Source organism: Kribbella sp. NPDC054772 (assembly GCF_053611945.1).
Genome location: NZ_JBSHBJ010000016.1, coordinates 88,560 through 142,143, shown reverse-complemented (window position 1 = coordinate 142,143; position 53,584 = coordinate 88,560). Strand labels below are relative to the sequence as shown.

Genomic DNA, 53,584 nt, shown 5'->3' with positions numbered 1-53,584 from the left:
TCGCCCTTGCGCGCCTTGCGGTCACGGTAGGCGTAGACCAGCGAGTGGGTGACCTGCTCCTTGGCCTTGCGGTACAGCCGCGAGCGCTGACCGCGGTAGCCGCTGGCCTGCTCGAGTACGACCCGGCGCTTCTTGTGGGCGTTGACTGCCCGCTTCACGCGTGCCATGAGGTGTTACTCCTTGGATTTCTGCGCCGCGGGACAGGACTGCCCTGCGCGGCGGGGGATGTTCGGGGGAGGGGCGTCAGATGCCGAGGAGCTTCTTGGCCTTCTTCACGTACGCCGGGGCGACCTCGACGGTGCCGGACAGGCGACGCTTGCGCTTCGAGGACTTCGCCTCGGCGAGGTGACGGACACCGGTCTGCTCGCGACGGATCTTGCCCGACCCGGTGACCCGGACCCGCTTCTTCATCCCCGAGTGGGTCTTCATCTTCGGCATGGCTGTGTGCTCCTGAGTTTTCTTCGTTGACTCGATCTTCGGTGTGACCGGCTCCGGCTGCCTCGGGCGGCCGGAGCGGTTCGTCACTCCGGGTCGAGGTTGTCGGCCGGACCCTTCGGCTTCTTCGTGACACCGGCGGCGCGTTCGGCCTCGTGGGCCTGAGCCTGCTCGTGGCGCTCCGCGCGCTCCGCCTGCTCGTCGGCCTCCCGCTCGGCCTTCCGCTGCGCCTTCTCGGCTTCCACGTCCACGCGCGCCTCGGACTTCTTCTTGTGCGGTCCGAGCACCATGATCATGTTCCGGCCGTCCTGACGCGGCGAGGACTCGACGAAGCCGAGCTCGCTGACATCCTCGGCCAGCCGCTGCAGCAACCGGAACCCGAGCTCGGGCCGGGACTGCTCACGTCCGCGGAACATGATGGTGATCTTGACCTTGTCCCCGGCCTTCAGGAACCGCACCACGTGACCCTTCTTGGTCTCGTAGTCGTGCGGGTCGATCTTCGGCCGCAGCTTCATCTCTTTGATGATGGTGTTGGTCTGGTTCCGGCGGGACTCGCGCGCCTTCTGCGCGGTCTCGTACTTGTACTTGCCGAAATCCATCAACTTGCAGACCGGAGGCCGGGCGGTTGCCGCGACCTCGACCAGGTCGAGATCGGCTTCCTGGGCCAGCCGCAGTGCGTCTTCGATCCGGACGATGCCTACCTGCTCACCGTTCGGTCCGACCAGCCGCACCTCGGGAACGCGGATGCGCTCGTTGACGCGCAAATCAGTGGTGATGGGTCCTCCTGGGTTGAACTTGTACTGGTACCACGTTGTGGATCAGGCGGAGGCCGCTCGCCGAAAACGACGAAAGGCCCTCGCGCGTCCGCACGAAGGCCCAATTCCCAGATCGACGGCGTCCTGAACCCTGACGGGAGGTACGCCGTACGATCGCCTCGGCACCGGATCGCTCCGGAACCTCGGCGTGACCGGGACCCGCCGACTGTCCATCGGCTGGGTGGGAGGTGGCCCTCCGCTTAGACTCGAACCACTGGAGGCCCTCGAGTATTCCGCTCAGGGGTCACCGGTGGACCGGGTCGGTCGCCGTGCAAGAGTAGCAGCATGAACGACGCAGATGCCACTCCGCAGTCCGACGACGCTTCCCGGCCCGATCCGCTCTCGACCGCGTCGCGGGACATCGCCGAGGTTCCGGCGGTCGAGATCATCTCCACCGCCGCCCTGCACCTGATGAGCGCCGCCGCCGTGAACCTGGGCCTGGCCGAGGACCTCCCCGAGCACAAGGACCTCGACGAGGCCCGCTCGCTGATCGACTCGCTGGCCGGCCTCCTCGACGCCGCCGGCCCGTCCCTAGGCCACCATCACGCCGCCCCGCTGCGCGACGGCCTGCGCTCACTCCAGCTCGCGTTCCGCGAAGCCAGCTCGATCCAGGACGAGCCGGGCCAGGGCCCCGGCGAGAAGTACACCGGCCCGGTCTACCCCAAGGCCTCCGCCCGCTGAGGCACCGGCGCATCACCCGCTGACCGGCGGGGACGCCGGATCCGCTCCAGGGGCGCGAAGGCGAGCCAGCAGACCACGGTCGGCAGGAAGTGGATCAGCAGGATGGCGGTGGTGGCCGCGTGGAACCCGAGGAAGAACAGGGCTCCGAGCAGCTGCCACCGCCCCTTCAGCCAGAGGATCACCGGCGAGCAGAACTCCGCGACGATCCCTACCCACTGCATGACGTGCAGCATCCACGGGTGCTGCAGCAGCCACTCCCCCACCGCATGCGGCCGGCGCACAATGGCCCACGTCAGTACCGCGCTGCTCGGCCAGGCGAGGGTCCAATGCCCGCTCCGGAGCTTGGCGACCGCGGACAGGAAGTACGTCGCGATGACGCAGATCTGGATGCACCGGATCACCCACCCGGCCGCCTCCGAACGAGTCTGATCGCCGTACGCCGACGGTCCGCGGCGTCCCGACGCGACCGTTGGTAGCACCCACAGTGCGATCACCAGCGCGAGGTGATCGTGGTCGACCTTGCCGTCGCTCATCCCGATCAGCACCCACCAGGTGAACGCGGGCGCGACGATCCAGCCCGCGACGCGCGGGAAGTAGTTGGACGCGCCAACGAGACAGGCCGCGAGCAGGACGAAGTACAGGGTCGTGGTGTTCGCGACGGTGGGCTTCGGGAGGTCGAAGAGGCGGGCGAGGAACAGCGGCTGGTACAGGCCCGGGTGCTCGCCCTTCAGCAACGTGTCGCGGACGAACGCGTGCATGTCGAGGATCACGAACAGGTACAGAACCGTGCGCAGCCAGGCGATCCGGCCCAGCGCGATCGACGGCGTGAACCACTTCATCGGCGTACCTTCCAGGTCGTCAGGACCCGCGGGACGGGAGGGCCGGACACGCGTCCGCCGGCCAGTGTCGTGGTGTCCTGGATCAGCTCGAGCTTCACGTATTTCGGCTTGTCCGGGTGCTTGCGCGCCCACCCGTCGGCCACCTGCTGGAGCAGCGACGGGTCCTTCACGATCTCCCCCGCCCGCGCCTCGATCTCGGCGCGGGCCACGCCGGCACCCTCGATGTTCAGCGGTACGTCGACCGTGGTGCCGGCGTCCGTGACCGCGCTGATCCGGGTGAAGACGATCGACTCGTCGTCGGCGACCACCATCGAGTACTGCGACATCGGCCCGAACGGCCACAGGTCGTCACTGCCGCGCACCGAACCGTGGACCAGCAACACGATCCCGATCACCGCGACCGCCACGCGCGCGATCCGGCCGCGGCGTCCCAGCTTCTGTTCAGTCGGCACGGCGGACCAGCTCCAAGCGGGATCGGGTCAGGAGATACGGCACCGCGGCGGCGAACAGCGGCACCAGTACGGCGACGCCCGCGATCACCGCCCACGGCACGACGACCGTCGGCGAACCGACCACGGTGTGCGCCGTGAACCCGTAGAGGGCACCGACGACCACACCGAGCACGCAGCCGAGCTGTCCGAGGAACCAGCCCTGCGCGGCGGCCAGCCCGCGACGCAGCCGGGGCGGCGCGCCGATCGCGGCGAGCGTCGCGAAGTCCGCGCGCCCCTCCGACATCGACAACGCGACCGACATCGCGACTCCGAGCAACGTCGCGGTCGCGCCCAGGACCAGCAAGCCGATGGATGCCTTCCGCACCGGGCTCTGGTAGCCGTGCTCGACCCGCAATGCGTCCTCGTGGCCGAGCAGCTTCGCGACCGCGGCCAATTGACCGGCGCTCGGCTGCTCGCGCAGGCTGAAGTGGACCTCGTCGACCGCGGCAGTCCCGAGACGCCGGGCCGCGTCGGCACTGATCAAGGCCGACCGCGGCAGCACCCCGACCCTCGGCGGCGACGTCACGACCGCGGCTGGGTACGCGAACGCGTTCCGCCCGTCCACGTCGTCACCACGGGCAAGCTTCACCTTGCCGTCGCGCGCCATCGCGGCCAGCGGTACGACGACCTGCCCTTGGCGTAGTGCGGCGGCAGCCTGGCGTCCCCAGTCACCGAACCGCCCCACGTAAGCCGGGTCGACGGCGGTCAGCGAGTAACCGCTCGAGTAGACGCTGCCGTTCGCGATGTAGCCGTCGGTCTCCTTCGTTCCGTTCAGTACGACCGTGCCGAGCTCGTAGCGGTGCTCCACCAGCAGCAGCGCCTGGACGCGATCCACCAGTTGGGGCGAGTACGGGACGGTGCCGTCGAACTGCAGGACCGCATCGCCGATCCGCCCGGCCGGCTCGTAGTTCTGCGCCTTCGCGGCGGACTGGTTCACCACGGCGAATCCGAGGGCCGTCGTACCGGCGACGGCGATCATGATCGCTGCGGTGACCGGACCGGTGCGGTGGCGGTGCCGGGACGCGTCCCGCAGCGCCAGGCGCATGCTCAACGGCAGGCTGCGTACGCCGCCGGCGACTTTGCCGACAAGTGCGGGGAGCATCCAGACCAGGCCCGCGACCACCAGGGTGATCCCGGCGACGACCACGGCAACCGGGAGCGTCGGGGACGCCGAAGCGACTCGGGAGATCTGTGCAGGGTCAGCAGCGGACCGTTGCTGGCGTGCTGCGTCCAGCGCGGAGGCCAATTGGACGTTGCCGATCACGGACAGAACTAGTCCGGATGCAACTAGTACCAACGCAACACGTTGGACCCGAGCGGCTCCTGCAACCGCCGCGAACCGGCCGGCCAACGCCGCGAGCGGAGGCCGTCGCGCCGCTCCGATGGCGGGCACGAGCGCCGAGGCGAGCCCTGCAACTAGTCCGATTGCAACTACTCCGAAGAGCTGCAGCCACGGAATCTGCCAGCCCGTGATCAGCGTCGACGTCGCGTTCTCCCACCAGGTCTTCCCGACCAGAGCCGTCACCACGCCGATCGCGAGTCCGCCGGCCGCCCCGAGCAGTCCGGCGTACAACCCCTGCGCCAGCACGACTCGTCGTACGTCAGCCGCCGTACCTCCGACTGCGGTGACCAGACCGAGCTCACGCGTCTGCCGACGAGCGACGACCGCGAACGCAGTACCGGCGAGCAGCACGAGTTCCAGTACGGCGAACCCGACGATCAGCACCCGCGCCGCGGCAGCACCCACCGGACCGCGCGGTGTCGCCGGCGGATCGATCACAGCAGCCCGGGACACCAACGTCATCCCCTGCTTGCTGAGCTTGTCCGCGAGCGCGCCGACATCCGTCCCACCCGGCAGATCCACGAGGTACTGCGCCTCGTAGTCACCCGCCACCGGCGGAGCAAAAACCTGCCGAGCCGTCGGCAGATCAAGCGTGCGAGCAACACCCACCACCTGGTACGTCGTACCGTTCGCAGCCGTCAACTCCCCGCCCGGGCGCAGGCCAAGGTGATCAGCCAGCGCCGGCGACAGCGCGACCTCGGTCGCCTTGGCCGGCATCCGCCCGTCGTCGAGCCGGAACGTGCCCGCGGTCAACGCCTTCGCGAAATCACCGGTCACCAGCCCAGCCGTCAGATCGGCGCCGCTCTCCCGCAACTCGATGTTCCCGGCCAGCGACTTCGCCCGCGCGAACTGCGATCCGCTCGGCAGCACACCTCGTACGTCGGTCTCCGGCGACGGAACCGTCAGCTGCGCGTCCGCAGAACCGAGCACAGTGCGCGCGAGCACCTCGCCGGTCGGGTGAGTGGCGCGATGGACGACGCTGAACCAGCTTCCGGCCAGCACGGGCAGACCGACGAGTGCAGCGATCAGTACGGTCCGGCCCAGGGTGCGGCGCGCCGTACGGCGGGCCAGACGCAGCGCGACGACCCAGTCGTTGAGGAGCTTCACTGCGGAGCCTCCAGCAACACGTCCGCGTCCGGGAGCGCGTCGGTCTGACCGTCGACGCGGCCGTCGCGCAGGTAGACGACGCGATCCGCCCAGGCGGCGTGCCGGGCGTCGTGGGTGACGAGCACTCCGGCGATGCCGTGCCGATCGCAGCGGTCGCGCAGCAGTTGGAGAACGGCCTCACCAGTGCCGGAGTCGAGGGCACCAGTCGGCTCGTCGGCCAGCAGCAGGCGGCGTTCGCCGACGATGGCCCGAGCGATCGCGACCCGCTGGCGCTGACCACCGGACATGTCGTCCGGGAACCGGTCAGCAAGATCGTCGATGCCGACTTCCTGCAGAGCGGCCGTCGCCTGCTTGCGAGCGGCCCGGCTGCGGAGGCCATCGAGCTCCAGCGGGAGTGCCACGTTCTCGGCCGCGGTGAGTGCCGGGATCAGGTTGAAGTCCTGGAACACGTACCCGATCAGCCGCCGCCGGATCGCCGCGACCGCGGTCGTACTGAGCGTCGTGAGGTCGTGTTCGTCGACCAGCACCTGCCCGCTGGTCGGCCGGTCGAGCCCGCCGGCGCAGGTCAGCAGCGTCGACTTCCCCGACCCCGATGGCCCCATCACCGCAACCAGCTCGCCCGGCCGGACCTCGAGATCCACGCCGCGCAACGCCTGCACCGCCTGTGCGCCGTCCCCGTGGGTCCGGATCAGGCCGCGCACCACCAACCCCTGCTTGATCGCCATGGATACTGAGTATGCATACCCAGTATCTACCGCGCAAACTTAGCTGCCGCTGAAGCTAGATCCCGCTGAAGAAGGCGACCAGACCGTCCGGTGCGTCCGGAGCGAAGCAGATGTCCAGGTTGCGGTCGGACTCGTCGGCGGACGCCTCGGCGCGCGGGAACAGCGCGGCCTCGTAGCGAGCCAGTGCCGCCTCGAGATCCTGCGGGTCGGCGAGCAGCGCGGCGGCGAGCTCGCCGGCATCCTGCAGCGCGAGGTTGGCGCCCTCGCCCGCGAACGGGGACATCAGATGGGCCGCGTCGCCGAGCAGCGTGACGCCGGGGACGCGCTTCCACTGGTGACCGATCGGCAACGCGTGGATCGGGCGCGACGTCACCTCACCGTCGGCCTCCCGGACCAGCCGCAGGAACGCGTCGTCCCAGCCGCCGTACGCGGCGATCAGACCGTCTCGCGTGATCGGCTCGGCCGGCTGCGCCGCGCGATAGGCGGCGTACACGTGCAAGCGATCAGGTTCGCGGTGCGCCAGGAAGCCGCGGCCCTCGGACAGCGCGAGCATCGAGCCGCCACCGATCAGCGCCGCACTCTCCGGGTGCCGTACGTCAGGGTCAAGCAGGTCCAATTCGGCGAAGGTGATCCCGGCGTACTGCGGAATCGCGTCCGAGACCAGCGGCCGGACCTTGGACCACGCGCCGTCCGCACCGACGATCAGGTCGGCGGTGACGGTGCTCCCGTCCGCGAACCGGACCTCATGACCCGAGACCTCGTGACCCGAGACCTCGTGACCCGAGACCTCGTGACCCGAGACCTCCACGACCTTCGAGCCCCAGCGGATGACGCCCTCGGGCAAGCTCGCGATCAGCAGGTCACGCAGGGCCTTGCGGTGCACCTCGGGTCGCCCGCTCCCACCGTCGTCCGCGTGCCGCAGGACGGCGTGCTTGTCGTACACGACCATCGCCTCGCCGCCCGGCATCACGAGCCGCAGGAAGTCGTCGTACAGACCGGCCGCGCGCAGCGCCAGCTGACCGGAGTCGTCGTGGATGTCGAGCATTCCGCCCTGCGTCCGGGCCGCCGGTGAGGCGTCCGCCTCGTAGACAACGGCCTCGACGCCGTTGACGTGCAGAATCCGTGCCAGCATCAGCCCACCGAGGCCGCCACCGATGATCGCGATCCCCGTCATCGTCCCGCTCCCTTCGCCCGTGGAGTGCCGAGCACTCCGTTGATCAGAACGCGGATGCCCCAGACCATCCGCTCGTCGCCCTGCCCGCTGAACAGGTCCTCGCCGAGCGCGGCGATCCGCGGATGCGTCGCGGGCTGCACCGCGAGCAATGCGTCCCGCGCCGCACCCCAGGACTCCGGGTCGTCGTCACCGGCATGCTCGGCGGCCGTCGCGGTCGCCAACTGCAGCAGCAGATCGACACCCCACGCGGCCTGACCGGGCGGCACGCCGCCTTCGTCCAGCAGCGCCAACAGTCCCTCGACCAGGCGCAGGTAGTTCTCCCCCGCCGGCCGCGCTGTCACGGCAGACTGCGCGAGACTTGGGTACTCGAACAGGACCCGCGTGTACGACGCGAGCACCGCCTCGACCCGCTCCCGCCAGTCCCCCGCGGCTCCGACCGGCGAGAGGTCGACCGCCACGAGCAGATCGTCGAGTACGGCGCCATGCAGCAGCGCCGTGTTCCGGAAGTACACGTACAGCGACGCCGGCCCGGTATCGAGCTCCTTGGCGAGCCGCCGCATGGTCACGCGTCCCATCCCCTCGGCCCGCATCACCTCGATCGCCGCCGCCACGATCCCGCGCCGCGTCAGCGCCGCCTTGGCCGGCCGCTCGCGCCGGCTCCTGGGTTCCTCCGTCATGCCTTTCACGATAACGAACATGTTCGTTACGAACAAGTTCGCGATATCCGGCCGACGCAACGCCGCCCGGCCGGTACGGTCGAGCGCTATGACTGCCGATGGTGTGCCCGCGCCCGTCCCGAAGCTCGACGCACGGCAGTTGCTGACCGAGGTCAACCTGGCCACGGGTGCCGGACTCGAGTTCACCGGCCACGCGGCCGCGGGCGAGGTCGGTGCCGCGTTCGTGCGCTGGCCCGACGGGCGCGACGCCGTCCTGACCCGAGGCGCCGGATCCGTCACCGAGCTCCGGCGTACGGCGGAGGTCCTCGCGTCGGCGCGGGCGCGCGGGCTACCAGTCCCGGAGTACCAACTGGTCGCGGAACTGCCGGACGGCGTCGGCGTCGTTCAGGAACGGCTCCCCGGCCGACCGCCGGCGACCGTCGACCGCGCGCTGCTCGAGTCGATGATCACGCTCGCGGACCGCTTCGCCGGCGTGGCCCCCGACCTCCCGGTCCCCTCGATGCACCTGCTCGAGAGCGGCCCCGGCTTCTGCCTGCACGAATCCCTCCAGAGGTACGACGACCGCTCGCGAAAGCTCCTGGGATGGATCCACGAGGTCGGCCGCGACCAGCCTGCCGAGATGACCGGCGACGACCTGGTCCACCTCGACTTCCACACCGGCAACGTGCTCGTCGACGACACCGGCACCATCACCGGCATCGTCGACTGGGACGGCATCGGCCGCGGCGACCGCCACTTCGGCCTGGTGACGCTGCGCTTCGACGCCCACGTCGTCATGCCTGATGCAGATCTGGCGTGGCTCGACGAGCACCTGGACCGCACCCTGGCGCCTGAGGTCCTTCGTCTCTACTGGGCGCACATGAGCCTCCGCCTGGTCGACTGGTCGATCCGGCATCACACCCCTGCGGACACGACCCGCTGGCTCGACTTCGCGGAAACCCGGGTGAGCTGACCCGGATGCTGCGTCCCGCCACGGCAACCGTTTCGGTGTAGACCGAAACCGGCGCGAACCCCTGCCGCTGCATCGCGCCGGTCCCTACATTCGAACCAACGGCCACCGTCCGGTGGCCGCCACTCGGAGGGGACGAAGGATGCGAAAGATCGCAATGAGCGCCGCTGGAATCGCTGCCGCCGTGATCGGCACGGGCGTGGCCCTGGCGCCGAGCGCCCAGGCTGCAACGACGCAGACGATGTCGGCAACAGCGACCTGCCCGTCGGGCGCGGTGTGCCTGCAGGAGCCGAACGGCACCATTCTGAGCAAGAACATCTGGTACAGCTACGGCCCGCACAACCTGAACAACGTGCTCGGCACCAAGACCCTGATCAACAGCCAGACCGGCGGTGCCGGCTTCCAGCTCTGCCTCGAGTACAACGGCAAGAACTGCGGCCCGGTCTACCGCTGGACGGGCCCGTCGGTGCCGCACGACTTCACCAAGATCAACTCGATCAACCTCGTGAAGTAGCCGAGAGCGCGCACAACCGGGCTTCCACCACTGCAGGGGTCGGAGCCCGGTTCCGCGGTTCAGCCCTTGACGGCGCCTTCCTCGACGCCCTTGAAGAAAAAGCGTTGGAGGGTGGCGAAGACGATGACGATCGGGATGAACGCGATCATCGTGCCGGCCGCGATCAGGCGGGGGTTGTTGCTGAAGGTGCCGGACAGGTACTGCAGCCCGACGGTCAGCGTGTACTTGTTCGGGTCGGTCAGCACGATCAGCGGCCAGAGGAAGTCGTCCCAGGCGCCGATGAACGCGAAGATCGCGATCACGCTGATCGTCCCGCGCACCGACGGCAGCCCGATGTAGACGAACCGCTGCCAGGCGTTCGCCCCGTCCACGATCGCCGCCTGGTCGACCTCCAGCGGCAACGCCCGGAACGCGTTGTACATCAGCAGCACGTTCAGCGCGCCGATCATCCCCGGCAGCGCGACCCCGAACAGCGTGTTCGCCAGCCCGAACTCCCGGACCGTCACGTACTGCGAGATGATCGTGACCTCACCGGGCAGCACCAGCGTCGCGAGGAACAGCCCGAGGACGATCTTCCGCCCGCGGAACTGCAACCGCGAGATCGCGAACCCGGCCAGCGACGCGCCGATGATGTTGCCCCCGACAACCAGCACGGCGACCACCAGCGAGTTCCGCGCGTAGTCCCAGACCGGGATGGTGTCGGTGACCGCCTTGTAGTGGTCGAACGTCGGTTGCGCGGGCAACAGCCGCGGGATCCGGGTGTAGATGTCCTCCCCGGACCCCTTCAGCGACGTGGACAGCTGCCACAGGAACGGCCCGATCGTGATCAGCAGGACGAACGCGAGCAGGACGTACCGCACGACCTTCTCGCGCGGCGAGACCGAGTTGAACCCGAACGAACGGCTGCGCCGGGCCGGCGGGACGGCCGTGGGCGTCTCGGTCGGCCGATCGGTAACAGTGGTCATGCTTCCGCCCCTCGACGGTTGAGCCGCGCCAGCACCAGCATCGGTACGACGGTGACGAAGAACAGCACGATCGACAACGCGGACGCGTACCCGAGGTTGCCCTCGAAACCCTGGCTGTACTGCTGGATCAGCATCACCACCGAGTTGTCCCGGCCACCCGGACCACCCTTGCCACCGCTCAGGATGAACAACTCGGAGAACACCCGCAGCGCCGACACCGAGATCAGGATCGAGATCAGGATCATCGTGCCCCGTACGCCGGGAATCGTGACGTGCACGAACCGGCGCAGCGGCCCGGCACCGTCGACCGCGGCGGCCTCGTGCAGCTCACGCCCGACGTTCCCGAGAGCGGCCAGGTAGATGATCATGTAGTACCCGAGCCCCTTCCAGATCGTCAGGCTGATCGCGCTGAGCAACAACAGCCACTGGTCGGACAGGAACGGCAACGGCCCGGAGATGAACCCGAGCTTCTCCGCGAGCCCGTTGACCAGACCGCGATCGTCGAGGATCCACTGCCAGATCAGCGCCACCACGACCGCGGACGCCACCACCGGGGTGTAGAACGCGGTCCGGAAGAACGTGATCCCGGGCAGCTTCTTCTCCACCAGTACGGCGAGCAGCAGCGGCAGGACGGTCAGGAACGGCAGACAGACCACCATGTAGATGACGCTGTTCAGCAGCGCCCAGCGCAACTGCTCGTCGTGCAGCAGGGTCTCGAAGTTCTTCAGCCCGACGAAGTGGCCGCCGCCGATCGGCCTGGCGTTCGTGAACGACAGGATGACGGTGTTGATCGACGGCCACAGGTTGAACACGAGCAACCACGCGAGTGCTGGAATGACCAGCACCCACGGGGTGAACCAGCGGTTGTACCGCATGCTGTGCCGTTTCATTCAGGAAGTGAGCAGCTGGTTGGCCTTCGCCACCGCTGCGTCAAGGGCGGCCTGCGAGCTGATCTTGCCGGCGATCGCCAGCGAGATCTGCTGCCCGATGAAGTCGTTGGTGGCGCCACTGATCACCGGCGGCTGCAGGTTCTTCGCCTTGGCCAGCGACTGGAAGGCGAGCACCTTCGCGTCACTCTCCGGCGTACCGTCGGACTTCGAGAAGTACGGGTCCTGGGCCGACGCCTTGGTGGACGGGAAGATGTTCACGATCTTCGCGAACGCGGCCTGGTTCTCGGCGTTCGTGACGAACCGGGCGAGCGCGATCGCGGCGGCCTGGTTCTTGGTCTTGGCCGACACCGACAGGCCCTGCACGTACAACGGCGGCGTGTCCAGCGCGGGCGACGGGACGACCTTGCCCTTGAGCGACGGGTTGTCCTTCATGAAGTCCTGGATCGCGTTGCCACCACCGGTGGTCCAAGCGACCTTGCCCTGGGTGAAGAGCTTGGAGTTGCCCAGGTACTCGTTGGTCAGGATGTCGCGCGGCATGTAGCCGGCCTTGTACGCGTCGCGGTACTTGTCCAGCAGCGCGGCGGCCTCGGGGGTGTTGAAGACGAACTTCTTGCCGTCGTCGGAGAGGATCTTGATCCCGGCGTTGGTGAAGTCACCGATCCCCGGCAGCCGGCTGATCAGGTACTCCTGGCCGCCGGTCTTGTCGTGCATCGTCTTCGCGGCCGCGAGCAGCTCGTCGAAGGTCTTCGGCGGGTTCTTCACGTCGAGACCGGCCGCGGCGAACTTCGTCGCGTTCCAGTAGTCGATGTCGGTGTTCAGGTACCACGGGTAGCCGAACGTGCCGTCCATGCCCTGGTACTGGTACGCCTGCACACCGCCCTCGACGTACTCCTCGTTCAGCTTCGGGTCGGCGGCGGCGACGTCGAGCAGCATGTTCTGCTTCGCCAGGCTGAGCGCGAAGTCCGGCGGCAGGTTGGTGACGTCGGGCAGCTGACCGGCCGAGGCCTGGCTCAGCACCTTCTTGTCGTAGCCGTCGCCGGGCTGGTCCAGCCAGGTGACGTGCGTTCCCGGGTACTTCGCCTCGAACGCCTTGATGACGCCTTCGACGTACGCGGTGAACTTCGGCTTCAGCGCCCAGGTCTGGAAGCTGACCTCACCGGTCACGGACGCGTTCGCATCGACAGTCGGCTTGGCCCCGCCGCTGCTGCCGGAGTCCTCGGAACCGAGGCCGCATCCGGCGAGAGTGAGAGCGGCGGCGGCAAGGGCGGCCACCGGCGCCAGACGGCGTCTACGCATGGGATCTCCTGGATTTGATAAACCGGTATAGCTCCCGAACTATCCACATCGTAGAATCCGCTGTCAAGGGTGAGTGGAGGGACGACGATGGCGAGACCGACGATCGCGGACATTGCGACCAGGGCCGGGGTGTCCAAGGGCGCGGTGTCCTTCGCGCTGAACGGACGGCCCGGGGTCAGCGATGCGACGCGGGAACGGATCCTGAAGATCGCGGAGCAGATGAGCTGGCGGCCGCACAGCGCCGCGCGGGCGCTCGGGGCGTCCCGGGTGGACTCGGTCGGCATGGTGATCGCGCGACCGGCCCGGACGCTCGGCGTCGAGCCGTTCTTCGCGCACCTGCTGTCCGGCGTCCAGTCGGGCCTGTCCGCGGAGTCGATCTCACTGCAGCTGCTGATCGTCGAGGACACCGCGGCGGAGATCGAGGTGTACCGGCGGTGGGCCTCGGAGCACCGGGTCGACGGGGTGATCCTGGTCGACCTGACCGTGAAGGACCCGCGCGTCGACGCGCTGAAGACGCTCGAGCTGCCGGCCGTGGTGATCGGCGGCCGCGGCGGCAAGGGTGCGCTCGCCTCCGTCTGGGCCGACGACCGCGACGCGATGCTGGCCATCGTGGAGTACCTCGCCGCGCTCGGCCACCGCCGCATCGCCCACGTCGCAGGTACGCCGAACTTCCAGCACACGCAGCGCCGGATCCGGGCCGTCCGCGACGCGGCACCGCGCCTCGGGCTGCTCGACGCCCCGTCCCTCACCACGGACTTCAGCGACGCCGAAGGGGCCGCGATCACCCGCAAGCTGCTCTCCCAGCCGGACCGCCCGACCGCGATCGTCTACGACAGCGACGTGATGGCGGTGGCCGGGCTCGGCGTCGCGATGGAGATGGGCGTCTCGGTCCCGGGCGACCTGTCGATCGTCGCGTTCGACGACTCGATCCTGACCCAGCTGATGCACCCGGCCCTGACGGCGCTGTCCCGGGACACCTTCGACTTCGGCCGCCAGGCCGCCGAGGTGCTGCTCGAAACCATCGCCGACCCGGCCCGGGTGATCAACCGCCGCACCACCGACCCGGTCCTGACGGTCCGCGAGTCGACCGCACCACCGGCCTGATGTCCGCTGATGTTGCTCTTGTGGCCTAAACCGATTTAGCATCCCTGTCATGGCTCTGCAGACCGTCACGCCCCGGTTCGGTGCGAACTACGTTCCCTCGGCGGGATGGTTCTACAGCTGGCTGGACTACGACCCGACAGCGGTCCGCCGGGACTTCGCGGACCTGGCCGGGATGGGTCTCGACCACGTCCGGGTGTTCCCGGTCTGGCCGTGGATCCAGCCGAACCGGGCGATCATCCGCGAGCGGGCGATCGCCGACCTGCTGGACACGATCGACGCCGCCGCCGAGCACGGCCTCACCGTCGCGGTCGACCTGATCCAGGGGCACCTGTCCAGCTTCGACTTCCTGCCGTCGTGGATGCTGACCTGGCACAAGAGCAGCCTCTTCGAGGACCGGACGGTCCGCGACGGCCTCACGGCGTACGTCGACACCGTGGCTCGCGCCGTCGCGACGAAGCCGAACGTCTTCGCGATCACGCTCGGCAACGAGGTCAACAACCTGTGGCCGGACAGCCCGACCACCCCGGAGACGTCGACCGCGTGGGCGCAGGATCTGCTGGCCACGCTGAAGAAGGCGGCGCCGGGCGTGCTCGCGCTGCACTCGGTCTTCGACGACGCCTGGTACAAGTCCGACCACCCGTTCCATCCGGTTGACGCGGTGGACCTGGGGGACCTGAGCACTGTCCACTCGTGGGTTTTCAACGGGGTCTCACGAGTGGACGGTCCGCTCGGGCCGGCCACGCTCACACACGCGGACTACCTGGTCGAGCTCGCCCGGGCCACGTCGCTCGATCCGGACCGTCCCGTGTGGCTGCAGGAGATCGGCGTACCCGGGCCGGACATTCCGGTGGACCTGCAGGCCGAGTTCACTCGGCGGACCGTCGGGACCGTGCTGCCGAACCCGGCACTGTACGGCGTGACGTGGTGGTCGTCGCACGACATCGACCGGCGACTGCTCGACTTCCCGGACCGCGAGTACGACCTCGGCCTGTTCACCGTCGACCACCAGCGCAAGCCGGCCGCGCAGGCGCTCGCCGATCTGATCGCCGAGGTCCGGGCGAACGGCGTACCGCGGCAGCCACCGGTGACGATGCTGACCGCTCCGGCGAACCTCCGCACCGAGCCGGACCGTCGCGCGGAAGTTGCCCCCGGCAGCGAATTCCACCTGCAGTGGGTCGAGGCCCGCGCGCACGGACCAGTGCGGATCGCCCTACCCTGACCAGCCGGTGAGGACCTGCCGCAGTTTCTGGTTGACGTCGGTGCCCGGGGCCGGGTCGTAGTTCCCGAGATGTACGGCGGTGTACCCGCGGTCCGGGTACCACTCGGCGCTCGTGCTGACCCCTGGTGCGCCACCCGTGTGTCCGGTGATCAGCGCACCGTTCAGGATCGAGCTGTCCACGCCGTACCCGAAGAAGTTGACGATCTCCGGCAGCCCGGGCTTCGCCGGCAGCGTGCCGAACGTGAACTTCGGCGTCACGAAGACGTCCCGGTACGTCGTACTCAGCAGCGTGCCGTCGTTCAGCGCGCGGAGGAAACGCACCAGGTCGGGTGCGTTCGCGAACGCGTTGCCCGCCGGGCTGCCGATGAGGTCGAACGCGCCGGCGGCGAGGGCGTCGTACCGCTTGCCGGACTGATCGGTGGGGTACGGATGCGCGAAGCGGCTGTCGGTCTTCCACTGGTCGAGCATCGTGAAGTCGGCCGACGTCATACCGGCTCGGTGGAAGACGTTCGTGCGGATGTAGTCGTAGTACGAGACGCCGGCGATCTTCGCCACGATGCAGCCGAGGACGTGGAAGCCGGAGTTGCTGTACTTGCCGAGCGTGCCGGGCGCGAACGCGAGCGGCTCGGTGCGGATGTAGCGCAGCGTGCCGTCCATCATCTGCTGCGGCGTCGTCCAGGTGGCCGACTCCTCGAAGTACCCGTCGATCTGCATGTAGTCGCCGAGGCCGGAGGTGTGGGTGAGCAGGTGGTGGATCCTGACCTTGTCCCCGATCCCGGCCTTGAACCCGGTCAGGTACTTCTCGATCGGGTCGGCCAGGCTGAGCACGCCGCGCTGCGCGAGCTGGCCGATCGCGGTCCCGGTGAACATCTTCGTCACCGAGGCGAGGCAGAAGATCGTGTCCGCGCGGTTGCGGATGCGCTTGCTCTGGTTCGCGTACCCCATCGAGCGGGACAGCACCGGATGGCCGTCGCGGAGTACCAGGACGGTGCCGGAGAAGGCGTCGTCGGCCGCGAGCTTGTCGAGGTACTTCTCGAGCTCGCCGAGTTTCGTGCCGGTCGCAGCGGCGGGAAGGGTCCAACTGACGCCGGCGACCACCGGTGCGACCGCCAGACCGGACCGGCCGAGAAACGTGCGCCTGCTGTGGATTGCCAAGGGAGTGCTCCTCACGTGATCAATGACCAGTGAGATCCAACTCCGCAGGCTGTTTCCCTGGCGTTACCGCTGGGCGATGAGTACGTCGATCCCGTCCAGGATCCGTGCCAGCCCGAACTCGAGATCGTCGTCCAGCTCGTCCTCGTACTCCTGGTTGAGATAGAGCGAGGTCAGCGTCGGGTAATCGCCCTCCATCAGCCGCGGTACGAGGAACCGCCCGACCTGCTCGGCCTGCACCGGGGTGTTGTTACTCGCCCCCAACTGGCGGGCCAGGTTCGCGTAGTTCCGTGCGTGCCCGTCGAGCAGCATCAGGCAGCCCAAGTTGTCGTGCTGACTCATCCCGGTCTCGGCCAGCGCCGCGAGCATCACCTCGACCCAGCGCAGCAGGTTCGGCGTGACGGGCGCGCCACGGATCGGTACGTCGAGCAGCCAGGGCCGCTCGGCGTACATCTTGACCTGGGCGTTCACCCAGGCGGTCGCGGCCGGACGCCAGCCGGACGGCAGCTCTGGTGGCAGCCCGACCGCCTTGTCGTGCACCAGCACGATCAGCTCTTCCTTGGACCGGACGTAGCGGTACATCGCGTTCGTGGTGACGCCGAAATGGCCGGCGATCCGCTGCAGTGAGATCGCCTCGAACCCGTCCCGGTCTCCGAACTCGATCCCGGCGGCGACGATCTGATCGACCGACAGCGCCGGCTTCGGTCCGCGGCGCTGCACCGGCAGCACACCCCACGACAGGGCGAGCCCCGGCGGCAGTTCCCCGCGGTCCTCGGTCATACGTCCCATCCTGACGTACGCCGACCGCGGTGCGGGCCGATCGCGCTGAAGAGGCGAGAAGAGGGGTGCTAGCACCACCTGGGAAACGGGTTCTGAGCACCGGGCGCCGAAACTGTGCAATCCCTACGCTTTTTCACATCAGAACTTCACATCAGAACTTCCCGAAAGGACCCCGCTGATGAACACGATCCTCGAACCCCTGTTGCTGCCCGACCAGGTCCAGCTCACCGACACCGACCGCCGCGCCGCGGTCGCCAAGCTCGACAGCGCCGTACGGCAGGCCGCGCTCACCCCGTCGCAGGCTCTCGACCGGCAGGAGCGGGTCTTGGCCGCTCGCACCCGTGGTGAGCTCCGGCAGATCCTGGCCGGTGTCGCCGACGCCGCGCCGCCGCGTGGGCTGACTGTAGCGCTGCGCGCCTTCACCGGCGTCTGGCTGGTGACTTGCGTCGTGCAGTTCGTGATCTGGGTGGCGCTGGCGATGTTCGGCCACTTCGACGGCCCGTGGTGGCTCTGGTCGGACCTCGGCCTCGGAGCGGTCGTCGCGATCCTCTGGTGGACCCACGAGTCCTACCACCGCAAGACCGACGTACTGGTCGCTTCGTGACCGCGCCTGTCCAGCTCACCGACGTCCGGAAGATCTACGGCACCGGCCCCGGTGCGGTGGACGCACTGGCCGGTGTGACCTACGGGTTCGCCGTCGGCACGTTCACCGCGGTGATGGGGCCGTCCGGGTCGGGCAAGAGCACGCTGCTGCACTGCGCGGCCGGCCTCGACACACCGACCGCGGGCGACGTCCAACTCGCCGGTACGTCGTTGCGCGGCCTGGACGAGACCGCGCTGACCGAGTTGCGCCGGGAGCACGTGTCCTTCGTCTTCCAGTCGTTCAACCTGATGCCCGCGCTGACCGTGCGGCAGAACGTCGTCCTTCCCCTGACGCTGGCGGGAAAGGCGGCCGACGACAAGTGGGTGACCGAGGTGATCCGGCGGGTCGGACTCGGCGAGCGGATCAAGCACCGCCCGAGCGAACTGTCCGGTGGCCAGCAGCAACGGGTCGCGATCGCCCGGGCGCTGGCCGGACGGACCGCGATCACCTTCGCCGACGAGCCGACCGGCGCCTTGGACACGACCACCGCCCTCGAGGTGCTCACGCTGCTCCGCGATCAGTCGCGTGAGCTCGGGCAGACCATCGTGATGGTCACCCACGACCCGGTCGCGGCGTCGTACGCCGATCGGGTCGTGTTCCTGGTCGACGGGCAGATCGTGTCCGAGTCCTTCCGTCCCACCGCCGAGAACGTCGCCGCCGAGCTCGCACTGCTGAGTGCCGGGCGCCACACCACCCACCACACAGCCATGGAGATCTGACCCATGTTCCGCCTCGCCGTCACCACCCTGAGGTACCGGACCGCCGCCTTCCTCGCGATCTTCGTCGCGGTCCTGCTCGGCGGGGCCCTCCTGAGCGCCGCCGGCGGTCTCCTCGAAACCGGCCTCCGCCTGAACGCTCCTCCACAACATCTCGCCGCCGCCCCGGTGGTCGTCACGGGCGACCCGGCCTACCACCCACCGAACGGCAACGGAGCCGCCGCCTTCCCGGAGCGCCACCGCGTCGACGCCACTTTGGCGACGAAGCTGGCCGGCACACCGGGAGTACGCACCGCGGTCGCCTATCGAGCCTTCCCGGCTTCGGGAAGTGTCGGCACCGGATGGAGTTCCGCCGCGCTCACGCCGTACCGCTTGCTGTCCGGTCAGGCCCCGCGCAGCGGACAGGTCGTGATGGACGAGCGGCTGGCTGACGGCAAGGCCCCCGGTGATCAGGTCGACGTGACGGTCGGTGGTGAGCCCCGGCAGTACGTCCTCGCCGGAATCGCGGCTGCCCAGCACAAGGTCGACGTATCCACGGTGTTCTTCGCGGATGCCGATGTTCCTGCAGGGGTGGATGCGATCGGCGTCTTTCCGGCGGACGGCACGTCGGCGCGTGATCTCGCCGAGCGGCTCGAACTGCCGCAGGGCGTGCAGGCCTACACCGGCGACGAGCGTGGTGTCGCGGAGTTCCAGGGGATCGCGACGAGCCTCCCGCTGATCATCATGTCCGGCGTCTTCGGTGGGATGGTGGCCGTGGTTATGGCACTCGTGGTGTCCGCCACGATCGGGCTGTCGGTCCGGCAGCGCCGCCGCGAACTCGCCCTGCTGCGTGCCAGCGGTGCGACCCCGCGCCAGGTCGGCAAGATGGTGATCGCCGAGACCATGGTGGTCGGCGTACTCGGCCTGGTCCTCGGACTCGCCGGCGGCCGGATCGCCGGCACCTGGATCTTCGGTCTGCTCGCGGACGGCGGTGTCGTACCGCCGCAACTGCGCTTCGACCAGGGCCCGCTCCCCTTCGCCGGCGCCGCCCTCCTCACGTACGTCGTCCTCCGCGTCACCGTCGGTTTCGCCGCGAACCGGGCCGCGCGGATCCGCCCGATCCGGGCCCTCGCCGAAGCCGCCGTACCCGATGTCCGGCTGAGCAGGATCCGGGTCCTCATCGGCCTGGTCTTCGCCGGCGCCACGGTCGCGATCGCGCTCTCCACGCCGTTCATGGGTCCGACCAACGCTGCGGCGATCGGCGGGCCGGCCGGGCTGACCGGGTCCATCGCGGTCGCGATCCTCGCTCCGCTCGTCATCCAGCGCGCTCTGATTCCTCGCATCACCAGGCTCATCGAGAAGCGCGGGACGCCCGGCGTACTGGCCGTCATCAACCTGCGTGTCCGCGCGGTCCAGTTCGGCGCGATCCTGATCCCGATCACGATCGCCACGGCGATTGCGGTTGGCAACATCTACTCGCAGACCACGCAACAGAATGCGGCGGTCGAGGCGATGACGAGCAACCTGGCCGGTGACGTCGTCGTCTCGAGCACCTCCGGCATCCCCGCGTCGCTGACCGAGGCCGTGAAGTCGATGCCCGGTGTGACCTCGGCGTCCGAGATCGTCCGTAGCAAGGGCTGGATCGAGGAGCCGTACGACAAGTCGCACACCAGCGACGCCTGGCCGCTGCTCGGCCTGAACGGTCCTGTGTACAAAGACAAGGTGAAGAAGGGCTCACTCGACGACCTGACCGGTGACACCATCGCCCTCCCAACCGGTACGGCGAAGAAGCTCAAGGTCGACGTCGGCTCGCAGCTCGGGGTCCGTCTCGGCGACGACGCCCTGGTGAGGGTGAAGGTCGTCGCGCTGGTCGAGGGCCCGTCCGGCTACGAATCGCTCCTGCTGCCCGCTCCGCTCCTCGCGTCCCACACCTCGACCGGCCTGCCCAGCCAGCTCCTGGTGCAGACCTCGAACAACAAGCTCGACCTGTCCAGATGGCCGGAGGCAACGATCGGCGACCGGGCCGCGCTGGCCGACGGCCTCGACACCGGCCTCGGCGTCGACGCCTGGATCGCCTACCTGCTCGCGGCGATCGCCGTCGCCTACACCGCCATCGCCTCGATCAACACGATCGCTGTCGCGGTGCTGGACCGGCGCCGCGAGTTCGGCCTCCAACGCCTGACCGGCTCGACGCGGCGGGAGGTATCGCGGATGCTGGCGCTCGAGGGATTGCTGATCGCGGCACTCGGCCTGGTCACCGGATTGATCACGGCGGCCTTCACCGTCCTGCCGATCGCGATGGCCACCCGCGGCTGGCCGCTTCCGTCGGGCCCGGTGTGGATCCTCGCCGCCTGGGTGCTCGTCGTCCTCCTGCTGGTGCTGCCGACCACCGCGATCACCGGCCGAATCGCCATGCACCCGAAACCGATGAACGCCCTCAACTCACCCGTCGGCTGATGGCGAGGTCCGCGGTGGCCCCCACGCCTCTTAGGTTGAGCGGATGTGGCGACAGGCTGGTTTCGCGGTCACCGCACTGATGCTGATTCTGTCGTCCGCTCTGCCCGGTCAGCGGGCGGCAGCCGCACCGGCCGCCGCCGGCTGGGCAGAGGAGCGCATCGAGCAGATGTCCTCGGTGTACGAGATCGCACCGGACGGCGTCGTTCGGGTGACCGAGACGATCAAGCTGTTCAGCCCGCACGGACGCGGGCTGACGCGAACCTTCGAGTTGCGTGCACAGGATACGGACGATTGGAGCAAGGACCGGGTGGTCCGGGTGGACCAGCTGACCGTCGAGAGCCCGACCGGCGCCGGCACCACGATCAGCCGCAGAAAGTACGACCCGGGGCTGGCAGGTGACGACAACGACGTCGACACCCGGTACGAGCTTCTCGACATCACGCTGCCCGAGATCGCGCGGAACGGCCGCGAGACATACATCCTGCGCTACGAGCTCCGCGGAGCACTCCGGCGCGTCGAAGGCGGCCTCGAACTGTCCGTGACGGGGCCTTTTCAGGCGATCGCGGCTGGAGCTCTGACGGCGACTGTCCGCGCGCCCGCGGCCATCGGCTCGGCGACCTGCCGTTGGTACAACGAACCGTGCACTTCCGCTACGGTCCGCAACAGCGTCGCCCAGTTCAACGATCACGCGCCCGGCCACGAGTACCACACTGGGAGCCTCAACACCCTCGACTACACGATCGGTGTGCCGGCCGACGCGGTGCCCGGCGCCGGTCTGATCCTCGAGTCACCGCCGCTACCGAAGCTTCCCATCGCCGGAGGTGTGCTGCTGCTCGTCGCGCTGCTGATCTTCGTCCGGAAACGGCGGCGACGTCGTCACCCGTCGGCTGGTTCGATCCACGCGTAGCCGCCGTCTTCCAGGCGGACCACCTGGAGGCCGGCGGCGAGCCGTCGTACGTCGTCCGTTTCGATCACTCCGGCGGCCGGGCCGGCGATGTCGAGGACGATCGCGGCCGCGCCCTCCTGGATCGCGGCGGTCGCGACCAACTGGGTCTTGGCCGGCATCGGGCGGGCGTCCGGACTCCAGCGGGCCAGGCTCTCGGTGCCGGTGAACGCGAGCAGCGCGTTCCGGCCGTCCTGGCCCTGGAGCAGCGCGACGGCCATGTCCGAGGTCTTGTCGTGCGCGAGCCCGTTCTCGTCGTACTCGACCTCGCCGAGCATCGCCACCACGGGCACCAGCAGGCGCGCCCGGGTGAGCGCGGCCAGCACCGCTCCCCCGTCGCCCGCCGCGAGCGCCGCGGCCAGCGCGGGATCCGCCGCACCGTCGTCGTTGTCGAATCCGGTGAAGGCCAGTCGCCGCTCTGGTGGTTGCACGCCGCCATTCTCCCCGGAGCACGCTTTCAGGGGTGCGTCAGGGCCTTTCCCCTCTTGGTTCGCGGCGCAACTGTGCGAGCCTGGGTATGTGCCTGACTTCAACGATTTGACGCTGCTGCCGTTCTGCGTGGGCCTGACGCTGCTCGGTCTGATCGGCTCGTGGTTCGCCTGGCGGCGCCGCGGGGTGGCGGCCGGCACCCGCGGTGTGGCCTGGTCCTTGCTACCGGTCTCGCTGTACCTGACCGGTCTGCTGGAACTGGTCTGGGACGTGATCCGCTCCACCGTGAGCTGGGTCACCCACCTGATCTTCTCGCCGACCGTCTGGGCCGGTGTCGCGCTGTTCGGCGTCTCGGTGGTGCTGTACGTCGTCTCCGGTGTGGCGCGCGGCCGCTCGGGGAACCAGAAGAAGGCCGAAAAGACACAGAAGAAACCCGCCTCGCCCGCGGGTGAGCTGACGAAGACGGGCCCAGCGCCTGCCTCGGCCGCTCCCGCTCAAGCTGCCAAGCCGTCAAAGGGGAAGGCGAAGCAGCAGGAATCGTCGGAGTTCGACGAGATCGAGGACATCCTGAAGCGCCATGGAATCAACTGAAACAGCCGCTGACCACGGCTCCACACCCCTGACCTTTGACTCCCTTCTGGACAACGTCCAGGCCGGTGCCCCCCAATTGGGCCGGACCCGGTTGATCGGCATCGACGGACCGGCAGGCTCCGGCAAGACCACCGTCGCCGCCCACCTCGAGGCCCGCGCCAAGGCCCGCGACCTGCACACCTACGTCATCCACATGGACGACCTGTACGACGGCTGGACCGGAGCCGAGCGTGGATTCGGTCTGCTGCGTGACCACGTCCTGCAACGACTGGCCGACGGTCGCGAGGGCCGGTACCGGCGCTACGACTGGTACGCGAGCGCGTACGCCGAGCTGCACGTCGTACCGAACACCGTCGACCTGCTGATCGTCGAGGGTGTCACGGCGTGCGACCGGGACGCGGCGCACTGGCAGTCGCTGCGGCTGTGGGTCGAGACGTCGAACGAAGTACGGCTGGATCGCGGGATCGACCGCGACGGTGAGGCGCTCCGTGATCACTGGCTCGAGTGGATGCGCTGGGAACGCGACCACTTCGCCGAGCAGGCCACCCGCTCGCGGGCGCACGTGATCGTCGACGGCAACCCGTCGGTCCCGCACGACCCGACCCTCGAACTCGTCACGAAGACGGTCGCGCTACCGCCTCACGACTCAGCGGCGTCCTGAAGCCCGTCCCAGGACCAGCGCGGGATCGTCAGGCCGTCGCGGATCTCCTCCGAGTTGTGGCGGTACATGGTGTCGAAGGTGGCCCAGGCGAAGTAGTCGTGGAGGACCTGTCGTAGCCGCGGGTCGGTGAGATCCGCATCCGTCATCGCCTGGTCGAAGCAGGCGATCGCGCGGTGGTTCATCTCGTCGTGCTCACCGTTGCCCGCGTGCCGCCGCTCCACCGATGCCTCGGTGCCGAACTTCTGGGTGTACGTCTCCGGTCCGCCCAGAGCCTCACCCCAGTACGTCGCCAGCCGCTCGGTGTGATCCGGCTCGGCCCCACCATGGAACGCATGGCTGACGACCTCGTCGGCCATCACCCGCTGATGCCATGCTTCGGCCAGCCGCATCAGGCCTTCGGCCCCACCCGCCGCCTCGTAAACGGTCTCCATGGGCTCAGTCTGCTCCATCGCGCTCAGCCGGTCACGTGCCTGCGAACGTTCGGGTTCGGAGCCGGCGAGGGCGAGCGCCCGCTCGTACGCCGCAGTTGCCTCGGGCAATCGACCGAGCCGCTGCAGCAGATCGGCGCGGGCCAGCGCGTACGGGTGATAGTCACGCAGCACCGGCTCGGTCCCGAGTTCGTCGAGGACCGCGAGGCCGGCTTCGGGCCCGTCGCGGAAGGCGAGCGCGGCGGCCCGGTTCAAGGCGATCACCGGTGACGGATCGAGCGCCAGGAGTACGTCGTACAACTGGACGATCTGCGGCCAGTCGGTCCGCGCGAACTCAGGCGCCTCGTCGTGGAGCGCGGCGATCGCGGCCTGGACGGAGTACGGGCCGGCCGGACCACCGGTCAGCGCGGTGACGACGAGGCGGCGGCCCTCGTCGATCAAGTCCTGGTCCCAGCGACTGCGGTCTTGGTCCTCGAGCAGGATGATCTCGCCGTCCGGTCCGGTCCGAGCGTCCCGGCGGGCGTGGATCAGCAGCATCAGCGCGAGCAGGCCGGTCACCTCCCGCCCGTCGGGCAGCAGCCGGTGCACGATCCGGGCCAGCCGGATCGCTTCCTCGGCGAGATCCAGGCGTTGCAGGTACGGCCCCGAGCTGGCGGCGTACCCCTCGGTGAAGACGGAGTAGATCACCTGCAGTACGCCGGGCAGTCGCTCCGGCAACTCGTCCGGGCCGGGTACGCGGAACGGGATCCGCGCCTCCCGGATCTTCTTCTTCGCCCGGACGATCCGCCTCGCCATCGTCGCCGTCGGCACCAGGAACGCCCGCGCCACCTCCGGCGTGGTCAGCCCGGCCAGGCAGCGCAGCGTCAGTGCGCCGCGGTCCTCAGGCGCGAGCGCCGGGTGCGCGCAGGTGAAGAAGAGCTGCAGCCGCTCGTCCGGCAGGTCGTCCCCGACCGGTTGCGGGGCGGCGCGGTCCGCCTCGACCTGGAGGATCGCCAGTTTCGCGGCGTACACCTGGTCGCGCCGCAACCGGTCGACCGCCTTCCGCCGGGCGGTGGTCATCAACCAGCCGCCGGGGTTCGCCGGAACGCCGTCGACCGGCCAGCGGGTCAGCGCCGTCTCGATCGCCTCCGAGGTGACTTCCTCGGCCAGGTCGAGATCGCCGAACCGCCGGGCGAGCGCGGCCAGCAGGCGCCCGCGCTCCTCCCGGAAGACCTCCTCGACCTGGTCCACCTCAGAAGTCCGCGACCGGCCGGACGATCACCGAGCCGCCGCCGCGCGACCCCGGGCACTTCGCGGCCCAGTCCAGCGCGACGTCGAGATCCGGTACGTCGATCACGTAGAACCCGCCGAGCACCTCCCGGGTCTCGGCGAACGGACCGTCGGTGACCGTGCGCTTCCCGTCGTTGGCGACCTCGACCCGGGTCGCGGTGACCAGGTCGGCCAGCGACTCGGACGCGACCACCACGCCCGCGTCGGTGATCTCCTTGTCGAACCGCATCCAGTCCTCCGGCTCGCAGCCCACCGGTGCGTTCTGCAGGTCCAGCTCGCCGGCGTTGATCAGCAGCATGTACTTCACGTCGTACCTCCTGTGTGCGTGTTTACAGCATGACCACGAACGGGTTCGCCCCCGATGGACAGTTCGTCCGGACAAATTTGTCAGGATGGACTCATGAGTGTCTTGCCTTCGGGAGAGCAGTGGGTCGTGCGCGCCGGTGGGTACGCGGCGACCGTGGTGAGTGTCGGGGCCGGGCTCCGCGGTCTCACGTACGACGGCCGCCCGGTCCTGCTCGGGTACGGCGAGGACGAGGCGGCGCATGCCGGGATCGGTCAGCACCTGTTCCCGTGGCCGAACCGGATCACCGACGGGCAGTACACGTTCGGGGGTGTCGAGCAGCAGCTGTCGCTGACCGAGCCCGCGCGGCGGAACGCGATCCACGGGCTGACCCGGTGGGCGAACTGGCAGCGGCTCGACGACGGTTCCGATCCCGCGGTCGTGGTCGCCGGTCATCAGCTGTACGGCCGGCCCGGGTACCCGCATCAGCTCGAGCTGCGTCTCGAGTACCGCCTGACCGATCAACTGACCGTGACCGCTACGGCCACCAACGTGGGCGCGAGCGAGGCGCCGTACGGCTATGGGGCGCATCCGTATCTGTCCGTCGGCCGGGCGATCGACGAGTGCGTGCTGGAGTTCACCGCGGACCAGCGGCTCGAGGTGTCGGCGGAGCAGATGTCACCCGTCGGGCTGACGCCGGTCGACGGCTCGCCGTACGACTTCCGCGGCGGCCGGGCGATCGGGTCGATCTCGATCGACAACGCGTTCACCGGTCTGGGCGGCGCGTGGTCGGTGTCGCTGACCGCCCCGGACAGCGGTGCTCGCTCCGTGCTGAGCAGCGACACCACGTGGATGCAGCTGTTCACCGGTGAAGCAGTCGGCCGTACGGCGCTCGCGGTCGAACCGATGACCTGCCCGCCGGACGCGTTCCGCACCGGCCAGGACCTGATCGTCCTGCAACCGGGCGAATCGCACACAACTAGCTTTGCGGTGTCTGCTTCTTAGGAGAGGGTCGGCTTCTTAGGACCGGCTCCGTGGTCGCGGGCGACGGCCGCCAGTTGTTTGGCGGCGCGGCTCGCCCGCGATCCCTCGGAGGCCTGGATCGCGAGGATGCCGAGCCGGTTCTCGTCGGCGTCGAACAGCTGCAGCCACGCGTCTCCCGGCCGGAACCGCAGCGCGGTCACCTCCGACCACTTCAGCGTGTACGACTTGAACACGTTCCGCACGCGCAGACGGTCCGGGTACGCCGTGACGCGCAGCGTCGCCATCCGGTACAGGATCCACAGCACTGCCCCGAAGAAGGCCAGCAGCGTGAGCCGCTGGAACCAGTCGAACGTCTCCCGGGCGTCCGGCGGCAGCCGGAACCAGATCACGCCGAACACCGCGATCAGCGACAACCCCATGCCTGCCGACATCGCGGCCACCATTCTCGGGTGGAAGGTCAGCAGGCGATCGTCGGCAGCCACGTCGTACTCCGGGTCAGATTCGGCAGGCGTGGATGTCGGTGGTGAGAATGGCACGGGCACCGACCTCCCAGAGCTGGTCCATCAGACGCTGCGCCTCGGCGCGCCGGACCATCACCCGGACGGCGACCCAGCCCTGCCGGTGCAGCGGGGAGATGGTCGGCGATTCCAGGCCGGGCGCCACCGCGGTGGCCGCGTCGACATCCTCGGCACGGATGTCGTAGTCCATCATCACGTAGTTCCGGGCGATCAGCACACCCTCGAGCCGGCGGATCAGCTGGTGCATGCCGTTCGGCGTGATCTCCACGCCGTGCCGCTTGATCAGCACCGCCTCGGACTGCAGGATCGGCTCGCCGAACACCTCGAGCCCGGCCTGCCGCAGCGTCGTACCGGTCTCCACGACGTCCGCGATCACGTCCGCGACGCCGAGCTGGACGGCCGACTCGACCGCGCCGTCGAGCCGCACCACGGCGGCGGCGATCCCGTTCTCCGCCAGGTGGTCCTGCAGAACCCCGGCGTACGACGTGGCGATCCGCTTGCCGGCCAGGTCCTTCACGGAGTCCGCGACCCCGGGCCGCCCGGCGAACCGGAACGTGGAGGAGCCGAACCCGAGTCCCATCACGACGTCCGCGTCGGCGTGCGAGTCGAGCACCAGGTCGCGGCCGGAGATCCCGACGTCGAGCGTTCCCTCACCGACGTACACGGCGATGTCGCGCGGGCGGAGGTAGTAGAACTCGACCTCGTTGGCCGCGTCGGTGAGCGTGAGGTCCTTGGTCGACCGGCGCTGTTTGTAGCCGGCCTCGATGAGCATCTCGGTGGCCGCTTCGCTCAGCGACCCCTTGTTCGGTACTGCGACGCGCAGCATGGCACTGCCTTCCTCGGGTGATGTGAACCGGTGCTGTGGGGGCTGCTCCTACAGATGTCGGTACACGTCGTCGAGGTCCAGGCCGAGCGCGTGCATCATCACCTGGGCGTGGTAGAGCAGCTGGGACAGCTCCTCCGCGGCCCGGTCCTTGCCCTCGTGCTCGGCTGCCATCCAGGACTCGGCGGCTTCCTCGACCAGCTTCTTGCCGATCGAGTGCACGCCGGCGTCCAGCGCCGCCACGGTCCCGGATCCTTCCGGCCGTGTGCGCGCCTTCTCACCCAGTTCGGCGAACAGTTCGTCAAAGGTCTTCATCGCGCGCCCAGCCTACGGGTCGGCCCCGAACCCGTGCCCCGCAGGTCCGGTAGACGGACCGGATCCGTGCGTTACTGGATCCATGGAGGGACCTGCGCAGATCTCTGTGATGCTCGCGGTCGAGGACGCGCCGGCCGCCGCGGCCTGGTACGCCCGGGCGCTCGGCGCCGTCGAACTGTGGAACCTGGGCAGCGTCATCGGTCTGAGCATCGGCGGCGCCCCGGTCTTCCTCGGCGAGCCCGGCGAGAACATCTGGAAGACGCCGGCAGTGACCGGCGCCCCGACGGTGCGGGTCGAGGTGTTCGTCGACGACCCGGACGGCTTCGTCGCCCGCGCGGTCGCGGCCGGTGCGGACGGGAGCTTCGATCCGGTCCGCGATCACGCCGTGCCGTGGGGCACGCATCGGCAGGGCTCGTTCCTGGATCCGTACGGACACCTGTGGTTCGTCGGGGACCGCTCGCCGTTAGGTCCCGGCGAGCGCGGCTGAGCGGGTGCGGGGTGGCGAGTGCGCGTCGACGTACCAGTCGTGGCCTTCTTGCAGTAGTTGCTTGACCATTCCGTAGTCGACGGTGTCGTTCTCGGTGCGCTGGTGGAACGGCGGTGGGTAGAACGCGTCGCCGACGAGTGCGACTCCGTCGGCGATCGCGATCACCGAATCCGGGGCGTGGTTGCCACCGACATGACGGAGTACGACGCCGGTCGGGAGGGTGAGGGTGTCGTCGAAGGTCTGGTCGGGGAGGACGATCCGGAAGCCGGTCCAGTCGGGGACGGCCAGAGCGCGGGCGCGGAAGCTCGGGCCGAGTTTCGGGTTCGCCTCGACCTGGTCGCGGAGGTAGCGATGGCTCCAGGGCCGGTCCGCCTCGTGCTGCAGGAGTTCGGTGGCGCTCGTGTGCGCGACCACGGTGACGTCGTCGGGCCAGGCGCAGGCGCCCCAGGTGTGGTCCCAGTGGTGATGCGTGTACACGAGCCACTTCGGCGCGGGCAGTCCGGCGGCCGCGATCGCCGTACCGATTCTCCGGGCGTGGTCGGGGCTGCTGCCGGCGTCGACGAGGACACTGCCGCGGTCGTCGGCGATCACCGCGACGGACGGGCGGATCGCGTCCGGGTCCGGGTCGTGCGGGAAGAGCCAGACCCGGCCGGTCAGGTGCTGCAGCATGTGGCCGACGATAGCGACATGCAGATACCCCGGAGAGTCCGCGAGCTCGGCATCACCGTCGGAACGTTGCCCACCGGCCCGCTCAACGCGATCACCGACGTCGCCGGGGTCCGGGTCGGCCAGACCACCATCACCGGCGACGGGCTGAACACCGGAGTGACGGCGATCGTCCCCGACGGGTACGCCGAGACGCTGCCGGCGGCTGTTGCGGTCGGCAACGGGTACGGGAAGCTGATCGGGACCACGCAGGTCGAGGAGCTCGGGGTGATCGAGACGCCGATCCTGCTGACCGGGACGCTCAGCACGTTCCGGGTCGCCGACGCGCTGCTCAGCTGGCTGCTGGACCGCGATCCCCGGGCGACCAGCCTGAACCCGGTCGTCGGCGAAACCAACGACGGCCACCTCTCCGACATCCGCCGCCGCCCGATCACCCCGTCCCACGTTCACCAGGCGCTGGACACCGCCTCCCCGGATCTCCCCGCCGAAGGCTGCGCCGGCGCCGGAACCGGTACCACAGCCCTCGGTTACAAAGCCGGCATCGGCACCGCCTCCCGCACCCTGCCCAGCGGAGCTGTGGGCGCGTTGGTGCAGGCGAACTTCTCGGGAATGCTGACTGTCCTCGGCCGCGAGGTCCCCGCAGCGCCGATCGACGCGGACGGGAACTCCTGCATGATCGTGGTCGCCACCGATCTCCCGCTCGACGCGCGGCAACTCGGTCGCCTCGCCCGGCGCGCGATCTTCGCGATGGGTCGCGTCGGCTCCGACTTCGCCCCGGGGAGCGGCGACTACGCGATCGCCTTCACCACCGCCCAGGCCCCTGGTTTTCAGGACCGCGACCTCCGCGGACCGTTCCAAGCCGTCACCGAATCCGTCGAGGAAGCTCTCCTCAACTCACTCACCATGGCCCAGACCACCACTGGCTTCCGGGGCCGCACCGCCCACGCGGTCCCGCACGAGGTGATCCGCAACCTGACATAGGTTCACCCGATGGAGCATCGTTCCCGCGCCTGGATCACTCGCCGTCTCCGCTCCCTGGCGACCCTCGAACTCCTCAACATCCCGCTGCAGTACGTCGTGTGGTTCCGCATCGTCGACCTCCCCGGAACCGTCCCGAACCTGGTCGGCTTCGCCCTGTTCGCACTGCTCCTGGCCCAAGGCGCGACGTACTGGTCGGCGAAGCTCCGTCAGCTCCCGGGGGAACCACTCCCCGGCGCCCGCTGGTTCTCGCTCGCCCGTCGGTGGAACGTGCTGGTGCTCGCGGCCGGCTTACTCTTCGTTCTGGCGGCAGTGGTGCGAGACCCGGGCGCGACCACCGTGGTCGGGCTCGTGTTCGCCGTCGTCGCCGTGCTCGAGTACGTGAACTACTTCCACACCCAGCTCATGTACGACACGCCCGCCGACCTGCGCCAGCTGTTCAGCCGCGGTCTCCGACGCTCACACCTGGCGCGGGACCTCGCACGAACTGCTGCTTCGCAGTAGCGGTCAGCTGACTCCCGACAACCAGCGTCCCGAAGGCGACCACCGCCGCCACCGTCCGGATCGCGTGCGCCACCTGCCACCGATCGCGGACGTCGGCCCAGTCCGCCGGCGGGTGCTGCACCGACCACGACGCCTGATCCGCGTTGATCGGCAGGTTGATCGCCAACGTCAGCACGAAGACCAGAACCAGCAGAGCGAGAGCCACCAGCACGAACCGGCGACCGTTGCCACGTCCCCAGATCGCGAGCGCGACCGTCGTGACGATCGCCGGGATCAGCGTCACCGAAGCGAGCTTGTCCAACGAGTCCAGCTCGACCAGCCGCACCTGCGTGTAGACCGAAGCGCCGAACGATCTCAACGACAGCTCGAGCACCATCACGCACACCAGGAACCCCGCGAACAGCCCGCTGAAGAGCAAGCTCGCACTACGTACGATGCGCGCCATCAGTAGCCCACACCGACCGGCTGCCCGATCGTCGCGGCATCGTCGAGTACGGCGAGCATCGCGTGCGCGGCATCCGCCCGCGAGATCGAGTAGCTCCGCGTCACAGTGCCGCCGACAACTGTCCGGTACTTTCCGGACAACTGCCCGTTCGTGAGCTTGGGCGGCCGGACAAGTGTCCACTCCGTCGCGCTCGCCTGGATCTCTGCCTCCATCACCCGAAGATCGGCGTACACGTCAGCCGCGAACGCGTTGATCGCCGGGTAGACGATCCGCCGGTTGAAGAAGCTCTCGTCCGCCGGGATCGGCCCGAGTGGCGCCGCGCTGACCGCGACGAAGCGCCGTACCCCGGCCGTCTGCATCGCGGCGAGGATCGACTTCGTACTGCGGGACGCGACCGGACCGTCCTTGCGACCGCGCGGGCCCACGCCCGAGATCACCGCCGCACTCCCGTCGACCGCCTCGCGCAGTGGCTCGGCCGCGTCCAGACCAGGCACGCGAACCACCTCCAGCGACGGGTGCTCCACCTCGAACACCGACGACTTCCGCACCACCGCGGTCACCTTGTGACCCGCATCGAGTGCCTGCCGTACGACGTGGCCGCCGATCCCGCCCGTCGCACCGAACACCGTGATCCACATCCCGAACGCCTCCTTGCGCTACCGTGAATCTGATCTGCAGCTCATATAATACGGGAATCATAATATATGGAACAGACACAACCACGTGACCCACGCCACCGTCGCCGGACCGGCAACGAGATCAAGGGCGCGCTCCGCGACCTCCGGATCCAGCTCGCCCTGCTGAACCACCAGATCGGCGGCAAGCTGGCGCTGAAGGACGTCGACCTCGACTGCCTCGACGTCCTGGCTCGCAGCGGACCGCTCACCCCGAGCGCCCTCGCCCGCCAGGCCGGCCTGCACCCGGCCACGCTGACCGGGATCCTCGACCGCCTCGAACGCGGCGGCTGGATCGCGCGGGATCGCGCGCGGGCGGATCGGCGCAGCGTGACGATCCGCGTGCTGCCCGACCGCGGGATGGAGGTGTTCCGGCTGTACCAGCCGATGATCGGCGCGATGGACGACGTACTCGACGGCTACAGCGAGGACGAGCTCGCGGTGATCGCGGACTTCCTGCAGCGCAGCACCGAGGCCGGCCACCAGGCCAACGGCGAGTTGGCTCAGGAGTAGAGCTCGAGGAGTCTGCGTCCGAGCTCCTGCAGCTCGGCTCGCAGTTCCTGCGGCTCCAGTACTTCGACTGCGGCGCCGAAACGACTGAGTGCGGCCGCCGCGTTCGCGACCGACTCGATCGGGATCGTCGCCACGACGCTCCCGTCCGGCTCCGGCTCGGCCGCGGCGACCGCCTTGACCAGAGCCGGGAACGAGACGTCGTGCATCTTCGCGACCAGCGGCGCCGACACCCGGACGACGGCCTCGCCGGTGAAGCGGACCCGGTCGAAGCCCGCGAGGTGGTCCTGCCAGAACTGGGCGAGGCCGAAGTTCTCGTCGCGCTCGAACACCTCGTCGGTCGGCGTCAGGTCGAGGATGTTGGACACGCGGTACGTACGCAGTCCGCCGGGCGTGGCGGCGACGACGTACCAGCTGCCGTTCTTGAGGACGAGACCGTACGGCTCGAGGATCCGGTCGACCTCGCGGGGTTCCTCCCAGCGGCGGTACCGCACCTTGACGCGGCGGTCGTGCAGGACGGCGTCGGCGACGGCTGACAGGTGGGGCGAGTCCTCGGCGTCCTGGTACCAGGCGGGGAGGTCGAGGTGGAAGCGGTTCTTCAGGCGGCCGGCGCGGTCGCGTTGGTCGGGTGCGAGGGCGGCGAGCAGTTTGAGTTCGGCCGCGCTGGTTTCGGCGGTGAGGCCGAGGGCTGCTGCCGCGCCGGGCATCCCAACGAGGAACAGGGCGGCCGCTTCCTGTTGCGTCAGTCCGGTCAGGCGAGTGCGGTACCCCTCGACCAGTCGGTATCCGCCGGCGCGGCCCTGGTCGGCGTACACCGGAACCCCCGCCGCGGCGAGCGCCTCGACGTCGCGGTAGATGGTGCGCAGGGATACCTCGAGCTCATCGGCGAGCTCGCGCGCGGTCAGCTGCCGGCGCGTCTGCAGCAACAGCAGGATCGACAGCAGCCGGCTAGAACGCATACTCCGAGGTTAATCCCGATCGCTGCCATGATCTGTCAGGTTTTGCTCGCACGCTGGGCGGTATGACGACTTGGAGCAAGGTCACCGGCGACTTCGACTTCCTGAACGGGTACTTCGACGTCCACCACCGCACCCTGAAGAAGGCCTTCGCCGACTGCGACGAGTGGCTCGAGTACGACGGCACCACGACGGCGCACACGTACTTCGACGGCCAGATCAGCATCGACGAGATGCGCTTCCCGACGAAAGGCTCGTACGGGCTGTCGCTGCGGATCTTCGACCCGGAGGCCCGGCAGTGGAGCATCTGGTGGGTCAACAGCACCACGATGGAGCTCTACCCGCCGGTGCGTGGGGGCTGGAGTGCTGACGGTTCTCATTGCCGGCTGGTCGGGGAGGACACGCTGGACGGGGAGCCGATCCTGTGCAGCTACGAGTGGTCGGACATCACGCCCGACACCGCGCATTGGGAGCAGGCGTACTCCAACGACGGCGGCGCGACGTGGGAGACCAACTGGATCATGGACTTCACCCGCCGCTCCACTCCCCCACCCGCGCTGGACATCCCGAAGATGACCGACGACTTCGACTTCCTCGTCGGACGCTGGTCCTTCCACAACCGCCGTCGCCGCCCGGTTCTCGGGGAGCCCTTCGTGTGGCACGAGTTCGACGCGGAACTGGAAGCGACCACGTACTTCGACGGCGCGATCAGCGTCGACGAGGGCTGGTACCCGACCGAAGGCTTCCGCGGTGCGACCCTCCGCCTCTACAACCCCGAGGCCAAAACCTGGTCCATCCACTGGATCAACAGCCAACGCGGCCACCTCGAAACCCCCGTCATCGGCACCTTCACCGCCGAAACCGGCACCTTCGAAGGCCCCGACGAACTAGACGGCCGGCCCATCGACGTCCGCTTCCTCTGGACCCGAGGCACCAACAAGGCGTCCTGGACCCAGTCCTTCTCCACCAACAACGGCCATTCCTGGACCGACAACTGGCAAATGACCCACACCCGCCAGCACTAACCCACGCGCCCTGTGGCGACGCGACCCCGGACCTGAACACCGAGGCCCGACGGGAACGGTCTGACGATTCGCGCGGAACCTCGGACACCCTTTGAGGACTGAGCACAAGCTATTGCCTGTCCGCAGTCATCAGGGGGTCCGAAGTACCGGTTGCCTGAGGGCTGTGGTGTCGCGACGCCCGAGGGTCTGTGGGACTGCTTGACTCTCTGGTTGGCTGAGACTTGATGATGGCGGGGTGGCTGACGAACTGGTGACGATCGGGACGTTCTCGATGCTGACGGGGATGTCGATCCCGACGCTTCGTCACTACGACGAGATCGGTTTGTTGCGGCCGGCCACGGTCGACGCGCGGACGGGATACCGGCGGTACGACGTGTCTCAGGTCGAAACCGCACGACGGGTCGGGCTGCTGCGACAGGCTGATCTACCGACGGAGGCGATCGCCCGGATCCTCGACGGTGACGTCTCCGACGCCCATGAGGTCATCGCGCGGCACCGCTCCGCGCTCCGGCGGCGAACCGAGCAGATCGAGGCACTGCTGGTTCGACTGGAACAGGACCTAGAAGGAGTTCCCGCGCAGATGACATCGGCAACTGATTTCGCACTGGCGACCATCAACATCGGCGTCGACTCCCCGGAAGCGCTGGACGTCGCGTGCACCTTCTGGGGCGAGCTGCTCGGCGTCCAACTGGAGGACTGGGGCAGCGGGAGCCGACAGGTCGTCCTCGGCGAGGGCGACGCCATCAGCTTCCTCAACGTCCGGGTGCGGTCGGCGGACGAGCCGCAGTACGGACACAGGTCCGCGTTCGGCCTCGGCGTACTCGGTCTCGACCAGGCCCATCGGCGAGCTCTGTCCGCCGGCGCCACCGAGCACTACCCGCCGACAGACGGCGAGAACATGCCCCGCCACTCGCGCTTCGCCGACCCAGTCGGCAACCGCATCGTCCTCTGGGAAAGCGCGAGATGACGCGCACGACCAACTTCAGTCGCCTGCCAGACGAACCTCGGACACCCCTTGGCGACTAGGCACCAGCTATTGCTTGTCCACACTCGCCAGGGCGTATCCGAAGTACCCGGGCGACCGCCAAGCCGTCACCTCGGGCGGCAACCGGCACGCGGCAGCGCCGCCAGCTCGGCGGCCGTCACGGGCCAGTCAGCCTGTGGTGACGCGACCGCCCGAGGCTCGACGGGACTGCTTGACGGTTTGCAGGGAACCTCGGACACCCTTTGAGGACTGGGCACAAGCTATTGCTTGTCCGCAGTCGCCCGGGGGTATCCGAAGTACCCGGGCGACTGCCACCTCGTCGCCTCGGGCGGCGCCGGCTGGGTGCGGGGACGGCTATGCCAGTTGGCGGACGGCTGCGAGGGTGGAGAGGGCGGCTTGGGTGGCTTCGTAGCCTTTGTCTTCTCGGCTGTCGGGGAGGCCGGCTCGGTCGAGGGCCTGGGGGTCGTTGTCGCAGGTGAGTACGCCGAAGCCGACCGGTACGCCGGTGCTGACGCCGACCTGCATGAGGCCTTCGGTGGCCGCTTGGCAGACGTACTCGAAGTGTGGGGTGTCGCCGCGGATGACCACGCCGAGCGCGACCACCGCGTCGTACCCGGACTTTGCCGCATGCAACGAAGCGACTGGGAGCTCGAAGGAGCCCGGCACGCGTACGACGGTGTACGAAGCGCCGGAGTCCTCGCAGGCCCGTACGGCGCCGGCGAGCAGCCCGTCGGTCACCTTGGGGTGCCACTGGGCCGCGACGATCGCGACCCGGGCGCCTTCGACCCGCGGGACCTCGATGGTGGGTGCTCCACTACCCGACATCAGCCGGCTCCGTTCTCTTCGGTCAGCAGGCCACCAGGCAGGTGGTGACCCATTCGATCGCGCTTGGTGCGCAGGTACCGCAGGTTGTGCTCGGTCGGGTCGATCGAGATCCCGCGCCGCTCGATGACCTCGATGCCGTAGCCCTGCACCCCGGCGAGTTTGTCGGGGTTGTTGGTCAGCAGCCGGGCCTCCTTCACGCCCAGGTCGGCCAGGATCTGCGCCCCGGTCCCGTAGTCGCGAGCGTCCGCCGGCAGCCCGAGATCGAGGTTCGCGTCGACCGTGTCCCGCCCCGCGTCCTGCAACTCGTACGCCTGCAGCTTGTGCAGCAGTCCGATCCCGCGCCCCTCGTGACCGCGCAGGTACACCACCACGCCACCCTCGGCCGCGACCTGCCGCATCGCCTCGTCCAGCTGCGGTCCGCAGTCGCATCGCAGCGATCCGAACACGTCCCCGGTCAGACACTCGGAGTGCAGCCGCACGAGCGTCGGCCCGTTCCCGATCTCACCACGCACCAGCGCGAGCTGCTCCGACCCGTCCACCGTGTTGCGGTAGCCATGCGCCACAAAGTCGCCGTACCGCGTCGGTAGGGTCGTTGTCGCGACGCGCTGGATCTGCGACTCGGTTCGCCGCCGGTACCTGATCAGGTCGTCGATCGACACCAGAACGAGCCCGTGCTCGTCGGCGAAGGCTCGCAGCTCGAGGCCGCGCTTCATCGTCCCGTCGTCGTTCACCATCTCGGAGATCACCGCAGCCGGCGTCAGCCCGGCGATGCGCGCCAGGTCGATCGACGCCTCGGTGTGCCCGGGCCGGACGAGTACGCCGCCCTCGCGAGCACGCAGCGGGAACACGTGCCCCGGCTGCACCAGGTCGTACGGTTCCGAGGCCGAGTCGGCGAGCACCCGGATCGTCCGCGCCCGATCGGCCGCCGAGATACCGGTGCTGATTCCGTCCCGCGCGTCCACGGAGATCGTGTACGCCGTCCGCATCCGCTCCCGGTTGTGCGGTGTCATCAACGGGATGCCGAGCCGGTCCAGCTCCGCACCCTCCATCGGCACACACACCACACCCGAGCTGTACCGGATCAGGAACGCCAGCAGCTCCGGCGTCGCCTTGGAGGCCGCGAAGATCAGGTCGCCCTCGTTCTCGCGGTCCTCGTCGTCGACCACGATCACCGGTCGCCCGGCGCGGATCTCGTCGATCGCGTGCTCGATCGTGTCGAGCTTCAGTACGTCACCCATCTAACCCACCACCACCGGTTCGGGAGTCTGGATCCGCGCACGGTTCTGGATCTTCCACCACGACGCGAACCCGAGGACACAGAACAGCCCGTAGACGACGTACATCGTCGCCGACGGGTAGAACTTGGCTTGCACCAGCAGCGGTACGCCGACAATGTCGACGGCGACCCAGATCAGCCAGAACTCGACGAAGCCACGCGCCATCCCGTACGTGGCCAGGATCGACCCGGTCAGGATCCACGCGTCCCACTGCGGACCCCAGGAGCCGAGTTCACGCAGGACGAAGTAGGCGATCGCGTAGAGCACGACCGCGATACCGCCGAGCTCGAGCCGCTCGCGGGCGGTCGCCCACCGCGGCTGGACGGCCGCGGCCGCGCCACCGTGGCGGGTCTGGTACCACCGGTACCAGCCGTAGAGGCTGACGATCGCGAAGAACACCTGCCGCCCGGCCTGCCCCCACAGATCCTTGTCCTGCGGGGTGTCGAAGATCCCGCCGACGAAGACCGTGAACAGCAAGACGTTGCCGACGATGCCGACCGGCCACGCGGACACCAGCCGGCGCATGCCGAACAGCGCGCTGGCCAGACCGAACACGTTGCCGACGATCTCCCGGACCAGCACCGGCGAGCCCGCGATCGTCACCTGCGAGGTGAGCAGCCAGTCGATCGGGTTCACCGGTCGCCTCCGTTGTCCTTCACGTTGCCTCCGGCAAGAAGTCTCTCCACGTACTTCGCGATCACGTCGACCTCGAGGTTGACCGTGTCACCCACCGCGTTCCGCCCGAGCACGGTCAGCTCCAGCGTGGTCGGGATCAGGCTGACCCCGAACGTCCCGGACGCGTCGTCGACGTCGGTCACGGTCAACGACACCCCGTCGATCGCGATCGAGCCCTTCTCGGCGATGTACTTGAGGATCTCCGGCGACGTCGCGATCCGGACGTCCTCCCAGTGCTCCCCCGGCGTCCGGCTCGCGATCGTGCCGACGCCGTCGACGTGGCCTTGGACGATGTGCCCGCCGAGCCGGGCGTGCGCGGTGACGGCCCGCTCGAGGTTGACCGGCGAACCCTTCACCAGGCCGCCGAGGCTGGTCCGTTGCAGGGACTCGCGCATCACGTCGGCGGTGAACAGACCGTCGCCGTACTCGACGACTGTCAGGCAACAGCCGTTGACCGCGATCGAGTCGCCGTGGCCGGCGTCCGAGGTCACCTTCGGCCCGCGGATGGTGAGCCGTGCGGCGTCGCCGTCCAACAGGTCCAGGGACTCGACGGTGCCGAGTTCTTCGATGATGCCGGTGAACATCTACTTTCCTCCCAGAGGAACCAAGGTCAGCCGGACGTCGTCACCCAGCCGGGTGACGTCCGCTAGCTTGAACCGCCGCAGGTGGTCGATCGATTCCGCGCCGAGGTCGCCGACCGCGGCGAACCCGGAGCCGAGCACCGCCGGAGCGACGTACGCGACGATCTGGTCGACCAGGCCGGCGCGCACGAACGCGGCGGCCAGCGTCGGGCCGCCCTCGAGCCACAGGTGCCGGATGTGCCGGTCGTCCAGCTGCCGCAGCACCTCGGCGGGATCGTGGGTCGGCAGCAGCAACGTCTGCGCGCGGTCGTTGCGGACCCGCGCCGTCTCCGGGATGTCCCGGTCGCCGACGACGACCCGCAACGGCTGCCGGGCCGCGGGTACGTCGTCCTCGTCGCGGACCGTCAGCTCGGGGTCGTCGTCGAGCACGGTCTGGGTGCCGACGGCGATCGCGTCGCACTCCGCCCGGTGCCGGTGCACGTCGGCGCGCGCGATCGGGCCGGTGATCCACTTGCTCGTCCCGTCCGGCGCCGCCGAGCGCCCGTCGAGCGTGGTCGCGAACTTCCAGGTGACGAACGGCCGACCGACCCGGACGCTGTGCAGCCACACGTGGTTGATCGCCTCGGCCTCGTCCCGCAGAACGCCCTCGACGACCTCGATGTTCTTGTTCCGCAGCTTGTCGGCACCACCGGCCGCGGTCCGGTTCGGATCGGGTACGGCGTACACGACGCGTGCGATCCCGGCCTCGATCAAGGCGTCCGCACACGGACCGGTCCGGCCGGTGTGATTACACGGCTCCAGCGTCACGTACGCCGTCCCGCCGCGGGCGCGCGACCCGGCCATCCGGAGCGCCTCGACCTCGGCATGCGGGCCACCGGCAACGGCATGGAAGCCCTCGCCGACCGGGTGCCCGTCGCTGCCGGTGATCACACAACCGACCACCGGGTTCGGATGGGTGCTGCCGGTCCCTTTCGCGGCCAACTCGACAGCACGCCGCATCCAGGCGACATCAATCGGCGACGCGTTGCTCACTGCTCACTGGTCCCTCGTCGTCACGGACGCACTACCGGGGTCTCGTGACAACCGGCGACCACGCTCCGCCACCCGAGTCTCGCCGTACGCCGTGTGACGCGCGCACCGCCCGACCGGACGTCAGAGCACACCCGCCGACCGCGTGCGCCTCCCATCCGGACTTTCACCGTCGGTCCTGGAATTCCACCAGGTCAACCGGTCGCCGAACTGCGACGACCGGGTCGCGGACTGTCACCGCCGGCTCGGAATTACACCGACCCCGGAGCACGCGAGTGGGTTCACTCGTGCTTCAAGTATGCCCTCCTCCGCAACCCACACCACGACCCAGGTCACATCGTGGTCGGACCGGAGGACCTCCGCGGGTCTCCTCCGGCTCAGCGGAGCAGGAACCAACCGGCAGCGCCGAGCAGGCCTGCCGCACCGGTGAAACACGTGACCGCGACAACGACCAGCGTCCGCCGCCCCCGGTTGGCCCGCTGCGCCGGCGGAGCCACCGCCTCCGCCGCGGTTCCGGTGGGCGGTCGCTGCGCCGACGGAGCCACCGCCTCCGTCGCGGTGCCGGTGGGCGGTCGCTGTGCCGGCGGAGTGACCGCCTCGGTCGCGGTGGCGGCGGGCGGCAGCGGGGGCAGCTGATCGAAGACCTCGGGTGCGTCCGGGTCGTCGGCCCACGGCGTCGTACCGGCGGCCGGGAGCGCGCCGCTGGCGGCGAGCAGACGCCCGGCCGCGCTCGCGGACTCCGGCCTGCCGGACGGATCGCTCGACGTGGTCCGGCGGACGAATTCGCCGAGCGGACCGTCGACCGCCGGCCGGGCGCCGTCCGTGCCCGGCCGTTCACCGGTCAGCAGCTCGACGGCGACGGCGCCGACGGCGTACAGGTCCTGACGTGGGTCCGGGTCCGCGCCGGCCAGCTGCTCGGGCGCCAGGTATCCCGGCGTACCGAGGACGGTGCTGTGCCTGGTCATCCGTGGCTCGTCCAGCACCGCCGCGACGCCGAAGTCCGACAACCGGAGGTGCGGCCATCCCCGGCCCGTCACGTCGAGCAGCAAGTTGGCGGGCTTCACATCGCGGTGGACGACGCCGGCGGCATGCACCGCGGACAGCCCGTGCAACAGCTGATCGAGCAGTACGGCGACGTACGACGACGGCAGCGGCCCGTGGTCTCCGAGCAGTGTCGCGACGGACCCACCGTGCACCAGGTCCATCGCGAACACCACCTTGTCGTCGTCCGCGGCCCACCCGTGCGGAGCGACCACGTGCGGGTGCTCGATCCGCAACGACTGCTCCCGCACGAACCGCAGCAGCGTCGCCGCATCATGCTGCCCGAGCACCTTGGCCGCCACGTACCCCGTGCGCCGCCGGTCCCACGCCCGCCAGACCGATCCCATACCGCCGGTCGCGATCAGATCGATCAGCTGATACCGCCCCGCGAAAGCCTCCACCCACCAGAAACTACCGTCCCGGCGGACCCTGAGGCGGACCCTGGTGCGGACCTTGCGGAGGCCCCTGGGACGGGTACTGCTGCCACGGCTGCGCGACGGCCGGCTTCTTGCGCAGGCGCAGTACGGCGAAGGCACCGACCAGCACGAGGAGGAGCGCACCGCCACCGAGTCCGGCGATCAGGCCGAGCGGAGCACCGTCATCGGTGTCGGCGCCCTCCTTGACCGGACCGCCTGCCTCGGTCTTGTCACCCGAACCGGGCTCGGCAGGCGTCTCGCTCGTACCCGGCGTCTCACTCGCCGACGGCGTCTCGTTCGCGGTCGGCGTCACCGAGTCGCCCGACACCGGGGTGGCACCGTCGACGTACTGCGGCTTACCGGCGCCGGCCGTCCCCGGCACACCGACGGTCAGCGTCATCGGGACCGTGAACGCCGTGTCGTCGGCCTTCCGGGTCATCGAGACGATGATGTAGTACACGCCAGGCGTCGAGGTACCGGTGTCGGAGTTGTTGGCACCGTCACGGTTCAGGTAGCGGATCTCCTTGGTGGTGATCGCTTGGGTCACGCCCCGCCCGGTCAGCACGCCGCGCTTGCCGCCCGGACCGCCCGGCACCTTCTTGGGGAAGACCGCGAACGCCTCCTCGCCGGTCGGGGAGATGACGGCGGTGTCCAAGTAGCGCAGGCCCACGATCCGCCCAGCCGCCTGGGACAGCTGCGGCACCGTCGCCTGGGCCTGGATCCGCTGGCCCCAGTCGGCCTTGATCTTGTAGATCTGCAGCTCGCCCGGCAGCAGCGTGGTCTTGTAGGTCCCCGGCTGCAGCAGCGGCGCGTCGGGGAAGCTCGAGCCCGGCACGATCTCGCGCGGGTTCGTCACCGGCATCGCGGTCCACGTTGGGTCGTCCGCCCCGGCCGGCAGGCTCGTCGTCGAATCGACCGGCGGCTCCTCGTCGACCCGCAACTCGAACGGAACGTCCTTGATCTCCCGGAAGTCCTTGCCCGGATCAACCGTCAGCAGCAACTGCTCGGCCTGCGCGCAGGTCTTGTTCGTCTTGTCGTACTTCGCCCAGCTCGACGCCGTGCCGGTCGCAAATCCCTGGTCGCCCTCCTGGATCCGGGGGAAGCTGCGGCCGCAATCCTCCCCGTCGAGGGTCTTCAGCCGCAGCTCGGTCTGGATGACCAAGCTCTTGGCACCGGCGGGCCGCCGGAAGCTGAGCCCCGTACGCAAGGTCGAGCCGGTGATCGTCCGCTTGATCAGGTAGTGCTTGGGCTGGTCGAGCAGGTCGAACTTGTCCGAGTAAAGGCCGGGGGTGACCACCGGGGCAGCCTCCGGCGCCGCGGTCCCCTCGACCGGCGTCCCGGAGATCCTGAACGGGCGGAAGGCACGGGTCGAGAGCCGGCCCAGCCCCTCCTCGAGATCGATCGTCGAGTCGGCGTCGTAGTAGTCGCCGCGCCCCTCGCGGGCGATGCACTGCAGATCCGTCCGCGCCTTGCCCTGCACGCGGAACCCGACGACGTCGATCTTCAGATCGATGCCCTGCTTGGCGATCTCCTTGGCCACCACGCACGGATCCGGCGCACAGGTGGCCTCCCCGTCCGACACCAGCACGATCGTCCGCTGGCCGCTGGGCCCGAGGTCCTTCGCGGCCTGCTGCAGCGCGTACCCGATCGGGGTCTCGCCGAACGGCTTGTACTTCGCGATCGCGGCCAGCAACTGCGGCCGGTTGCCGGTGCCGATCGGGACGGTCAGCTGGGTGTCGGTGCAGGCACCCGGCTGGCTGCGCTTGAACACGGTCGCGCCGTACACCCGCAGACCGACCTGCGCGTTCTCCGGGAGCTTGCCCACCACCTGGGTGAGCGCCGTGCGGGCCGCGACGATCTTGGTCTTGCCGTCGCCGGCCGGTTCCTTCATCGAGCCGGACGAGTCCAGCACCATGACGAGCTTGCCGTCGCCGGCCGGGTCGGGGTCAGCCGCCGCGGTCCCGGTCGTGAGTCCGGACAGGACGCCGATCAGTGTGATGGCGAGGAGTGCCCACACCGCCGGGCGGCGGTGTCTGTGCAGAGCCGTCATCGTTCCTCCAGTGAGATTCGCTGCCGCAAACATTCTCAGTTTGCAATAGCAAATGTCAAGTCGATTCCAGGCTGCAGCGGTACTGGAAATTTGCGATCGCAACTGCGAAGATGATTTGCATCGGTCACGAATGACTGATGGTCGGAGGGAGTGCCGGGATGGACCAGACAGCACACAACCTGCAGCAGCAGATCGAGCTGTACGGCGAGACGCTCGGCGAGGTCGGCCGCCGCGTCGCGCCGCCACTGGGCCTGACCCAGAGCGCCCTCGCGCAGGTGATCGGCCTGTCGGCACCGATGCTGTCCCAGCTGATGAGCGCGCAACGGGTGAAGATCGGGAATCCGGCCGTGGTGGCCCGGTTACGCGCCGTCTCGCAGCTCGCCGACCTGGCCATCGCCGGCGAGATCAACCCCGTGGACATCCCGGCCGAGCTGGACCGGATCCGCGCCGTCACCGGTGCTGTCACTGGGGCCACCACGACGCACCTCCGCCGCTCCTCCGGCGGCCCGGCTGAGGCGGCTCAACCGTCGCCCACGATGCCTTTCGCGGTCCCGGGCAGCCTGGCCGCGGACGCGCCGACTGCTGCCTGGCCGGCGGGCGGCGTACCCCAGGATCCCGCCGCGCCGCTCCCCGCGCGGGTCGTCGTACGACAGCTCCAGGACCTGCTCCGCGACATCGCCTCCGCCGACGAGATCCAGCGCGCCGCCGCGGCCGCGGCCACCGAGTCCCCGGCGATCGCCGAGCTCCTCCTCGCCTACGGCACCGGCAGGACCGCCGACGCCCTGGCCCACTACGAACAACACCACACCTGATCCACCACCTGCCCGCGCTGAGCGGGGGTCCTGCGGGTCAGGCGGTGCCGGCGGGCGGATGACTGGCCCGGAGGCGAACGAACCGGCGTCGACCCTCGGCATCTCGTGCGCCGATCAACCGACGGCCGCGTTCGCGCCCGCCCGTGATCTCGCGGGCCGACGATGTGTTGTGGGGCCAATGGCGTGTTGTAGCGGGCCAGTGGTTCCACAAAGTGCCAGTGACGCCGGGCGCGTTCGGGGTGAGACGCGTCACGGCCGACTGTTGCCCAGGGCATGGGTTGAGCGTTGATATAGCACAAGGCGAGTGGACATTCGGGGTCGTCTCACGGGTTGTCGGCGCAGGAATTCAAGGGCACGGGGTGGTGTTGTTGCGCCGTGCGGGCGGATCTGCCTGCGTCGTGTGAGTGTGTGAGGAGAACTGTGGTGCGCGGGTTCGGCGCTGTGCGGCGGGTTGTGGGGGTTGTGGGGACGATCGGCCTGCTGGGCGCGATGGTTGCTTGTGGCAGCGACGACGGGAAGGCCGCGGACGGGCCGGATCTGGGGCTGATGAAGGCGGGCACGCTGCGGATCGGGACGCTCACCGACGCGCCGCCGAACGTGTACGTGAAGGACGGCAAGTTCACCGGGTTCGACAACGACCTGATCACCGCGGTGGCGGCGAAGCTGAACCTGAAGCCGGAGTTCGTCGGCACCGACTTCTCCGCGCTGCTCTCGCAGGTGAACGGTGGCCAGTACGACCTCGGCAGCTCGTCGATCACGATCACCGAGGCGCGCAAGAAGACCGTTGCGTTCAGCAACGGCTACGACTTCGGCTACCTCGGGCTGAACACCACCAAGGACTCCGGCATCACGAAGTTCGACCAGCTGCCGGGCAAGCGGGTCGTGGTGGTGCAGGGCACCGTCCAGGACGACTACGCCACCCAGAAGAACCTGAACCCGGTGCGGGTGCCGAACTACAATACCGCGCTCGGCCAGCTGAAGGCCGGTACGGCGGACGCGTGGGTCTCCCCGGCCGAGATCGGCGAGAAGATGGCGAAGGAGCAGGGCGGCGGCACGGTGGTCCTGGCCGCCAAGGAGCTGAGTGACGCGCCGATGGCGTTCGCGGTGGCGAAGAACAACGACAAGCTCCGCGAGGCGGTGAACAAGGCGCTCGACGAGGTGATCGCGGACGGTACCTGGACCAAGCTCGTGGAGCAGTACTACCCGGGTCGCGCCGTACCGGCGAACTTCAAGCCGGGCAGCGGGTCGGCCAAGTTCGCGACGCCCAAAGCCTGATGGACATCTGGTCCACCCTGAGTGACACCTTCCTCGACTGGGGGTCGATGAAGCAAGTCCTGCCCGAGATGCTGAAGGTCGGGCTGGTCAACACTCTGATCCTGGCGGCCGCCTCGGTCGTGCTGGGCACTGTGCTCGGCATGATCGTGGCGGTCCTCGCCCTGTCCACGAAGCCGTGGCTGCGGTGGCCGGCGAAGATCTACACCGACATCTTCCGCGGTCTGCCCGCGATCCTGACCATCCTGCTGATCGGTCAGGGCCTGTCCCCGATCACCCGGCACTGGTGGGGTCCGAACCCCTATCCGCTGGGCATTCTCGCGTTGTCGCTGATCGCCGCGGCGTACATCGGTGAGATCTTCCGTTCTGGCATCCAGAGCGTGGAGAAGGGGCAGCTCGAGGCGGCCCGTGCGCTCGGGTTCAGCTACACCGACGGCATGCGGCTGGTGGTGATCCCGCAAGGGGTACGGCGGGTGCTGCCGGCGCTCGTGAACCAGTTCATCGCGCTCGTGAAGGAGTCCAGCCTGGTCTACTTCCTGGGCCTGCTGGCGAGTCAGCGCGAACTGTTCCGGATCGGCCAGGACGCGGCCGCGACGAACGGCAACCTCTCCCCCTTGCTGCTCGCGGGCATCTTCTACCTGGTGATCACCGTCCCGCTGACCCACCTCGTGAACCACTTCGACAAGCGTTTGCGGGAAGGACGTCCGGCCGAGACCGACGACGTGGAACTGGAGGAGCTCGCGCATGCAAACCGTTGAGGCGGCCAGCCTGGAAGTCGCCGGAGTCGAGCTCGCCTTCGGCACCAACAAGGTCCTGCGCGGCGTGAATCTCGCCGTACCGGCTGGGCAGACCGCGTGTGTGATCGGTCCGTCGGGGTCCGGGAAGTCGACGTTGCTGCGTGCGATCAACCGGCTACTCGAACCGGATGCCGGCGATGTGTTGCTGGGTGGCGAGTCGGTACTGCGGGGCGATCCCGACGTACTGCGGCGGCGGATCGGGATGGTGTTCCAGCACTTCAACCTGTTCCCGCACAAGAGTGTGCTCGACAACATCACGCTGCCGCTGCGCAAGATCAAGAAGCTCGATGCCGACGCCGCGCAGACCGCGGCGCGCGCGCAGCTCGAACTGGTCGGCCTCGCGCACAAGGCCGCGGCGCGACCCGGGAACCTGTCCGGCGGCCAGCAACAGCGCGTCGCGATCGCGCGCGCGTTGGCGATGACGCCCGAGGTGATGCTGTTCGACGAGGCCACGTCGGCGCTCGACCCCGAGCTGGTCAAGGGTGTGCTGGCGCTGATGGCGGACCTCGCGCAGGCCGGGATGACGATGGTCGTGGTGACGCACGAGATGGGGTTCGCGCGGGAGGTCGCGGACCAGGTCGCGTTCATGGATCAGGGTGTGGTGGTCGAGTCCGGCGTACCTGAGCAGATCTTCAGTGCCGCCGAGTCGCCGAGGTTACGTCAATTCCTGTCACAAGTGCTCTAGCGTGGTGCTTGTGAGGAAGTGAGCCACCCACCGCCCTGGGGGGAAGATGGCCGTTCGCTTGACGCGTGCGGGAAATCGGGCCGTCGGCCTGGTGATCCTGATGCTGGTGAGTACGGTGATCGGCACCGTCGTGGTGTCGACCGCGAGGTCACCGGCCAAGTCAGCTGTGCCCACTCCCGCCGCGGCGGCTCCGGCGGCCGGCGCACCCGGCGCGACCCCTTCGCCGACCAAGACGCCGCTGCCGATGAAGTACGTCGTACTGACGTTCGACGACGGGCCTGACATCGAGTACACCCCGAAGGTGCTCGACGTGCTGGCGCAGTTCGACGCCAAGGCGACCTTCTTCGAGGTCGGGAAGAACGTGGTCAAGCATCCCGAGCTGACCAAACGGATCCACGAAGCCGGCCACAGCGTGCAGAACCACACCTGGGACCACGCCGACCTGCGCAAACTCGGTGCGGCCGCGTTCCAGAAGGAGGTCACGTCGACGGACCAGGCGATCCGGGCGCAGACCGGGACTACGCCTGGATGCCTGAGGCCGCCGTACGGCGGGGTGAGCGCGACCGTCCGGCAACGCGCGCTCGCGATGCACAAGGACCTCGTGGTCTGGACCGTCGACTCCCGCGACTGGACCAAGCCCGGTACGGCGGCGATCGCGCAGCGCGTACTCAAGAACGTCCACAGCGGATCGGTGATCCTGATGCACGACGGCGGCGGCAACCGCACGCAGACGGTCGCGGCACTGCCCGCGATCCTCAAGGCCCTGAAGGCGCAGGGCTACGGCTTCCGCACGCTGACCTGCTAGGCGAGTTTGGACACCAGCGGTACGACGTCGGCGATCGACGCGACGATCCGGGTCGGGCGGTACGGGAACCGCTCGACCTCGTGCTCCCCGGTCGACCCGGACAGTACGAGCACGCTTCGCAGACCCGCTTCGAGACCGCTGATGATGTCCGTGTCCATGCGGTCCCCGATCATGACGCTCGTCTCGGAGTGGGCCTCGATCCGGTTCAGCGCGCTGCGCATCATCAGCGGATTCGGCTTGCCGACGAAGTACGGCGCGACGCCGGTCGCGCGGGTGATCAGCGCCGCCACCGAGCCGGTCGCCGGCAGCGGACCCTCCTGCGACGGGCCGGTCGGGTCCGGGTTGGTCGCGATGAACCGCGCGCCGTCGGTGATCAGCCGGATGGCCTTGGTGATCGCCTCGAACGAGTACGTCCGGGTCTCACCGAGTACGACGTAGTCCGGGTCGCGTTCGGTCAGTACGTAGCCGATCTCGTGCAGCGCCGTGGTCAGCCCCGCCTCCCCGATCACGTACGCCGAGCCGCCCGGCCGCTGGTCGTCCAGGAACTGGGCGGTGGCGAGCGCGCTGGTCCAGATCGCGCCCTCCGGGATGTCGATACCCGCGGCCAGCAGTCGGGCCCGGAGATCGCGCGGGGTGAAGATCGAGTTGTTGGTCAGCACCAAGAACTTCTTGCCCGACACCTGCAGGGCCGCGATGAACTCGTCGGCCCCGGGGATGGCGCGCTCCTCGTGCACCAGGACGCCGTCCATGTCCGTCAACCAGCTCTCCACCGGTTTGTGCTCGGTCACCCGGCTCATCGTAGTCGGGCCGCCGGAATTGTCGGTGGCCGACGCCAGAATGCACGCATGGAGCTGTCCGGGTATCGGGAGTTGTGGCGTGCGCGTGGCGTGATGGCGCTGTTGGTGTCCTCATTGCTCGCTCGACTACCCATGCTCGCGACGATGGTGCCGATCGCGTTCCTGGCGAAGGACGCGAGCGGCTCGTTCGGCTGGGCCGGTGTCGTCGCAGCTGCCTACTCGGTCGGTACGGCGTTCGCCGGGCCGCTGTGGTCACGAGCGGCCGACCGGCGCGGGCCGCGCGGCGTGCTGCTGGTGACCGGGATCGCGTGGAGCGTCGCATTGCTGGCCATCGCTCTGCTGCCGGCCGGGCTGTATCGCGTGCTTCCCGCGGTCGCGGTGATCGCGGGTGCGCTGGTGCCACCGGTCTCACAGACGCTGCGTGCCGCGTGGCCGCGGGTCGTCGAGGGTCCGACGCTCCGGACGGCGTACTCCGTGGACGCGACGGCGCAGGAGTTGTTGTTCATGGTCGGGCCGATGATCGGGGCGACCGCCGTGAGCGTGGCGAGCCCACGTCTCGGTGTCGTGCTCGCGGCGGCGATGTCAGCGGTCTTCATCTGGCGGTACGCGCTGCGACAACCGAAGCCGCTCCCCCACGACGCGCACAATGCCGGGCCGCTGACCGCGCGTCAGTTGCTCTGGCATCGGCACCGGTTGGCGCTGATCCTCGCGTTCGGCCTGTGGATCACGTCGTTCAGCGGGATCTCGCTCGGCATCGTGGCGTTCGCCGACGAGCACGGCCAGCGGCTGATCGCCGGGATCTTCGAGGCCGCGTGGGCGTTCGGCAGCCTGGTCGGTGGTGCCGTCGCCGGTGCGTTGCCCGCGCGACGTACGTCGTACGTGTGGCGGCGGGCCGCGCTGGTCGGGTTCGGGATGCTGTTGTGCGTGTTCGCGACCTGGTCACCGCTGTCGCTCGGGATCGCGCTGATGCTGTCGGGGCTGACGTTGGCGCCGGCGATCGGTGCGGTGTACGAGCGGTTGGGTGCGCTGACGCCTGACGGCGCGCGGACCGAGGCGTTCGGGTGGATGAGCAGCGCGGCGACGACCGGCGGGGCGATCGGGGCCGCGATCTCCGGCGCGCTGATCGAGTCGTTCGGCGTGCGCTACGTATGGTTGCTCGCCTCGGTGCTCGCGGTGCTGGCGTCGGTGTTGCTGCTGCGGATCCCGCCGGATCGGGCGGCTCAGCCGGAGCCTGAGTTACCGGCCGCCGGCCTGCTCGGCGAGACCGCGTAGCTTCTCGACCATCGCGTTCGGGTCGTCGGCGGCGTACACGGCCGAGCCGGCCACGAACACGTCGGCGCCGGCCTCGGCGCACCGCTCGATCGTCTCGACCGACACCCCACCGTCGATCTCGATCCACAGGTCCAGACCGTGCTTGTCGAGCAGCTCCCGGGTACGCCGGATCTTCGGGACGCAGACGTCGAGGAACTTCTGCCCGCCGAAGCCCGGCTCCACGGTCATGATCAGGATCATGTCGAGCTCGGACAGCAGGTCCTCGTACGGCTCGATCGGGGTCGCGGGCTTGAGCGCCATCGCCGCCCGGGCGCCCTGGGCCCGGATCTCCCGGGCGGTCCGGATCGGCGCCTTGCAGGCCTCGACGTGGAACGTGATGCTCGACGCGCCGGCCTCGGCGTACCCCGGGGCCCAGCGGTCCGGGTCCTCGATCATGAGGTGGCAGTCGAGCGGCGTGTCGGTCGCCTTCGCCAGGGACTCGACCACCGGCATCCCGAGGGTCAGGTTCGGCACGAAGTGGTTGTCCATCACGTCGACGTGCAGCCAGTCCGCGTTCGACACGGCCGTCGCCTCATCGGCCAGCCGCGCGAAGTCGGCGGACAGGATGCTCGGCGCGATCTGAATGCCCATGGCGTCAATCTATCGAGCCCCTGACCGCCCACCATCAGGTGGTCAGCATCACCCACTGCGCGGCTTCTGCCACCGACTCGACGACTTCGGGTCCGGCGGGGAGCTCGGGTCGGCGGATCACGACGACCGGGAGCGAGAGCTGATGGGCCGCCGTGAGTTTGGCGGCCGTGGCGGGTCCGCCACTGTCCTTCGTGACCAGTACGTCGATCTGGTGGCGCCGCAGCAGCGCGAGCTCGTCCGCCAGCGCGAAGGGCCCGCGGGCAAGGACCAGCGTGCACCAGGTCGGACGAGGCTCGGGCGGATCTACGCAGCGAGCCAGCGTCCAGAGTCCCGTCGTAGCGAAGTCGGCGAGCCCTTGGCGACCGATGGTGAGGAAGACTCGCGACCCGAGTTCCGGAAGCAGGTCGGCCGCAGCGGATGCAGTGTCGACCCACCGCCAGTCGTCCCCCGCTGACGGACTCCACCCAGCGCGCCGAAGCACAACGAGGGGTACGCCGGTCTGCGCAGCGGCGGCTGCCGCGTTGGCAGTCATCTGGGCAGCGAACGGATGCGTGGCGTCGACGACAGCGTCGACAGGGTTCGCACGCAGCCAGGCGATCAGACCGTCGACTCCTCCGAACCCGCCGACCCGCACATCACCGACCGGATGCACAGCCATCGCAGTACGACCGGCAAGCGACGACAGGACGTCAACGCCCTCGGCGACCAGGAGCTCAGCCAGCTCGCGAGCCTCTCCCGTTCCACCGAGTAGCAAGACCCTCATCGGCTACGGGCGACCGAATAGAGGTGGCTGTCCCGGAACGCCGTCGCGCTGAGAACCTTCCCGACGATGATGACGGCGGTACGCCGGATGCTCGCCGCCTTCACCTGATCCGCGATGTCCGCGAGGGTGCCGCGGACGATGAGTTCGTTGTCGCGGGAGGCGTGCGCCACAACGGCGACCGGGCAGTCCGGACCGTAGTTCGGGATGAGTTCGTCCACCACGCGGTCGATCTGCTGCACGGCCAGGTGCAGAACGATCGTCGCCTGCCCGGCGCCGAGCGTGGCGAGGTCTTCGCCGGCCGGCATCGCGCTGGCGCTTCCGCTGATCCGGGTGAGGATGACCGTTTGGCCGACCTCCGGGACGGTCAGTTCGCGACTCAGCGTTGCGGCCGCTGCGGCGTACGCCGGGACTCCGGGAGTCACGTCGTACGGGATGTTGAGGGTGTCGAGGCGGCGCATCTGTTCGGCCATGGCGCTGAAGACCGAGGGGTCGCCGGAGTGCAGGCGGGCGACATCGTGTCCCTCGGCGTGGGCGGAGCTGAGCTCGGCGAGGATCTCGTCGAGGTTCAGGTTCGCCGTGTCGATCTTGCGGGCGCCTGGTGGACAGTGGTCGAGGAGCTCGAGCGGGACGAGCGCACCGGCGTACAGGCAGACCGGTGCGGCGGCGATCAGGTCGCGCCCGCGGACGGTGATCAGGTCGGCCGCGCCCGGTCCGGCGCCGATGAAGTGCACCGTCACTTGGTCACGCTCCAGATGGTCACAGGCATCGCGGGACGCCAGCCGGTCATGGTGCCGACGGCGGAGGCGCGCTGCACCTCGAGGCGAACCAGGTCACCGCCAACAGCCTTGTACCACTGGGCGATCAGGGCCTCGGTCTCCAACGTCACGCCGTTCGCGACCAGCCGACCGCCGGGGCGAAGGGCACTCCAGCAGGCGTCGAACATGCCCGCGGCGGTTGCTCCACCACCGATGAAGATCGCATCCGGGCTCTCGAGACCGGCAAGGGCGGCCGGGGCCGGGCCAACAATCGTCGTGACCGGTACGCCGAGGTTGGCGGCGTTGCGGTCCAGGCGTTCGGCTCGACCGGGATCGCGTTCGACCGCGATGGCCCGGCAGGCCGGGTGGTGACGGGACCACTCGATCGCGATGCTGCCCGCGCCGCCGCCGATGTCCCAGAGCAGTTGCCCAGGCACCGGCGCCAACCGGGAGAGCGTGACGGCGCGTACTTCGCGCTTCGTGAGCTGACCGTCGTTCTCATACGCGTCGTCGGGGAGTCCGGGGACGGTGGACACCACCGGCGCGTCCGGCGCGCACTGGATGCCGATCACGTTCAGGGGGTCGACGTCGTCGGACCAGTCGGCTGCCGCGGTGGAACGGATGCGTTGGGTTGGTCCGCTGAGCTGCTCGAGGACGGTGAACTCGCTGGCCCCGTAGCCGCGGGCAACCAACAGTTGAGCGACGTCGGCGGGTGTTTGCGCTCCCCGGCTGAGGACGAGCAGCCGCCGTCCGGGCTGGAGGTGCGGGTGCAGCCGCTCGACCGGGTTGCTCACCAGGCTGACCACCTGCACCTGGTCCTGCGCCCAGCCGAGTCGCGCACAAGCCAGCGAGACGCTCGACGGGTGCGGAATGACGCGTACGGCGTCGGCGCCGAGCAGGCGAACCAGCGTCGTACCGATGCCGTGGAACGTGGGGTCGCCGCTCGCGAGAACGCAGATCCGGCGGTCGCGGTGCTCCTCCAGCAATCGGGGCAGAGCGTCCGACAAGGGCGACGGCCAGGCCAGCCGCTTCGGCTCACGACCGTCCGCGACAGGGGTTGGGAGGAGCGCCAGTTGACGCGTGCTGCCGAGCAAGACCTCGGCGGTCTGGACGGCGATGCGGGCGGCGTCGGCGAGGCCCGCCCAGCCGTCGGCACCGATGCCGACGACGGTGATCGGGTCAGCCGGCATTGCCGAGCACCTTGGTGATGGTGATCTCGAGAACCACTCGCTGCGGGTTGACGCGGGGTTCCTTGTAGCGCTTGGCGTAGCGGCGTTCGGCGTCCCGCACCCGGGCGGGATCGTCGCTGACCACCGCGCGGCCCTCGATGCTGCTCCAGCGCCGCCCGTCCACCTGGGTGACGGACACCGATGCCTCCCCCAGTCGGCGGATGGTCCGAGCCTTGTACGACGTCCCGGAGCAGATCACCCGCACGAGTCCCGCCTCGACGTCCAGGGTCGCCCCGACCGGGGTGGCGTGGACGGTCCCGTCGGGACGGACCGTGCTCAGCACGCACAGATGCCGCTCGGTCCAGAACTCGATCAGCTGCTCACTCAACACCCCAGGATCGTAGACAAGCCGCCCCCCCCCGGGGGGTGGGGCGGGGGGGGGGGGCGCGGGGCGCCCCCCTCCAACCCCGCCACGGGCTGCCCCAGGGGCGCGGCCCGCCCGGCGCGCA

Annotated in this window: 61 protein-coding genes and 1 riboswitch (1 of these 62 running past the window's edge); of the genes, 24 read left to right on the top strand and 37 right to left on the bottom strand. The window is 69.1% G+C overall.

Going from position 1 to position 53,584, the window contains the following annotated elements; genetic code table 11:
- The 3 genes from rplT to infC form a co-directional block, all read right to left on the bottom strand.
- Positions 1-167: the 5' end (the start) of a 50S ribosomal protein L20 gene (gene rplT, locus ACWGID_RS24535; RefSeq protein WP_131367113.1), read on the bottom strand. It extends 226 nt beyond the left edge of the window; only the first 167 of its 393 coding nucleotides appear in the window; the start codon lies at positions 165-167; its stop codon lies off the left edge, out of view.
- A 76-nt stretch (positions 168-243) separates the two neighbouring features.
- Positions 244-438, bottom strand: coding sequence for a 50S ribosomal protein L35 (gene rpmI / locus ACWGID_RS24530; RefSeq protein WP_130383713.1), 195 nt, complete (start codon positions 436-438; stop codon positions 244-246).
- A gap of 83 nt (positions 439-521) precedes the next feature.
- Complete coding sequence (gene infC / locus ACWGID_RS24525) at positions 522-1,199, bottom strand: translation initiation factor IF-3 (protein WP_452200188.1); 678 nt, start codon at positions 1,197-1,199, stop codon at positions 522-524.
- A 336-nt stretch (positions 1,200-1,535) separates the two neighbouring features.
- Here infC and ACWGID_RS24520 point away from each other — a divergent pair, with 336 nt between their 5' ends.
- Positions 1,536-1,931: a DUF1844 domain-containing protein gene (locus tag ACWGID_RS24520; RefSeq protein ID WP_452200186.1), complete on the top strand. Its 396-nt coding sequence runs from the start codon at positions 1,536-1,538 to the stop codon at positions 1,929-1,931.
- On the opposite strand, the gene ACWGID_RS24515 is transcribed toward ACWGID_RS24520, so the two are convergent.
- The 6 genes from ACWGID_RS24515 to ACWGID_RS24490 are packed head-to-tail and all read right to left on the bottom strand — an operon-like array spanning position 1,907 to position 8,286.
- Entirely contained in the window at positions 1,907-2,770 is an 864-nt protein-coding gene (locus tag ACWGID_RS24515) for a hypothetical protein (RefSeq protein WP_452200184.1), read from the bottom strand. The two genes, ACWGID_RS24520 and ACWGID_RS24515, sit on opposite strands and share 25 nt — an antisense overlap.
- Entirely contained in the window at positions 2,767-3,222 is a 456-nt protein-coding gene (locus ACWGID_RS24510; RefSeq protein WP_452200182.1) for a hypothetical protein, read from the bottom strand. The genes ACWGID_RS24515 and ACWGID_RS24510 overlap by 4 nt, the downstream gene beginning before the upstream one ends.
- Positions 3,212-5,710: an FtsX-like permease family protein gene (locus ACWGID_RS24505; RefSeq protein ID WP_452200180.1), complete on the bottom strand. Its 2,499-nt coding sequence runs from the start codon at positions 5,708-5,710 to the stop codon at positions 3,212-3,214. Before ACWGID_RS24505 ends, ACWGID_RS24510 begins: the two co-directional genes overlap by 11 nt.
- Positions 5,707-6,435 carry an ABC transporter ATP-binding protein gene (locus tag ACWGID_RS24500; RefSeq protein ID WP_452200178.1) on the bottom strand — a complete coding sequence of 243 codons (729 nt, stop codon included), beginning with the start codon at positions 6,433-6,435 and terminating at the stop codon, positions 5,707-5,709. Before ACWGID_RS24500 ends, ACWGID_RS24505 begins: the two co-directional genes overlap by 4 nt.
- A gap of 55 nt (positions 6,436-6,490) precedes the next feature.
- Complete coding sequence (locus ACWGID_RS24495) at positions 6,491-7,609, bottom strand: FAD-dependent oxidoreductase (protein ID WP_452200176.1); 1,119 nt, start codon at positions 7,607-7,609, stop codon at positions 6,491-6,493.
- Positions 7,606-8,286 carry a TetR/AcrR family transcriptional regulator gene (locus tag ACWGID_RS24490; protein ID WP_452200174.1) on the bottom strand — a complete coding sequence of 227 codons (681 nt, stop codon included), beginning with the start codon at positions 8,284-8,286 and terminating at the stop codon, positions 7,606-7,608. Before ACWGID_RS24490 ends, ACWGID_RS24495 begins: the two co-directional genes overlap by 4 nt.
- A gap of 88 nt (positions 8,287-8,374) precedes the next feature.
- Here ACWGID_RS24490 and ACWGID_RS24485 point away from each other — a divergent pair, with 88 nt between their 5' ends.
- Together ACWGID_RS24485 and ACWGID_RS24480 are read left to right on the top strand one after the other, a co-directional pair.
- Positions 8,375-9,238: a phosphotransferase gene (locus ACWGID_RS24485; protein ID WP_452200172.1), complete on the top strand. Its 864-nt coding sequence runs from the start codon at positions 8,375-8,377 to the stop codon at positions 9,236-9,238.
- Between the two features lie 154 nt (positions 9,239-9,392).
- Positions 9,393-9,749 carry a hypothetical protein gene (locus ACWGID_RS24480; RefSeq protein ID WP_452200170.1) on the top strand — a complete coding sequence of 119 codons (357 nt, stop codon included), beginning with the start codon at positions 9,393-9,395 and terminating at the stop codon, positions 9,747-9,749.
- Positions 9,750-9,808: 59 nt separating this feature from the next.
- Here ACWGID_RS24480 and ACWGID_RS24475 read toward each other — a convergent pair whose 3' ends face one another.
- From ACWGID_RS24475 to ACWGID_RS24465, 3 genes are read right to left on the bottom strand one after another with little or no spacing between them, the layout of a single operon-like run.
- On the bottom strand, positions 9,809-10,714 hold the full coding sequence (locus tag ACWGID_RS24475) for a carbohydrate ABC transporter permease (RefSeq protein WP_452200168.1): 906 nt from the start codon (positions 10,712-10,714) through the stop codon (positions 9,809-9,811).
- Positions 10,711-11,604: a carbohydrate ABC transporter permease gene (locus ACWGID_RS24470; protein ID WP_452200167.1), complete on the bottom strand. Its 894-nt coding sequence runs from the start codon at positions 11,602-11,604 to the stop codon at positions 10,711-10,713. The genes ACWGID_RS24475 and ACWGID_RS24470 overlap by 4 nt, the downstream gene beginning before the upstream one ends.
- Entirely contained in the window at positions 11,605-12,900 is a 1,296-nt protein-coding gene (locus ACWGID_RS24465; RefSeq protein WP_452200165.1) for an ABC transporter substrate-binding protein, read from the bottom strand.
- 87 nt (positions 12,901-12,987) lie between these two features.
- Here ACWGID_RS24465 and ACWGID_RS24460 point away from each other — a divergent pair, with 87 nt between their 5' ends.
- Positions 12,988-14,004, top strand: a complete 1,017-nt coding sequence (locus ACWGID_RS24460; RefSeq protein ID WP_452200163.1) for a LacI family DNA-binding transcriptional regulator — start codon at positions 12,988-12,990, stop codon at positions 14,002-14,004.
- A 49-nt stretch (positions 14,005-14,053) separates the two neighbouring features.
- Positions 14,054-15,223, top strand: a complete 1,170-nt coding sequence (locus ACWGID_RS24455; RefSeq protein ID WP_452200161.1) for a glycoside hydrolase 5 family protein — start codon at positions 14,054-14,056, stop codon at positions 15,221-15,223.
- On the opposite strand, the gene ACWGID_RS24450 is transcribed toward ACWGID_RS24455, so the two are convergent.
- Together ACWGID_RS24450 and ACWGID_RS24445 are read right to left on the bottom strand one after the other, a co-directional pair.
- Positions 15,215-16,378 (bottom strand): serine hydrolase domain-containing protein, encoded by a 1,164-nt coding sequence (locus ACWGID_RS24450; RefSeq protein WP_452200159.1) that lies wholly within the window; start codon positions 16,376-16,378, stop codon positions 15,215-15,217. The two genes, ACWGID_RS24455 and ACWGID_RS24450, sit on opposite strands and share 9 nt — an antisense overlap.
- 63 nt (positions 16,379-16,441) lie before the next feature.
- Positions 16,442-17,155, bottom strand: coding sequence for a TetR/AcrR family transcriptional regulator (locus ACWGID_RS24445; protein ID WP_452200157.1), 714 nt, complete (start codon positions 17,153-17,155; stop codon positions 16,442-16,444).
- A gap of 178 nt (positions 17,156-17,333) precedes the next feature.
- Here ACWGID_RS24445 and ACWGID_RS24440 point away from each other — a divergent pair, with 178 nt between their 5' ends.
- The 4 genes from ACWGID_RS24440 to ACWGID_RS24425 are packed head-to-tail and all read left to right on the top strand — an operon-like array spanning position 17,334 to position 21,857.
- A complete protein-coding gene (locus tag ACWGID_RS24440; protein WP_452200156.1) occupies positions 17,334-17,759 on the top strand; it encodes a DUF1707 SHOCT-like domain-containing protein in 426 nt (141 codons plus the stop codon).
- Positions 17,756-18,517: an ABC transporter ATP-binding protein gene (locus tag ACWGID_RS24435; protein ID WP_452200154.1), complete on the top strand. Its 762-nt coding sequence runs from the start codon at positions 17,756-17,758 to the stop codon at positions 18,515-18,517. Before ACWGID_RS24440 ends, ACWGID_RS24435 begins: the two co-directional genes overlap by 4 nt.
- A 3-nt stretch (positions 18,518-18,520) precedes the next feature.
- The gene (locus tag ACWGID_RS24430) at positions 18,521-20,950 is read left to right on the top strand and encodes an ABC transporter permease (RefSeq protein ID WP_452200152.1); all 2,430 of its coding nucleotides are present in this window, start codon (positions 18,521-18,523) and stop codon (positions 20,948-20,950) included.
- Between the two features lie 43 nt (positions 20,951-20,993).
- Complete coding sequence (locus ACWGID_RS24425; protein WP_452200149.1) at positions 20,994-21,857, top strand: DUF2207 domain-containing protein; 864 nt, start codon at positions 20,994-20,996, stop codon at positions 21,855-21,857.
- On the opposite strand, the gene ACWGID_RS24420 is transcribed toward ACWGID_RS24425, so the two are convergent.
- Positions 21,827-22,324: an SseB family protein gene (locus tag ACWGID_RS24420; RefSeq protein WP_452200147.1), complete on the bottom strand. Its 498-nt coding sequence runs from the start codon at positions 22,322-22,324 to the stop codon at positions 21,827-21,829. The two genes, ACWGID_RS24425 and ACWGID_RS24420, sit on opposite strands and share 31 nt — an antisense overlap.
- 88 nt (positions 22,325-22,412) lie before the next feature.
- On the opposite strand from ACWGID_RS24420, the gene ACWGID_RS24415 reads away from it, so the two are divergent.
- The gene (locus ACWGID_RS24415; RefSeq protein ID WP_452200145.1) at positions 22,413-22,913 is read left to right on the top strand and encodes a hypothetical protein; all 501 of its coding nucleotides are present in this window, start codon (positions 22,413-22,415) and stop codon (positions 22,911-22,913) included.
- Positions 22,900-23,574 carry a uridine kinase family protein gene (locus ACWGID_RS24410; RefSeq protein ID WP_452200144.1) on the top strand — a complete coding sequence of 225 codons (675 nt, stop codon included), beginning with the start codon at positions 22,900-22,902 and terminating at the stop codon, positions 23,572-23,574. Before ACWGID_RS24415 ends, ACWGID_RS24410 begins: the two co-directional genes overlap by 14 nt.
- Here ACWGID_RS24410 and ACWGID_RS24405 read toward each other — a convergent pair.
- On the bottom strand, positions 23,553-25,232 hold the full coding sequence (locus ACWGID_RS24405) for a DUF6596 domain-containing protein (protein WP_452200142.1): 1,680 nt from the start codon (positions 25,230-25,232) through the stop codon (positions 23,553-23,555). The two genes, ACWGID_RS24410 and ACWGID_RS24405, sit on opposite strands and share 22 nt — an antisense overlap.
- 1 nt (position 25,233) lies before the next feature.
- Positions 25,234-25,569 (bottom strand): YciI family protein, encoded by a 336-nt coding sequence (locus ACWGID_RS24400; RefSeq protein WP_452200239.1) that lies wholly within the window; start codon positions 25,567-25,569, stop codon positions 25,234-25,236.
- A gap of 102 nt (positions 25,570-25,671) precedes the next feature.
- Between ACWGID_RS24400 and ACWGID_RS24395 the strand changes: the two genes are divergently transcribed.
- Positions 25,672-26,559 carry an aldose 1-epimerase family protein gene (locus ACWGID_RS24395; RefSeq protein WP_452200141.1) on the top strand — a complete coding sequence of 296 codons (888 nt, stop codon included), beginning with the start codon at positions 25,672-25,674 and terminating at the stop codon, positions 26,557-26,559.
- On the opposite strand, the gene ACWGID_RS24390 is transcribed toward ACWGID_RS24395, so the two are convergent.
- The 3 genes from ACWGID_RS24390 to ACWGID_RS24380 are packed head-to-tail and all read right to left on the bottom strand — an operon-like array spanning position 26,556 to position 28,194.
- Positions 26,556-27,020, bottom strand: a complete 465-nt coding sequence (locus tag ACWGID_RS24390; protein WP_452200139.1) for a PH domain-containing protein — start codon at positions 27,018-27,020, stop codon at positions 26,556-26,558. The genes ACWGID_RS24395 and ACWGID_RS24390 overlap by 4 nt on opposite strands.
- A gap of 13 nt (positions 27,021-27,033) precedes the next feature.
- The gene (gene hisG, locus ACWGID_RS24385; RefSeq protein ID WP_452200137.1) at positions 27,034-27,882 is read right to left on the bottom strand and encodes an ATP phosphoribosyltransferase; all 849 of its coding nucleotides are present in this window, start codon (positions 27,880-27,882) and stop codon (positions 27,034-27,036) included.
- A gap of 48 nt (positions 27,883-27,930) precedes the next feature.
- Positions 27,931-28,194 carry a phosphoribosyl-ATP diphosphatase gene (locus tag ACWGID_RS24380; RefSeq protein WP_452200135.1) on the bottom strand — a complete coding sequence of 88 codons (264 nt, stop codon included), beginning with the start codon at positions 28,192-28,194 and terminating at the stop codon, positions 27,931-27,933.
- A gap of 82 nt (positions 28,195-28,276) precedes the next feature.
- On the opposite strand from ACWGID_RS24380, the gene ACWGID_RS24375 reads away from it, so the two are divergent.
- Positions 28,277-28,681 carry a VOC family protein gene (locus tag ACWGID_RS24375; protein WP_452200133.1) on the top strand — a complete coding sequence of 135 codons (405 nt, stop codon included), beginning with the start codon at positions 28,277-28,279 and terminating at the stop codon, positions 28,679-28,681.
- Here the strand turns inward: ACWGID_RS24375 and ACWGID_RS24370 are convergent.
- Positions 28,658-29,350 carry an MBL fold metallo-hydrolase gene (locus ACWGID_RS24370; RefSeq protein WP_452200131.1) on the bottom strand — a complete coding sequence of 231 codons (693 nt, stop codon included), beginning with the start codon at positions 29,348-29,350 and terminating at the stop codon, positions 28,658-28,660. The genes ACWGID_RS24375 and ACWGID_RS24370 overlap by 24 nt on opposite strands.
- Before the next feature lie 18 nt (positions 29,351-29,368).
- On the opposite strand from ACWGID_RS24370, the gene ACWGID_RS24365 reads away from it, so the two are divergent.
- Complete coding sequence (locus tag ACWGID_RS24365) at positions 29,369-30,328, top strand: P1 family peptidase (RefSeq protein ID WP_452200129.1); 960 nt, start codon at positions 29,369-29,371, stop codon at positions 30,326-30,328.
- Between the two features lie 9 nt (positions 30,329-30,337).
- The gene (locus tag ACWGID_RS24360; protein WP_452200127.1) at positions 30,338-30,829 is read left to right on the top strand and encodes a hypothetical protein; all 492 of its coding nucleotides are present in this window, start codon (positions 30,338-30,340) and stop codon (positions 30,827-30,829) included.
- Here the strand turns inward: ACWGID_RS24360 and ACWGID_RS24355 are convergent.
- Together ACWGID_RS24355 and ACWGID_RS24350 are read right to left on the bottom strand one after the other, a co-directional pair.
- Positions 30,765-31,274: an anthrone oxygenase family protein gene (locus ACWGID_RS24355; protein ID WP_452200125.1), complete on the bottom strand. Its 510-nt coding sequence runs from the start codon at positions 31,272-31,274 to the stop codon at positions 30,765-30,767. The two genes, ACWGID_RS24360 and ACWGID_RS24355, sit on opposite strands and share 65 nt — an antisense overlap.
- A complete protein-coding gene (locus tag ACWGID_RS24350; RefSeq protein ID WP_452200123.1) occupies positions 31,274-31,912 on the bottom strand; it encodes an NAD(P)-dependent oxidoreductase in 639 nt (212 codons plus the stop codon). The genes ACWGID_RS24355 and ACWGID_RS24350 overlap by 1 nt, the downstream gene beginning before the upstream one ends.
- Positions 31,913-31,978: 66 nt before the next feature.
- Here ACWGID_RS24350 and ACWGID_RS24345 point away from each other — a divergent pair, with 66 nt between their 5' ends.
- Positions 31,979-32,461: a MarR family transcriptional regulator gene (locus tag ACWGID_RS24345; RefSeq protein WP_452200121.1), complete on the top strand. Its 483-nt coding sequence runs from the start codon at positions 31,979-31,981 to the stop codon at positions 32,459-32,461.
- Here ACWGID_RS24345 and ACWGID_RS24340 read toward each other — a convergent pair.
- On the bottom strand, positions 32,452-33,417 hold the full coding sequence (locus tag ACWGID_RS24340; RefSeq protein ID WP_452200119.1) for a helix-turn-helix transcriptional regulator: 966 nt from the start codon (positions 33,415-33,417) through the stop codon (positions 32,452-32,454). The genes ACWGID_RS24345 and ACWGID_RS24340 overlap by 10 nt on opposite strands.
- A gap of 62 nt (positions 33,418-33,479) precedes the next feature.
- Here ACWGID_RS24340 and ACWGID_RS24335 point away from each other — a divergent pair, with 62 nt between their 5' ends.
- Together ACWGID_RS24335 and ACWGID_RS24330 are read left to right on the top strand one after the other, a co-directional pair.
- A complete protein-coding gene (locus ACWGID_RS24335; RefSeq protein WP_452200117.1) occupies positions 33,480-34,439 on the top strand; it encodes a hypothetical protein in 960 nt (319 codons plus the stop codon).
- A 235-nt stretch (positions 34,440-34,674) separates the two neighbouring features.
- On the top strand, positions 34,675-35,406 hold the full coding sequence (locus ACWGID_RS24330) for a MerR family transcriptional regulator (protein WP_452200115.1): 732 nt from the start codon (positions 34,675-34,677) through the stop codon (positions 35,404-35,406).
- A 372-nt stretch (positions 35,407-35,778) separates the two neighbouring features.
- Here ACWGID_RS24330 and ribH read toward each other — a convergent pair whose 3' ends face one another.
- The 7 genes from ribH to ACWGID_RS24295 all read right to left on the bottom strand — a co-directional run bounded on the left by ribH (position 35,779) and on the right by ACWGID_RS24295 (position 43,318).
- Positions 35,779-36,249: a 6,7-dimethyl-8-ribityllumazine synthase gene (ribH, locus tag ACWGID_RS24325; RefSeq protein ID WP_452200113.1), complete on the bottom strand. Its 471-nt coding sequence runs from the start codon at positions 36,247-36,249 to the stop codon at positions 35,779-35,781.
- Positions 36,249-37,487 carry a bifunctional 3,4-dihydroxy-2-butanone-4-phosphate synthase/GTP cyclohydrolase II gene (locus ACWGID_RS24320; RefSeq protein WP_452200112.1) on the bottom strand — a complete coding sequence of 413 codons (1,239 nt, stop codon included), beginning with the start codon at positions 37,485-37,487 and terminating at the stop codon, positions 36,249-36,251. The genes ribH and ACWGID_RS24320 overlap by 1 nt, the downstream gene beginning before the upstream one ends.
- The gene (gene pnuC, locus ACWGID_RS24315) at positions 37,488-38,162 is read right to left on the bottom strand and encodes a nicotinamide riboside transporter PnuC (RefSeq protein WP_452200110.1); all 675 of its coding nucleotides are present in this window, start codon (positions 38,160-38,162) and stop codon (positions 37,488-37,490) included. It lies immediately after the preceding gene.
- Entirely contained in the window at positions 38,159-38,785 is a 627-nt protein-coding gene (locus ACWGID_RS24310) for a riboflavin synthase (RefSeq protein WP_452200108.1), read from the bottom strand. The genes pnuC and ACWGID_RS24310 overlap by 4 nt, the downstream gene beginning before the upstream one ends.
- On the bottom strand, positions 38,786-39,814 hold the full coding sequence (ribD, locus tag ACWGID_RS24305) for a bifunctional diaminohydroxyphosphoribosylaminopyrimidine deaminase/5-amino-6-(5-phosphoribosylamino)uracil reductase RibD (RefSeq protein WP_452200106.1): 1,029 nt from the start codon (positions 39,812-39,814) through the stop codon (positions 38,786-38,788).
- Between the two features lie 139 nt (positions 39,815-39,953).
- A riboswitch (FMN riboswitch) is annotated at positions 39,954-40,085 on the bottom strand.
- A gap of 103 nt (positions 40,086-40,188) precedes the next feature.
- On the bottom strand, positions 40,189-41,253 hold the full coding sequence (locus ACWGID_RS24300; protein ID WP_452200105.1) for a protein kinase domain-containing protein: 1,065 nt from the start codon (positions 41,251-41,253) through the stop codon (positions 40,189-40,191).
- A gap of 10 nt (positions 41,254-41,263) precedes the next feature.
- Positions 41,264-43,318, bottom strand: coding sequence for a vWA domain-containing protein (locus tag ACWGID_RS24295; RefSeq protein WP_452200103.1), 2,055 nt, complete (start codon positions 43,316-43,318; stop codon positions 41,264-41,266).
- Positions 43,319-43,476: 158 nt separating this feature from the next.
- Between ACWGID_RS24295 and ACWGID_RS24290 the strand changes: the two genes are divergently transcribed.
- The 5 genes from ACWGID_RS24290 (at position 43,477) to ACWGID_RS24270 (ending at position 47,689) form a co-directional block, all read left to right on the top strand.
- Entirely contained in the window at positions 43,477-44,130 is a 654-nt protein-coding gene (locus ACWGID_RS24290; RefSeq protein ID WP_452200101.1) for a DNA-binding protein, read from the top strand.
- Between the two features lie 423 nt (positions 44,131-44,553).
- On the top strand, positions 44,554-45,405 hold the full coding sequence (locus ACWGID_RS24285) for a substrate-binding periplasmic protein (RefSeq protein WP_452200100.1): 852 nt from the start codon (positions 44,554-44,556) through the stop codon (positions 45,403-45,405).
- A 47-nt stretch (positions 45,406-45,452) separates the two neighbouring features.
- Entirely contained in the window at positions 45,453-46,160 is a 708-nt protein-coding gene (locus ACWGID_RS24280; protein WP_452200098.1) for an amino acid ABC transporter permease, read from the top strand.
- Positions 46,147-46,884 carry an amino acid ABC transporter ATP-binding protein gene (locus ACWGID_RS24275; RefSeq protein ID WP_452200096.1) on the top strand — a complete coding sequence of 246 codons (738 nt, stop codon included), beginning with the start codon at positions 46,147-46,149 and terminating at the stop codon, positions 46,882-46,884. The genes ACWGID_RS24280 and ACWGID_RS24275 overlap by 14 nt, the downstream gene beginning before the upstream one ends.
- A 46-nt stretch (positions 46,885-46,930) precedes the next feature.
- Positions 46,931-47,689, top strand: coding sequence for a polysaccharide deacetylase family protein (locus ACWGID_RS24270; protein WP_452200094.1), 759 nt, complete (start codon positions 46,931-46,933; stop codon positions 47,687-47,689).
- On the opposite strand, the gene ACWGID_RS24265 is transcribed toward ACWGID_RS24270, so the two are convergent.
- The gene (locus tag ACWGID_RS24265) at positions 47,686-48,486 is read right to left on the bottom strand and encodes an HAD-IIA family hydrolase (RefSeq protein ID WP_452200092.1); all 801 of its coding nucleotides are present in this window, start codon (positions 48,484-48,486) and stop codon (positions 47,686-47,688) included. The genes ACWGID_RS24270 and ACWGID_RS24265 overlap by 4 nt on opposite strands.
- Before the next feature lie 48 nt (positions 48,487-48,534).
- On the opposite strand from ACWGID_RS24265, the gene ACWGID_RS24260 reads away from it, so the two are divergent.
- Positions 48,535-49,758 carry an MFS transporter gene (locus ACWGID_RS24260; RefSeq protein WP_452200090.1) on the top strand — a complete coding sequence of 408 codons (1,224 nt, stop codon included), beginning with the start codon at positions 48,535-48,537 and terminating at the stop codon, positions 49,756-49,758.
- On the opposite strand, the gene rpe is transcribed toward ACWGID_RS24260, so the two are convergent.
- Genes rpe through ACWGID_RS24235 form a run of 5 tightly spaced genes read right to left on the bottom strand, consistent with a single transcriptional unit; the run spans position 49,723 to position 53,466 of the window.
- Positions 49,723-50,388, bottom strand: coding sequence for a ribulose-phosphate 3-epimerase (gene rpe, locus ACWGID_RS24255; protein WP_452200088.1), 666 nt, complete (start codon positions 50,386-50,388; stop codon positions 49,723-49,725). The two genes, ACWGID_RS24260 and rpe, sit on opposite strands and share 36 nt — an antisense overlap.
- A 34-nt stretch (positions 50,389-50,422) precedes the next feature.
- Positions 50,423-51,151, bottom strand: coding sequence for a cobalt-precorrin-6A reductase (locus tag ACWGID_RS24250; protein WP_452200086.1), 729 nt, complete (start codon positions 51,149-51,151; stop codon positions 50,423-50,425).
- A complete protein-coding gene (gene cobM / locus ACWGID_RS24245) occupies positions 51,148-51,888 on the bottom strand; it encodes a precorrin-4 C(11)-methyltransferase (RefSeq protein ID WP_452200084.1) in 741 nt (246 codons plus the stop codon). Before cobM ends, ACWGID_RS24250 begins: the two co-directional genes overlap by 4 nt.
- Positions 51,885-53,096, bottom strand: a complete 1,212-nt coding sequence (cbiE, locus tag ACWGID_RS24240) for a precorrin-6y C5,15-methyltransferase (decarboxylating) subunit CbiE (RefSeq protein WP_452200082.1) — start codon at positions 53,094-53,096, stop codon at positions 51,885-51,887. Before cbiE ends, cobM begins: the two co-directional genes overlap by 4 nt.
- Positions 53,086-53,466, bottom strand: coding sequence for a PPOX class F420-dependent oxidoreductase (locus tag ACWGID_RS24235; protein ID WP_452200080.1), 381 nt, complete (start codon positions 53,464-53,466; stop codon positions 53,086-53,088). The genes cbiE and ACWGID_RS24235 overlap by 11 nt, the downstream gene beginning before the upstream one ends.
- Positions 53,467-53,584 lie beyond the last annotated feature (118 nt).

Bases quoted from the DNA above. Each gene is read 5' to 3' on its own strand.
- ACWGID_RS24445 (WP_452200157.1), bottom strand. From the start codon at position 17,155: ATGACCGAGGACCGCGGGGAACTGCCGCCGGGGCTCGCCCTGTCGTGG.
- ACWGID_RS24440 (WP_452200156.1), top strand. From the start codon at position 17,334: ATGAACACGATCCTCGAACCCCTGTTGCTGCCCGACCAGGTCCAGCTC.
- ACWGID_RS24460 (WP_452200163.1), top strand. From the start codon at position 12,988: ATGGCGAGACCGACGATCGCGGACATTGCGACCAGGGCCGGGGTGTCC.
- ACWGID_RS24290 (WP_452200101.1), top strand. From the start codon at position 43,477: ATGGACCAGACAGCACACAACCTGCAGCAGCAGATCGAGCTGTACGGC.
- ACWGID_RS24470 (WP_452200167.1), bottom strand. From the start codon at position 11,604: ATGAAACGGCACAGCATGCGGTACAACCGCTGGTTCACCCCGTGGGTG.
- ACWGID_RS24455 (WP_452200161.1), top strand. From the start codon at position 14,054: ATGGCTCTGCAGACCGTCACGCCCCGGTTCGGTGCGAACTACGTTCCC.
- ACWGID_RS24295 (WP_452200103.1), bottom strand. From the start codon at position 43,318: ATGACGGCTCTGCACAGACACCGCCGCCCGGCGGTGTGGGCACTCCTC.
- ACWGID_RS24495 (WP_452200176.1), bottom strand. From the start codon at position 7,609: ATGACGGGGATCGCGATCATCGGTGGCGGCCTCGGTGGGCTGATGCTG.
- ACWGID_RS24430 (WP_452200152.1), top strand. From the start codon at position 18,521: ATGTTCCGCCTCGCCGTCACCACCCTGAGGTACCGGACCGCCGCCTTC.
- ACWGID_RS24370 (WP_452200131.1), bottom strand. From the start codon at position 29,350: ATGCTGCAGCACCTGACCGGCCGGGTCTGGCTCTTCCCGCACGACCCG.
- ACWGID_RS24320 (WP_452200112.1), bottom strand. From the start codon at position 37,487: ATGGGTGACGTACTGAAGCTCGACACGATCGAGCACGCGATCGACGAG.
- ACWGID_RS24465 (WP_452200165.1), bottom strand. From the start codon at position 12,900: ATGCGTAGACGCCGTCTGGCGCCGGTGGCCGCCCTTGCCGCCGCCGCT.
- ACWGID_RS24275 (WP_452200096.1), top strand. From the start codon at position 46,147: ATGCAAACCGTTGAGGCGGCCAGCCTGGAAGTCGCCGGAGTCGAGCTC.
- cbiE (WP_452200082.1), bottom strand. From the start codon at position 53,096: ATGCCGGCTGACCCGATCACCGTCGTCGGCATCGGTGCCGACGGCTGG.
- ACWGID_RS24365 (WP_452200129.1), top strand. From the start codon at position 29,369: ATGCAGATACCCCGGAGAGTCCGCGAGCTCGGCATCACCGTCGGAACG.
- ribH (WP_452200113.1), bottom strand. From the start codon at position 36,249: ATGTCGGGTAGTGGAGCACCCACCATCGAGGTCCCGCGGGTCGAAGGC.
- ACWGID_RS24350 (WP_452200123.1), bottom strand. From the start codon at position 31,912: ATGTGGATCACGGTGTTCGGTGCGACGGGCGGGATCGGCGGCCACGTC.
- ACWGID_RS24520 (WP_452200186.1), top strand. From the start codon at position 1,536: ATGAACGACGCAGATGCCACTCCGCAGTCCGACGACGCTTCCCGGCCC.
- ACWGID_RS24490 (WP_452200174.1), bottom strand. From the start codon at position 8,286: ATGACGGAGGAACCCAGGAGCCGGCGCGAGCGGCCGGCCAAGGCGGCG.
- ACWGID_RS24260 (WP_452200090.1), top strand. From the start codon at position 48,535: ATGGAGCTGTCCGGGTATCGGGAGTTGTGGCGTGCGCGTGGCGTGATG.
- ACWGID_RS24270 (WP_452200094.1), top strand. From the start codon at position 46,931: ATGGCCGTTCGCTTGACGCGTGCGGGAAATCGGGCCGTCGGCCTGGTG.
- ACWGID_RS24310 (WP_452200108.1), bottom strand. From the start codon at position 38,785: ATGTTCACCGGCATCATCGAAGAACTCGGCACCGTCGAGTCCCTGGAC.
- ACWGID_RS24395 (WP_452200141.1), top strand. From the start codon at position 25,672: ATGAGTGTCTTGCCTTCGGGAGAGCAGTGGGTCGTGCGCGCCGGTGGG.
- ACWGID_RS24480 (WP_452200170.1), top strand. From the start codon at position 9,393: ATGAGCGCCGCTGGAATCGCTGCCGCCGTGATCGGCACGGGCGTGGCC.
- ACWGID_RS24485 (WP_452200172.1), top strand. From the start codon at position 8,375: ATGACTGCCGATGGTGTGCCCGCGCCCGTCCCGAAGCTCGACGCACGG.
- rpe (WP_452200088.1), bottom strand. From the start codon at position 50,388: ATGGGCATTCAGATCGCGCCGAGCATCCTGTCCGCCGACTTCGCGCGG.
- ACWGID_RS24355 (WP_452200125.1), bottom strand. From the start codon at position 31,274: ATGGCGCGCATCGTACGTAGTGCGAGCTTGCTCTTCAGCGGGCTGTTC.
- ACWGID_RS24250 (WP_452200086.1), bottom strand. From the start codon at position 51,151: ATGAGGGTCTTGCTACTCGGTGGAACGGGAGAGGCTCGCGAGCTGGCT.
- ACWGID_RS24340 (WP_452200119.1), bottom strand. From the start codon at position 33,417: ATGCGTTCTAGCCGGCTGCTGTCGATCCTGCTGTTGCTGCAGACGCGC.
- ACWGID_RS24265 (WP_452200092.1), bottom strand. From the start codon at position 48,486: ATGAGCCGGGTGACCGAGCACAAACCGGTGGAGAGCTGGTTGACGGAC.
- ACWGID_RS24475 (WP_452200168.1), bottom strand. From the start codon at position 10,714: ATGACCACTGTTACCGATCGGCCGACCGAGACGCCCACGGCCGTCCCG.
- ACWGID_RS24345 (WP_452200121.1), top strand. From the start codon at position 31,979: ATGGAACAGACACAACCACGTGACCCACGCCACCGTCGCCGGACCGGC.
- ACWGID_RS24500 (WP_452200178.1), bottom strand. From the start codon at position 6,435: ATGGCGATCAAGCAGGGGTTGGTGGTGCGCGGCCTGATCCGGACCCAC.
- ACWGID_RS24360 (WP_452200127.1), top strand. From the start codon at position 30,338: ATGGAGCATCGTTCCCGCGCCTGGATCACTCGCCGTCTCCGCTCCCTG.
- ACWGID_RS24410 (WP_452200144.1), top strand. From the start codon at position 22,900: ATGGAATCAACTGAAACAGCCGCTGACCACGGCTCCACACCCCTGACC.
- ACWGID_RS24335 (WP_452200117.1), top strand. From the start codon at position 33,480: ATGACGACTTGGAGCAAGGTCACCGGCGACTTCGACTTCCTGAACGGG.
- ACWGID_RS24380 (WP_452200135.1), bottom strand. From the start codon at position 28,194: ATGAAGACCTTTGACGAACTGTTCGCCGAACTGGGTGAGAAGGCGCGC.
- rpmI (WP_130383713.1), bottom strand. From the start codon at position 438: ATGCCGAAGATGAAGACCCACTCGGGGATGAAGAAGCGGGTCCGGGTC.
- ACWGID_RS24280 (WP_452200098.1), top strand. From the start codon at position 45,453: ATGAAGCAAGTCCTGCCCGAGATGCTGAAGGTCGGGCTGGTCAACACT.
- ACWGID_RS24400 (WP_452200239.1), bottom strand. From the start codon at position 25,569: ATGCTGCTGATCAACGCCGGCGAGCTGGACCTGCAGAACGCACCGGTG.
- ACWGID_RS24375 (WP_452200133.1), top strand. From the start codon at position 28,277: ATGGAGGGACCTGCGCAGATCTCTGTGATGCTCGCGGTCGAGGACGCG.
- hisG (WP_452200137.1), bottom strand. From the start codon at position 27,882: ATGCTGCGCGTCGCAGTACCGAACAAGGGGTCGCTGAGCGAAGCGGCC.
- ACWGID_RS24425 (WP_452200149.1), top strand. From the start codon at position 20,994: ATGTGGCGACAGGCTGGTTTCGCGGTCACCGCACTGATGCTGATTCTG.
- ACWGID_RS24515 (WP_452200184.1), bottom strand. From the start codon at position 2,770: ATGAAGTGGTTCACGCCGTCGATCGCGCTGGGCCGGATCGCCTGGCTG.